Genomic DNA, 41,181 nt, shown 5'->3' with positions numbered 1-41,181 from the left:
TCGACACAATTAATGTAGTGGGACTTGGGGTGACTGGCAAGTCTTTTTTTATGCACTCATTAAATAAAGTGCAGGACTCTGCATTTTTTCGTTGCAAAGCTCTGCACTTTTATTTTGCAATAAACAGATAGTCCCACTTTCGTAGAACCTTCTTGATGTATAACCTCATTCGAGCTTGTGCGCTTTCCTTTTTATCCCAATCATGAGATCGATGTTCTTTAGCTGTTTTAGCTAAATCTTTTGCAATGTTTAGCAATATTTCATCTTCCAGTAATGTCTTAATATCAGGATCAGGCCCTAGAACATCAAAGAAGGCTCTTTCTTCATAGGATAAACCAAGTTGTGTTCCTTCGTTAATCGCTTCTTCAAGTTCTTCTTTAAACTTGAGAAGTTCCTCAAATACTTCATAAACGTCTAAATGATCGTTCCTATTGTGATACTTCTCTATTATTTTTTCAAATCTCTCAGAAAAGCTTTTACTTACAGTCATATTTTTCTTATTAACATCTTTGAGTTTTTCTTCCATAACACGCATTAAAAATAAAGACGGAATGTGTACGTTCATATAATTTTTCAGTTGCTTGTACGCATCATCAATATTTACTTCTTCACGAGATGCACTTTTTAATTCGATAATAATTAACGGCATCCCATTTACATAAACAACAACATCGGGTATTTTCTTGGCACCTTTTTCAATAACCTCTAGCTGATTAACAACAAGAAAATCATTATTTTTTGGGGTAATCCAATCTATAAGAGAAACACGGTGATAAATATAGCTAAATCTATCCGATAATCTGATTTACCTACATGAGTATGCACCTCATATCCTAATTTATATCACATGTACCCTCATGTGAATGTTAAAACTATCTTGCCCGTTAGCTTAACGTGAATATTGATAGGAATATCATAACATATTCAACAGTAACGTTTTTACCTATGTACAGGTTTGATACAATGGGGACGGCATCAATTTTAAAGCTCTAGCGGGTTTCAGCGTATCCATACGAAGCGGGAACGTATACATAAACGTCCCTATGTATCGCTTCGTGCCGTTGTCGTCAGCTATCGCTATCGTTCCCGCCGCTGTCTCTATAAAATCCTTTTAAATCGTTTAATAATTCACTCTAGTGAATAGGTAAAGAATAATCTTCCTACTAAAAGAAGCAGGACCTCGTATGGGTTCCTGCTTCTTTTAGAGAAAGTATGTATATCTTTTATTTAATCATGTGTAGATTCCTTAAAGTTGAACTAGTATATTTCTTAAATTATATTAGTATGAAAGAAAGATCATTTCCATATAATTATCAAGTTCTAAATAACTTAAAGTATTAATAAATCAAGAATTTTCTCAATTTCGTTTATCTTATATAATAACTTTTTGTTACCTTTATTTAAATGCTCCGGCAATACTCCAACACTATCAAATGGAAGTAATCCAAGTAAAAAGGAACGATACCCTGCTAAATAATTATGAAGCCAAAAAAGATCGATTTCTGTGCTATCAGTCAATTTAAAATGGTGCTTAATTTCTTTAATAAAATTATCAACGTTTTTTATATTAGTATGTTGATAACAATATATAATAGCTGAAATAAAAGCTGTCTTTTTTCTGGATAATCGTATTTCTTTTCCAATTACAAATCCATTTAACGATATTTCATTCTTAGTTTTAATGATCTTATTTGTATTTAGATAAAGATCATTAGATTTTAATATTTTTTTTATTCCATTTACAAAAATTTTTTTGTGTAAATAAAAACTGGTAGACGAAAAAAGTATATCATCAACATATCGAGTATAAGTAATTCCGAATTTTTCACAGTATCTTGAGATTCGAATGTCCAACTGTCTAAATAATATATTTGATAAAACCGGTGAAGTAACAGCACCTTGTGGAAGTTTACCATCTAAAGTAACAACTTTTACTATAAAATCAATTAATGTTAATTTATCACTAACATTAATATCATCCACATAGTATCCTAATACTTCTCTGAGTTTGTTTTCTTTAATACTGTCGAAGAAGTCCTTTATATCCAGTTTCAAGAATATATCACTATCAACATGCGGTTCTAAATAGTTATAATATGACTTACCTTTCACATAGCCATAAGCATGACTGGATAGTGGAATATAGTCGAAAAAGTTTCTTTTAAGGTTACCTTGTAATTTATATAGTATATGTTCATTGTTAATACAATGTAGAGTTCTTTCCATTCCGTTTTTCTTACTAATTGTTTTTGTATAATATGCTTTAGATATTTTATGTGATTTTAATAACTCTATACAAGTTTTGGTACTCTCTCTAAGGATTTTAGTCTCAAATTTATTCAAATCTTCTATATGCATCCTAATTCTCCCACAAAAAGTAAGGGGGTAAGTACATCCCAAAACCTCGAACTTAGATCGGCCAATTTGATAAAATGTGCGATAACATTTTAGTAGGCATATTACCATGGATTTTTCCCTATAACCGCAAATGAGACGTTACAAGAGATTTTTAGTTTCTTGATGGAAGGGAATAAATGTAACTTTCTTCATGGCATCCGTAGTCAAAAAACTAGACTATTTCAGATTTTACTACTTACCCAAACCTTTACAGATATATTAAACCATTTCTTCCATTTGCACAATTACCTTACCTAATTCCGGAAAATTAGATAGAAAAATACTCCTATTAAAATATAAGTCTTTATTCTCTAAATCTATCTCTTTTTCAAAGAACCAATTCAAAAATGCCGTAACCCATCCGCTTGTTTTCCCATCTAAATTAAGGTTAGATTTTTTTAATTCATTACGAATATTCTTTATATCCTCAAATAAAGATACAAATTGTCTAACTTTATTTGCATCCTTCTCACCATTCAGCCAATCTGCTTTGCCATAAAAAATTACCCTAAGGAAACTAGCTTTTTGATTTTCAGTTGCTAATCCTCCATAAATTCTTTTGAAGTTAGTATCATCCCAATCATGTTCTTGAAGCCAATCATAAAACAGTTTATGATTGTTTATGTTAATAATAGCTCCCTCAATAGTTGTTTCTAGTGGAAAAAAATTATACTCGGAGTAATATTGTTGCATTAATTCTATTAATTCTAACCTTGCACTAGTTTCCTTTATACATAGTCCACTAGAATCAACTTCAAATTTATCATTATTTGTGCGCCTTTGAATTTCGATTCTAGTTCTAAAAGTATTATTTAGCTTTTGTTTATAATGATAATGTTCCCGACTTATTATTTTTTTATCTTTTAGTACATTTAAATATGCATTGCCTGTAATACTATACTTTTTCTTTTTTGGTACGTAACTCAGCAATTTGTCCATATCAAGTAAAACTAAAAATTTTATTTTTGATTTTCTGTCGTTAGGGTTAACCAATTGCAGCTTATCGTTCTTTCCTTCAAACGAGTAAATATCGATTTTAAATAATGCAGGAAACAATATCCTTATATTCTCATTTCTAAATACTTCTAATTCAGTATCACCTTCGACAAATAAGCAAGCTTCGGAAAAGAATAAATTTGCTTCATTATCCGATAAAAACTTATATTTATGTTGTTTAAAGCCATTTATTTTGTTAACTGAAGTCCTGTTATAAAGTGAATTATTTGTAATGTGAAATATATCATAACTTTCATTTTCAAGTATTATGTTTTTTGTAAATGCAGGGGAATGGGTTGCAAAGACCCATTTTGTTGTAAAATAACTTTTGTTTTCCTTTATTTCTCTTACAAACTCTTCAATTTTTTTAACATGAAGATGCAATTCAGGTTCATCTACCATAATAAAAGGCGTTGCAAGATGTTTGTATTCATACAACCTTAATATTAATTGTATATATAATTTAATAAATGTGTAAGAATTTAAACCATAAGACCCAAGTTGAAGAGAATGGGAATCATAATTGAAACCTTTTCCTCCTAATTGAAGTTGAATAATTTGACTGATCTTCTCATAAACGTTTGTTTTCTTTATTTTTATTTCATTTCTTTCAAGGATATCAACAATAATATCAATTACCTCTTGATAGTTATCTTGTTCTTGATCGTTTGCCTCAAATATGCCACTTATATTTTCACTAATATTCAACTTTTGCCTAAAGGGTGCAATTGATCCTATAACTTCCCAGATTGAATCCCAATTATAAAGATTTATATTTCTTGATTCTAAAAAAAAGATTGGAAATCTAACAGCCATAAAGGCTCTAAAATCGTAGTCTTTAATATTCCAATTTATAGTTCTGTTTTTATTGTATTTTAAAGATAATATTACCCTATTATTCACTGAATATTTTTTTGTGTAATAATCAACTTTTTCAAAAATTTCATTTGTTGGATTTATCAAACCATTAAATGTGTGAACCTCCATTTTTTTTATTAATTCGAGGAAATCATATTCTATAGCAATTTCTACTTCATCATTATATGGATTACTTTTGCTAAACATTGACTCATCATATACTTCTTCTGTTAGATTTAAATAAAAGAAATTTAAAGCTTTCATTATATTTGACTTTCCAACATTATTTGTTCCAATAAAGCAATTTATATTTTCTTTTAAGTTTAGTTCTAGAAGTTCTATTGATTTACAATTTTTAATTGTTACTCCTACTATAGACAAATCAATCATCCTTAATTAAATTTCTCATATTTAAAAGGTTGTTCTCTTAATAATTTTTTTAGAAATTAATCTAAATGATAAATTCTGTATTTTATATTTATTATACTATTACATTCTGAACAAAAAAATTATATCTATAAAATAAAGTGTTAATTACTCGCTTATTTCCAAGAATGTTTCCAAAAAAGGAGGCCACCCACAAGTTTGCCTAACTTATGGTAGACCACGCAAAGGATATCTTAACACTAAATGATTTAACTCCACAGGTACTCCATTCATTAGTTGAAAGGGTTATTTGTACTTCTGCTGGGGATATTCACATTCAATATAAATTTGTTAATCCGTTACAAATTAAATAAGGAAAAGACAACGCCCATATAGGGTTAGTTGCCTTCTTTTAAAATGAGTTGCTTTACCGCCTCAACATGCTTGTTTGGTAATCGCAGATTATTTTAATACTAACTGCGCCACAGCTTCAACATGCGCCGTATGCGGAAACATATCCACCGGCTGCACATACTCAGCCTTGTATAGCTTCGACAACACTTGAATATCCTTCGCCAGTGTCGACGGATTACATGAGACATACACCATTTTCTTAGGCTTTACTTTTAAGACAGTTTGCAAGAATTGATCGTCGCATCCTGTTCTTGGTGGGTCAACGACGATGACGTCAGGACGCCAGCCTTCGTTTACCCATTTTGGTAGGAGCTTTTCGGCTTTTCCTACGGCGTAGGTTGCATTTTCAAAGCCATGTTTTTTGGCATTTTTTCTTGCGTCTTCGATGGCTTCTGGGATGATTTCAATTCCGCGGATTTCTGCTGCACCGTCTGCAAGCCACAATCCAATCGTTCCCACTCCACAGTACGCATCAACGATTTTTTCCTTACCTGTTAATTGAGCAGCCTTTTTTACTTCATCATATAATTTGATGGTTTGTTCTGGATTCAACTGGAAGAATGCTCGAGCTGATAGCTCGAATGAAAGGTCTCCAAGTGTCTCTTGGATAACCTCGCTTCCGTGTAGGTGAATCGATTCGTCACCAAAAATGAGTGATGTTTTTTGGCCATTGATGTTTTGGATGATCGATTTTACTTCAGGCAAACGCTTGGTGATTTCGTCGATTAATAAACTTTTTCGTGGGATTTCTTTTTCAGCTGTAATTAAGACAAGCTGTACTTCTCCCGATTGAACACCGACTCTTGTAACGATGGTGCGGACAAGCCCTTTTCGATTTCGTTCATTATAGATCGATATTTTTAAATCCTGAAGGATCATTTTTACGGTTTGCGTGACTTTGCTTGTTGCTGGGTGCTGGATAATGCAGTCCGCGATATCAATCAGTTTATGAGAGTTTAGGCCATATAGACCTGCTATCACCTTTGTCTTGTCCAATCCGACCTGGAACTGACTCTTGTTTCGGTAGTTCCACGGGTTTTCCATACCAATCGTTTCTTTAATTTTGAGCTTCTCAGTAGGTGTTTTACTATATCGTTCGAACGCCTGGACGACAATGTCCTGCTTCTCTTTTAATTGCTGACGATAGTCCAAATGCTGTAGCTGGCAGCCACCACATAAATCGTAAATTGGACATGGTGGCTTCACCCGGTGCTCTGATTTTTTGCGGATTTTTTTAATCCGACCTTCAGAGAATTTCGGATGAACCTTTGTTGCTTCGACGACTACTTCTTCACCAGGTAACGCACTCGGTACGAAGACAACCTGTCTTTTAAAATATCCAACACCTTCTCCGTTGATTCCGAGTCTTTTTATTGTAAGGGGAAAGGTTTGGCCCACCTGTAATTTTGGTTGGTTTTCTTTTTGTTGTTTCATCATTACACACAACTTTCTATTCGATGCTTCGCCATAAATACAAGGAGGCATAGCTTAAGTATGGCTCCCATGGCTTGCTGTATTCTTCCATCTGTTCATAGGTTGGCTTTTTCTCAAGATTGTATAATTTTTTGATGGCATTTTGAATTCCGATGTCTGCCATCGGGAAGAGATTTGGTCGTCCTAATGCAAATAATAGGAAGTTTTCTGCCGTCCATTTCCCAATTCCACGGATTTTTACAAGAGTCTCCATTACCCCTTCATCGGATTTTGATCGGAGATCCGAAAGAGTTAGCTCCCCAGAGGCAATCAATTTCGATGTATCGATGACATATTCCGCCTTCCGGCCACTAAATTGCAATTCTCTCAAGTCCGCAACAGACAGCTCAGCTATTTTTTCAGGGCGAGGATGAATCCATGTCCCTTCGATTTCTTGGCCAAATGTGGTCACAAATCTTGATGTCAGTGTGTGGGCAAACGTCATATTTAGCTGCTGATGGATGATACATTTCATCAAGGAAAAATACGGATCGAAATCTAAGACCAATGGCGTTCCACGATGCTCTATGAAAATATCTCGAAGGTCTGTTTGTAAAAAATGGTCTTGGATTTCCTGCAACGATACGTCCCATTGAAAAATGTGAGACACATGCTGCAATGCATATTCCATTGAATCCTTATAAGACCCTGTGACTACAAAGCTTGGCTCATCCGTTGTCCCTGTTGCTTTCACCGTGACAACTTCAGGTTCATTTTTAATATAAAAAGGCACCTTCACCGAGCGTTCATCTTTATTCAAATAGTTAGTCGGATTTATCGATAGCCGGTCTAGGACGCGGTCAAAATCATATGGCGGCTGTACATGCACTGTTTTCTCCCACATGGAACCTACCTCAATTCATAAGTGTTAGTACACATTATACCATTTGAGCGCAAAAAAAATCCCCCTGCAAGCAAGAGGATTATTACGTTTATTTGTTTAATAGATCATCACGAAGCGGTGTAAAGGTATCTAGTAAAATACCTTCTTCTAACGCAACAACACCATGTTTATGGTTTCCTGGAATAAAAATTGTTTCTCCTTGGGACACCGTCGTTTGCTCCCCTTCGATGGTAAACTGAAAGCTTCCCTTCATCACGTATGTAAGTTGCTCATGTGGGTGGCTGTGTTGATAGCCTTCTGCCCCTTTTTCAAAGTGAACTTCCATCATCATCACCGATTCACCCGGTGGGAATATTTTTCGTTTTACGCCTGGTTCGGCATTTTCCCATTCTCCAACCATGTTCTACTCCCCCTTATTATGTATTCCCTTACATTATAAAAGGAAATGCCCCTTTATTAAAGCGCATTGGCTTTCGGATTTTTTTCCACTGCTTCTTTTTTTGAAGTGTTTAATAAAATGACTCCGCCGATAATTAAGACAATGCCTGCTAGTTTAAGAGCGGTAAACACCTCATCCCACACAAGCGCTCCAATGATGGCCGTTAGTGCAGTTCCTACTCCAGACCAAATGGCATATGCCAAACTTAGTGGTAGCGTTTTAAGACATAAGGACAAGCAATAAAATGCGAGTCCATATCCCACAATGACACCGATTGACGGAAATAGAACGGTAAACCCATCGGACATTTTTAGCATGGCCGTTGCAAAGATCTCACATATAATCGAAATGGTTAATGCTAGATATCCCTTCATTTAATGACCCCCTCCAATATTGAGTAAAATGACGCCACCAATAATTAACAGGAATCCAAGGACTTTTTTCATATCAATCGTTTCTTTATAGATGATGATTCCGACTAATGCGGTTAGTGCTGTCCCTACTCCGGCCCAAATTGCATATGCCATCCCAAGTGGCAATGTCTTTAGTGATAGGGATAAAGTATAGAATGCTAAAGCATATCCGACCATGACTCCTATTGAAGGCAGGAATTTTTTGAAGCCATCTGTAGCTTTAAGCAACGAGCTGCCGAACACCTCGCTTATAATGGCTATGATTAAAAGAATGTATGCATTCATGGTGATTCCCCCTACAATCAAATGCGCCTTGGCGTATTTGCGCCCGATTTTTTTCGAGCCCGCTCGAAAAATTTCCTTTGAAAAATCGTGGCATCCGCCGGAGGCTTTAACTTTATTCAGCTGAATAAAGTTAAAAGTGCCTTTCTCCATTTTACCTTCTATTTTAATATTGGGGAATATAGGACCTCAGTTGTAGCGGAAATTACATCTGAAGCACATTTTTCAATGATCCTCCTCAGCGTAAAATAAATGTTGCTGGTCAAATGACATGAGGAGGTAATATAACATGAAAAAAATCGGACCTAAAGGGATGAAATGGCTAAAAATTATCCACGTTTTTCTAGTCGTATTATTTTTCGGAGGAATTTTAAGTTCTCTTTCATTAAATCTTTATCTTGATTTTACTGAATTTAATGAGTCCTATCTGGGGTATAAAACCATCGTAATTATCAGTGATCATATTGTTCGCTGGGGTGCGATTGGCACGTTAGTAGTGGGACTCATCTATGGATTTTTTACAAATTGGGGATTCTTCAAGCATCGATGGGTTGGCACGAAATTCGTACTCTATATCATTCAAACGATTGTCGGGATTTTTATTATAGACAAGCTTATGATAACAAATATGGAGTTGCTTGAAACACAACGAGAATTAGCCCTGACCAATCCTGAATTCATTCAAAACCACTTAATCAGACAATATGCAGTCTATTTTCAGATCGCTGTTACCATTTTTATTTTCATCATTTCATATGTAAAACCTTGGAGGAAGAAAAAGGTAATCCCGAAAAAGAGCTGAATCTACAGCTCTTTTATTGTTTTTAGGATATAATTTGAAGATAATGTTAAGTAGTTATACATAAGAACAAAATGACAAGGAGTTTTTGCAATGAAAAAGGTAGTACTGTTGACTATTTTGTTCGTGTTGTTGGCAGCCTGTGGGAAACCAGATGAGAAGACTAGTTCCCAGCCGGAAGAACCAGCTAAGAGTGCGGTATCTGAGGCGGACTCTGAAAAGGAAAATGACAAGATTGATGTTGTGGAAGAAAGTAAAGAGACAAGTGTTTCAGATGAAAGCGTGGATGCCGAGTCGCCGGATACTAGTGTCGAAGGCTCATCGGAAAATAGTGCTCTTAAGGAGCAATATTTAAATGAACTCGCTGCGATTGAAGAAGAAATTGAAAACAAGCCTGAGGGCGAAACACAAATCGAGATGGAAGATATCGCTTCAGGTGTCTATGAAATATGGGACAATGAACTTAATAAAATCTGGAAAGAACTAGAGAAACAACTTCCAACTAAAAAAATGGATAAACTGCGGGAAGAACAACGCCAATGGATTAAAGAGAAATATCGAATCGCAAGTGAAGAAGCTGCTCAATACGAAGGCGGTACGATGGAGCCTTTAGTAAAAGTAAACACACAAGCACGGGTGACCAAAGAAAGATGCTATGAATTAGTTGAAAAGTATATGTAATAGGAAAAGGACTTAGGGAACCCTAAGTCCTTTGTTTGTTAGTCTAGGTCAAATAACAGTTCTTCCCTAATCGTTTTTTCCGCCATTAATTGATCTAAGCTTCGGAAGTTATAACCTTCTTCACGTAGGTCATCGATTACCTTTCCAAGTGCTTCGGCATTGTCCCTCGATACAGTATGTAGCAAAAGAATCGCACCTGGATGAATTTGCCTCATAATGTTGTTGTACGCATACTCCCACCCTTTTTGGCTGTTGATGTGCCAATCAACGAAGGCGAGCGACCAAAACACATTTTGATAACCAAGATTGTTGGACAAAGCTAAGGTTCGTTCACTGAAAATGCCTCGTGGTGGACGAAGATAGGTCACATCCTGACCGGTAAGCTTTTTCGTTTCCTCCCGAACGGAATCTAATTCTTTTCGAAGTCGCTCGTCACTTACTCTTGTTAAATCCGGATGATACCACGAATGATTCCCAACGATATGCCCTTCCTTTGCCATTCGTTTAACGAGTTTAGCTTGATCCTTTAAATAATGCCCTGTGACGAAGAATGTCGCGGGAACCTTTTTCTTTTTTAGCACATCAAGAACTTGTTCGGTATAGCCATTTTCGTAGCCGTTATCAAACGTAAGATAGATGTCTTTTTTTGAAGTATCCCCAATATAAAAAGCGCCATATTTTGCGAGTAGTTTATCATACTCCTCACCTGCTGAGGCAGGTTCATGGTTTTTGCTCTTTTTGAAGCCCCAATGGATCGGTGCATTTGAATAAGCTGCTGCAGCCTGTGGAGCCACAGTCAATGAAAAGGTAACAGTCAAAAGAAGAAGTATGCCACAAAGCCTTTTCAAAAATAAAACCTCCTAAAACTCCGTTAGTAGTAGAGTTAGTTTTTACCACATTAAGGGAGTTCATGCAGGAATAGATTGGCAAAAAGGTTTTGTTGGAGACAGGAATACAATTTGTGCTAGAAATTGTGGGGTGCTTGGTTATATCATACACAAATAAAAAACCCGCTACGCAAAAACGTAACGGGCCATAATCATTTTTAAGCAAATACACGCTCTTTGAATTGTTCTAGTTTTTCTAAAGAAGATTTGTCAACATCCTCGTGTAGGCTGTTTCCGTGTGAATCCATTGTCACAACAGCTGTGAAGCCTTCAACAGATAAATGCCACATTGCTTCAGGAATACCGAACTGCATGAGGTCTACGCCATCAACAGACTTGATGCAGTCTGCATAATATTGGGCAGCACCACCGATTGCATTTAAGTAAACTCCGCCATGCTCTTTAAGTGCAGCAAGTGTCTTAGGTCCCATTCCACCTTTACCGATTACCGCACGGATTCCAAACTTTTTCATGATATCACCTTGGTAAGGTTCCTCACGAATACTCGTTGTTGGGCCAGCCGCTTTCACGTGCCAGTTGCCATCTTCATCCTTAAGCATAACTGGACCACAGTGATAGATGATTTGGCCATCTAAATCAACTGGTGCATCATTTTCTGAAAGATGCTTATGGATGGCGTCACGGCCTGTGTACATGCGACCATTGATTCGCACTACATCCCCAACTTTGAGTTCACGAATTTGTTCTTCAGTGATCGGTGCTTGAAGCACAACTTCACGCGTTTCTGATTTTACTTCTTGCACTTCTTCTTGTTCTTTAGAGAAATCAATTTCTTCTCCATCTTGGTATAACCACTCATTAATGTCACCTGTTTCAGCATCAAGAGTGACACCTAGACGGCGATATGCCCAACAGTTGTACGCAACAGATACGAAGAAGCTTGCTGGGATACGGTGCATAACACCCACTTTACAACCAAGTAGAGTTGTTTCACCGCCGAAGCCCATTGTTCCGATTCCAAGCTTATTCGCATTTTCCATTACATATTCTTCCAGCTTGCGAAGATCTTCGTTTGGATTTACATCTTCAACTGAGCGGAAAAGTTGTTCTTTCGCTAACTCGTAACCAGACGTACGGTCTCCACCGATTCCAACCCCGATGAACCCAGCACTACAGCCTTGTCCTTGGGCTTGATACACAGAGTGCATGATACACTTACGAATTCCATCTAAGTCACGACCGGCACGACCAAGTCCTTCTAATTCACATGGTAAGCTGTATTGAATGTTTTTATTTTCACATCCGCCACCTTTTAAAATAAGGCGAACATCGATGTAATCCTTTTCCCATTGTTCAAACTTAATTACTGGCACACCTTCGCCAAGGTTGTCCCCACTGTTTTTACCAGTTAATGAATCAACAGCGTTTGGACGTAGCTTTCCATCCTTTGTTGCTTCGACAATTGCTTCACGAATGGCTGCTTTGATTTTTAATTGGTTCACCCCAACTGGTGTTTTTACTTTAAAGGTTGGTAGACCTGTATCTTGACAGATTGGTGATACGTTTACGTCTGCCATTGAAATATTGTTGGTGATGGTTGAAAGAGACATAGCAGCACGAGTACCGGCACTTTCACTCGCCTTTGCACGAGCAACCGCTCTACGTACATCCTTTGGAAGTCTTGTTGATGTCTCTACAATTAACTTGTACATACTTTGTTGTAGCTTATCCATCTGTATTCCCCTTTCCCTTATATCCCCGATATTATCTATAATCACAATTTTCATTATACTCCTAGAAGTTTTTTTCGGAAAGGGATTTGCAAACGATTCCAGTTTTTATTCATGGCTCTCTTTTATTAAGTTCACCCCAATCAAACCAGCGATCGAAAAGATCAATGGAATAATGAAACCGAAATAGTATCCAGATGTAAAATGGTCTAACACAATTCCAAAGATCGCAGGTAGTAGGACCGCACTTAAAAATCCACCCGTGTTGGCAAATCCAGATACCATGCCTGATTCGCTTATCGGAAAGGTTTTGCGCACTGTTGCAAAGGTTAAGGAATTAGAGCCAAACGCAAATCCAATGATAATAAAAAGAGTAATGAGCAAGAATAATGGAGGTCCCTCACGAAATAAAAGGAAAGCGGACCAACACAAAACAGTAACCATATGAAAAAAGAAATAAGGTCTTTTAATCATGCCTAATCTGCTTGAAATCCAACCAATCAATGGAGCACCAATCAGTGCCCCAATTAAACTATACATAATGAGCTGGCTTGCTCCTAAACGCGTCAAGCCGTACACATCCATCCCATAAGGCACTGCCCACGAACAGATAAAGCCTAAGTATCCTCCAACAAGCCCAAAGTGACAAAGAAACAATGCCAATGCTTGCCGACTTGAAAAAATTCGACGCAGCAATACCGATGTTTTTTCACGGCTGACTTCTTTTTTCTCAATCATTGGTTGGTTTGGTTTTTTAACGAGGACTACATAAAGAAAAATCCCACACAAACACAACAGGATTCCCCCTGAAAGAAAGGCTCCGCGCCATCCAAGTAAGACAATCAATGCTGAAAAAGGAACAGTCGCCATCAGAAAACCGAGGCTCCCAGTCATTCCCGCAACACCGATAAGCCGGGTGAACTCTTTTTCGTTAAACCATTTGCTTAAGATGAGGACTAAATTTACCCAAATTGTCGCATCTCCTATTCCCGTTAGGATTCTTGCAAAAAAGAGGATAAATTCATGGGTTCCGAGGCTATAAATGATTGTTCCAACACCTGTTAGGATTGCACCGATAATAAGAAAAAAATTAGGCCCATAGCGATCTGCCAAGATTCCCATCGGCATTTGCAAACCTGTGTATACGAAAAATTGAATGCTGGTTAATAGCCCGATTGTTGTCGCGGTGACCTGAAAGTCAGACATCAACTGGTCTGTAATCAGTCCAGGTGCAGTGCGTTGACCTGACATCACTACATATGTAAACAATACAGAAGCAAAAATAACCCATCTAAATTTACTATTTTGTATATCCACTGATATCTACCCCTGTTTGTTTTTTTATGTTATGTATATGGGTTTGTGGCCCTGTCGTGCTCATACACCTGGTAAAAAATCAATCATTACAATTTTGAAGTCATACATGTATAATCAAAAAATGGGAGTTGAGATTAAATGAATAAAAAAGACATCGCAAACATCCGCAAGCAATTTAAGTTAAATAATCAATACTTACACATCAAAGAAATTTTCAATGTGTATGTTAAAAAAGAATCCAATGAGATTTACCACCATATTTGTCAGCCGTTCGAGCTATTAGAGCAGGAAGCTCAGGAACTATTTTTAGATAACTTTAAAAAGACATTGGCCGGGCAGCTCGATACGAAGTTGTTTGAGTTAAAGTTCCAGCATGATGTTGAGAATAGCACGCGAGACCTTCTATATGATGGGCTGCAAATGGAAGATACCGAAGATTGGATCGAGCAAATGCTGCAGATTGTGGAGAAAATGTATGCTACGAAGGTTTATGAGTTTGATACAGTGGTTACATTTATCCGTGCCGAATACCGTAAACCAACACGTAAACGCGACCCTGAATCAGAACAAGGCGGCTCTGATGAGGTCTATTTTAGCCCCCTTGTTCTTTGCACGTTAAATAAAATAGATCAACCGAAAAAGACGTTGGTTTTTGATTATATTGAAAGAACGTTCAAATCAAATACGGTGCTAGACCCGGTTATTAACTTGACCGCTCCGTTAACAGGTTTCCTTTTTCCAGCGTTTAACGATAATGCAGCAGACGTGAATCATATTCTTTATGCTGCCGGGAAAGCAAACGAGCCTAGTTATAGTTTCATTTCCGATGTATTGAATTGTGAAGATATCATGACAGCCGAAGATGATAAGATCGGCTTCGAGATGATCTTGAAAAATGTCATCGGTGAAACTGTAGAATCTGAGGTTATTTCGAACGTATACGAGGAAATCGACCGTTTTGTTCAAGAAAAAGAAGAAGAAGAACAGGAAGATAGCGAGCCGCCGATGATCAACTACCAGGACGTCGAGCGCATCCTGAAGGTGAGCGGCGTAGAAGATGTGGACACAGCAAAAGTGGAACATGCCTTTAAAACCGTAATTGATGATGAGCATCATGAATTCAAAGCAACGAACCTCGTTCCAAAATCAATCAAAATCAACACAAAGGTTGCCAAACTTACATTGAGTCCAAAAGAATTACGATACGTCAAATACATCATGTACCAAGGCAAACGCTGCTTATTGTTGGAAATCGATGAAGACGTCGTAGTCGAAGGCTTAACACTCGAAACAAAGAACCAAGGAGATTACGTGGACCGTGGGGACCATGGTGACCACGGGGACGGTTCTACTGGTTCCTTTTAAGGACCTTAGGGACCACAGGGACCATAGGGACGGTTCTTGTGGTTCCATACTAGAAAAAAAACAGTGGATTCCAAAAGGAAATCCACTGTTTTTGTTTAACATGACAACAAAAGCTCTCTCCACTTATTCCGTCATTTGCGGTTACCTTTGACTCTTCTCTTTTACCAATCGGGCACGATTCCGCCCTTAACCCCGAAAAAACAAAAAACGCCCAGCACAATCTGAGCGTCCGCCAAACCTAATTATTCCTTCCAATCCTTCTTAAACCGTTCGTATTTTCCTTCCAAGTCATCGATCATCTCAATGAGGCGGTCGATATCCTCTAAATCGGTGGATTCAGGATCCATCGAATCAATCACCTCTAAAAACATATTTAGGCGATTTTTTAAATAGGATATTTGTGAGTCTTTATCATGTATCGCATTTCCCAAGCTACAACGTTCCTTTCGTTTTTCAATCTTTTTTATCTTATAAAAATGTATCTACATTGACAACTATAAATCTTTTCAATAAAATGCCTAATGGCGATTTGTGGTTAAACAAATCCGTAAAAAGGAGTTACATAATGACAAATTTACAATCTTCTATTCGAATTTCTCCCGCATATGACCCGTGGGAGGCTTATTTAGATGTTGAGCAATATGGCTCAATGCAGCTAACCAATATTGAATTTACAACGACCTATCTCTGCAATATGAGATGTGAACATTGCGCCGTTGGCTACACATTACAGCCGAAAGATCCTAAGGGCTTACCGATTGAACTTTTGCTAAAACGCCTTGACGAAATTCCCAAGCTCCGTTCCTTAAGCATTACCGGCGGTGAACCAATGCTTTCAACAAAGTCTGTGGACCATTATGTCGTCCCTCTTCTAAAGTATGCCCATGAGAGAGGGGTTCGTACTCAAATCAACTCCAATCTCACACTTGACCTGGCACGATATGAAAAAATTGTCCCATACTTAGATGTGCTTCATATTTCACATAACTGGGGAACGATTGATGATTTTGTTGATGGCGGTTTTGCAATGATGGAGAAAAAGCCTTCATTCGAACAGCGCGAACGCTATTTTCAGCGAATGATTGAAAATAGCAAAGCTTTATCAAGGGCTGGTGTAATGGTTGCGGCAGAGACCATGCTGAACAAACGGACTCTTCCACATTTAGAAACGATTCATAAACAAATTGTGGAGGAAATGGAGTGTGGCAGGCACGAGGTGCACCCAATGTACCCAAGTGATTTCGCAAGTAATCTCGAAGTACTTACACTTAAGGAAATTCGGAGTGCGATTCATCATCTTCTTGATATCCGCAATGAGAATGTATGGATGTTGTTTGGCACATTGCCTTTTTATGCGTGTAGTGATAATGAGGAAGATCTCACATTACTTAAAAGACTCTATTCGAGTAAAAATGTAACCGTTCGGAATGACCCTGATGGTCGTTCGCGTCTCAATGTGAATATTTTCACTGGAGATATTATCGTGACTGATTTTGGCGATATTCCTCCACTCGGTAACATTCAAACAACTTCACTTCAAGATGCATATGACATCTGGTCAGAAACAAAGATAGTGAAGGAAATTAGCTGTCACTGCCCAGCGGTAAAATGCCTTGGTCCAAACATTCTCGTGAAAAATGCGTATTATAAGAAGGATGACTTTACAAAACGTCTTGCAAAAATGTAAAAAATTCGGGCGCCCACTTAAACGCCCGAATTTGTTTATTTCGGAGTTTCTGAAACGAGGAATGCATATGAAACGTGGTCTTGGACGGGTATCCAGGCGCCAATTCCTTGGTGGGTTACATTTTTCACAACAATGGACTTTTTGCTTCCTTTTAAAACAAGGTAGACTTCACCATATGTAACCTTCCCTTTTTCATTGACTGCCGGCGCATAGGCATATAAATATCCTAGCCTTTTCGGTGGTACATTATAAACTTGATCCTTTTTCGTTGCCCCACCAATGATCGTTGTAAAGGAAAGGGGAAGCTTGGTCTTCTTCGTCGCTTCGATTAACATCATTTTCTTTACTTCATCAGCATCCTGAATTTCTGCAGTTAATCCACCTCTGACAATCTTCTGCATTTCCTGTTTGTAGTGGATTTTAAATGGGGACTTTCCACCACGATTGTCATAGTAGTTTGTATTGATTTTTTCATACTCCCAATTCGTGCTTGTTTCAGACGATTCATAGTTAAGCGGCCACTGACCTAGGTAAATGGTGGCGCGGTATCCAAGCGCAAGTGGTGTCGTTTGGATGGCCGACTCATTTAATATACGAATAAGGTCTGGATTTTCTATTTCTACATCAGCACTATTAATAAGCTCTTTTGTGAGCTTACTCGGCTGGAGATATGGCAAATCCTGTGTCGGGTTCGGATAGGTATTATCCTGCGAAATGTCTAAAACAGAACTAGGAATTTTGAACTTATCTGCTTTTTCACCCTTTGTTTTACCGGTACCTTCCGCCATTACAGTTCCAGCAAGTAAACCAAATATCAACATGACGGCAACTATAAAAACTAATTTTCGTTTCATAGACGGTACTCCTTTCATTGGCTTTGTGCTTAGTGTTTTCGAAGATTTTGCAGATTATCCATCCTTTTATTAGTAAATTTTTGAGGGTTTCGGTTAAAAAAAGAAATGCCAGAGGGCTTCTGGCATTTCTTAAGGACAATTCATGTAGTTTTGGATGGTCTATCGGTTTTATTTCGGTTCTATCGATTTTAGCCCATTTCCCCTGCTACCACGAAGTCCCTTCTCCATCAACCTCTCGAAATATGGAAAAAAGAACTGAATAATGGGACCAATCCCGAATGTAACGACCAAAGTTCCAATTCCGATCGGACCTCCAACCAAAAGCGCCAAAATCAGCCCTGTTGCTTCTGCGATTGTCTTTGAAATCCCGAACTTTAGTTTAAATCGTGTACTGATCGCAAGCATCAAGTTATCGAGTGGCGAAAGTGGAAACTTTGCCTGCAGATAAATGGCGATCCCAAGTGAGGCAACCACTAATCCCCCTAATAAAGTAAGAACCTTGACCATTAAGCCTTCCAAATCCCATGTGGCCAACGCAATTAATAACCAAAAATCAATAAAAAAGCCAATTAAAATGATGGTGCCAATTGATAAAAAAACAGGTCGCGCACGAAGCAAAAGTGCATTAACAAACATGACTAAAATGCCGACAATAATAACCCAGTTACCGACAGTAAGTCCAAAAGTTTCTGATAACCCCACATTAAGCGCATCCCATGCACCAGCACCGATATCCGCCATTATCATTAAACTGATTCCCAGCGCCAAGATAAACAAACCAACACAAAAAAAAGCAATTCGTCTCGTCAACATAGAGGTGCTCCCTTGAATTCCATATTATTAAAACATTGTACTTAATTATAATTGACCCCAAAAAATTAATCGATATTTTTATTTTAACTGAATATTTTTAATCTTAGGTAAATATAATGAAGTATACCTTACTTGAAGGAGGGATAAAGAGACCATACCTTTAACGACAGGGGGTATGCTATCGATTTAACGGACGGAGACAACACCATTGAGAGTTATCCCTTAAAAAGTACTTAGAAGAAAGCCATAAAAGACAAACGACTCTGTGTAGATGATGTCTGCACAGAGTTGTTTTTTTGTACTTATAAAAGATAAAATCCAATCCCCATAATGGCGTATGCCGCTAACAATGTACCACCTTCAAACCAGTTTGTTTCTCCGTCATTTGTTAAAGAAATCGTTAAAAATACCGCGGTGATCATTGCAATTAATTCTGGCATTGAAAACACAAGCGCCATTTGAGTATCGAGGAACAATGATATCAAGACTAAGAGTGGTGCCACAAACATGGCGACCTGCAAGGTTGAGCCAATGGCGATTTCAATCGCAACATTCATTTTATTTTTATAAGCCATCATAACGGCAGAAGCATGTTCAGCTGCATTTCCAACAATCGCCACGATAATGATTCCTATAAAAATTTCACTCCAACCAAAGCTTTCAGCCACTACTTCAAAGGTATGTACGAGATTTTCAGATACATACCCGACAGCAACCGTCGCTAACGCTAGGATAATAAGTGCCTTCCACTTCCCCCATTCAGGCTCCTCATGCTCTTCATTTTCCTTTTCCACCTGTTCGGAGTCCTGTTGATAAATGCCGCGGTGGGAAACAAGCTTAAAGAACAGACCAGCTAAATATAACAGGATTAAAATAACCGAGATACCGATACTTAACGTAAATGTATCTTGTTCATTCATCTCCATTGAAAAAACCTCTGGAACAACAAACGCTAGGATGATCGAAAAAATCAGCAGTCCTGAGTTATGCCGAGCATCATGGACATTAAATTTCTGTCTTTTAAACTTAATACCCCCAACGAAAAAAGATAGTCCTGCAACGAGCAAAAGGTTGCCAAGTACTGAACCAGTTAGCGATGCAAGGACTACTGTAACAAGCCCAGCCTTTAATGCAAAAATAGAAATAATAAGTTCAACTGCATTCCCAAAGGTAGCGTTTAACAAACCACCAATCCTTGGTCCGGCAACTATCGCAAGACTTTCGGTCGCTCTACCCATAAATCCAGCTAAGGCAATAATGGTCAAACAGTAGACAACAAACATGATGACAGCTGGCCAATGCAGGAGGCTACCAATCACTGAAAGTGGAACACCAATCACAACCATAATCAAAAAAAGACGATTCATCATGCCACAACCTTCCTTTAACCTAAAAAACTACGCCCAGAATTTGCGTAGTTTTCATCTCTATAAAAATTATGTTCTTTTATGGTGTTTTTATGCATCAATGATTTCAAAAGTCTCAGTAATTTCAATGCTTCCCTTAACGGATTGTGCCATTGGACAATTGCGAGAAGCAATCTCGATGGAACGCTCAATTTTTTGTTCATTTAAATCTGCACCTTTTATGATGTAATGGAGATGAATTTTTTCAACTCGATTCGCTTGTGCCTCATTTCTTTCCACCTCTGTATGAATAGTGATATCCTCTACCTGCATTCTCTTTTTTTCAAGAATTTTACGAAGAGTGCCCCCACTACAAACTGCAATAGAAGAAACTAAAAGCTGATAAGGTCTAAACCCATACGCTTCATCCCCCGCAACATGTAACTCCCCGTATTCCACGTCTGTGTAGAAGCCAACTTCCTTCATTTTAAAAATCATGAAAAATTCCCCCATTCTCGTAAGTTATCATTAGTTTACTCTTGTTCGACCCCAAATGAAAAGAAAATCAAATGGTTTAAGGCATTTTGATGTATGAGGGACCCACAACATATGCAGATTGAGTGGTCTGCTAAGGAAGGTATATTGCCAAGAATTAATAAATAAGAGCAATGTCTGAACTGACATTGCTCCCGAAAAACATTAAACAGATTCACGTAGCGCTCTTTGAGCGTCCGACATTGCGCAACTGACGTTTAAGGATTTTACCACTGGCATTTCGCGGCAATTCATTCACGATTTCGACCTGTTTCGGGACTTTGAAGTTGGCTAAATTGTTCCTGACATGCTGGAGGATCTCCTCCTCAGACACTGGAGCTTTGATGACTACGAAAGCAGTGACTGCCTCGATCCACTTTTCGTCCGGTACACCGACAACTGCAACCTCTGCAACCTGAGGTAGCTCATAGATACAGTCCTCTATCTCACGGGAGGCCACAAGCACACCGCCAGTGTTGATGACATCCTTCACTCGGTCAATTACTTCGATATATCCATTCTCGTCCTGCTTCACGAGATCTCCGGAGTGGAACCAACCGCCAGCGAATGCCTTTTCCGTAGCTTCACTTTTGTTCCAATATCCAAGACAAAGCTGAGGTGAACGGTATACAATTTCTCCGAGTTCACCAGTGGGCACAGGATTACCCTCGACATCCACGACGCGCGCCTCAACGAAGAGCATTGGTCTTCCTGCGGAACCAGGGTGGTCCGCGTGTTCCTCAGGACGCAGGACCGTGCAGGCAGGACCCATCTCAGATTGGCCGAACACGTTGTAGAAACCGAGCTCTGGCAGACATTTCTGCAGCCGTTCGAGTATCGGCCCAGGCATGATTGAAGCTCCGTAATAAGCCTTCCTTAGATTCGCGAGATTTCGCGATGTTAGCTCAGGGTGATTCGCGATTGAAACCCAAACGGTTGGAGCAGCGAAGAACGACGTAATTCCGTCCTGTTCCATAGTTTCAAGCACAGCACCTGCCACGGGAGCAGGAAGCACCTTGTTCCAGCCACCCACCAACAGTGCCGGCAGCATGAACACATGCATTTGTGCCGAGTGGTAGAGCGGCAAGCAGTGGAGCGCACGGTCTGACTCCTTGATGTCCAGACCATGGATGCAGCTCATGTAGTGGTGCATCAGGGCACGATGGGTCATGATCGCTCCCTTTGGTTCCGAAGTGGTGCCCGAAGTGTAGAGTAGCTGAGCGACATCCGTGTCATCAACATCGAACTCATCATCTTTTAAGGGACGGTTATCGTTACTGGAAACCCACTCCATAAGTTCGTCCTCAAATTGCAGGACCTTGCGATGACTGTTTGACTTCGTCTGAGAGATAGCATCTGCCAGTTCTCGGTCAGCGATGATGAGAGTTGGGTCGGAATCACTTAGAATGTAATCGAGTTCTCCGGCTCGGAGCTGAAAATTCACCGGAACGTGGATGGCTCCCATACGTGAAGTAGCCAAAAACAGCAGCACATACATATCAGAGTTTTTACCGTAAGCGGCCACTCGGTCCCCCTTTGCCACCCCAAGTTCACGCAGTTGGCGCGCGATACGTGTGACCGCCATGTCGAGTTCACGGTAACTCCACTCCCGGTTATCAAATACAACGGCAGTATTACGTGGTACACGTGCGGCCGTACGACGGACCGCCTCGGCTATAGTGCTTGTTCGCATATTCATTTCAGTCCTCTCTCTTCAATTTAGGTTGGAGCACAACACTTGTAAAACCAGGAAGTCTGCATCGATTTCTTCGACAAATGAATTAGGATATTATGTAACTCAAAAGAAATTAATGTTCATAAAATTACGAATATTTACTTTAAATATAAAACTTCTCTTACTACGCTGTCAATGTAATTATGAAGTCTCTTTATCGGTAAACTTGCTTAGAATTTGCCCATCTGAATATTGTTAAATCTTTTCAATTCCCAACCCTAGATTATTTTTGTATGATTAGATTGGAAAATGAACTGGGGGAAAAACAACATGAAATTGCGATTTTGGATATTAGTGAGCATAGTAGCTGTCTCGGGGTTTAGCCAGGGCATGCTGTTGCCATTGATTGCTGTTATCTTTGAAAATAGTGGACTATCATCCACCTTAAATGGATTAAATGCAACCGCCCTTTATATCGGAATCTTATTTGTATCACCTTTTATGGAGTACCCGTTGCGAAAATATGGCTATAAACCTGTTATTATGTTTGGGGCATTGCTCGTAGTTATATCCCTTGCTCTATTCCCTTTATGGAAATCGTTTTGGTTTTGGTTTGTATTGCGACTCTTGATTGGAATTGGGGACCACTCCCTGCACTTTGGAACTCAAACATGGATTACTTCATTTTCGCCAGAGGCAAAGCGCGGAAGAAATATTTCCTTATACGGATTGTTCTTTGGAATAGGCTTTGCTACAGGTCCATTAATGACACCATTAATCTATATCAATGAAGCATTACCATTTATACTTTCTTCTATTCTATGTTTAATTGGCTGGTTCTTTTTATTCCTATTAAAAAATGAGTATCCTGATGCGGAATTGGGAGTGAACTCATTTAAAGAAACAATCAACCGGTTCTCTAAAGCATTGAAATATGCATGGGTTGCCTTTTTGCCACCAATGACCTTTGGATTTTTGGAATCATCCTTAAACGGAAGCTTCCCGGTATACGGATTACGAATTGATTTAGATGTTACTTTTGTATCAATATTACTAACTTCGTTTGCACTTGGAAGCATCATCACCCAGCTTCCTTTGGGAATTCTGAGCGACAAATATGGACGAAGAAATATTTTAACGATTGTCCTATTTTTAGGATTTTTAAGCTTTACCGCTGCAAGCTTTCTAGAACACTCTCATGTCGGGCTTTGGCTCTGCATTACGTTTGCAGGGATGGCGGTTGGATCAACATTTTCACTCGGTATCTCTTATATGACAGATTTAATGCCAAGAAATTTGCTTCCAACAGGTAACCTCCTTTGCGGCATCTTTTTTAGCATCGGTAGTTTGATAGGTCCGTTTTTCGGTGGTCTATTTATTCAATACTTTGAAAGCATTAGCTTTTTCAATGTCATTGGGACCATTCTGCTCGTCATCTTTATCGTGATCACTGTTTTCGGTTCGAAAACAGCTCCTAAAACGGTTGAAAGTTGAGACTTCCTTTTGTAAGGGAGTCTTTTTTGTTGACTAGCTAATCGCTATAGAAGGTAAAAAAGACCTGTCGATCCGTGAACACTTGAGCTTTTCTTCTTTCCCTATGATTTTTTGCCTATTTTTCAGAATTTTGTTGACGTTTTTCAGAAAACTGTTATATAATACAATAAATATTAATACACTGTATTAAAACAGATGTATAGGACGAAAATGAAAAAGGGAGAGGATTATAATGAGTAGGCAAGAACGCAAAAACATGATTGAGTTTATTGAGAAGGTTAAAGGTATCGATAAAATGGAGCTTATGTATATGACAGATGCAGATATCGAGCATATCTATGACACAACGTATTATCATTTTGAGGAAACTGCAGAATAATTGTATTGAAAAAACTCGCCGGTTGGCGAGTTTTTATTTTTGTTCATCTGGTCTGTATTCTAAAATGTCTCCAGGCTGGCAGTCCAGCGCTTTACAAATCCCTTCTAAAGTAGAAAATCGAACCGCCTTTGCCTTCCCATTTTTTAAAATGGACAGATTGGCCATCGTGATTCCGACTCTCTCAGATAGCTCCGTTACACTCATTTTTCGCTTTGCAAGCATAACATCTATGTTAATAATAATTGCCATTATATTCACCTCAAACCGTTAAGTCGTTTTCTTCTTGGATTTCAATGGCATTTTTCAATAGTTTTTGAAGTACAGCCGCAAAAACCGAAATAACAAAACATGCAAAAATAATAACCAATGCAATAAGCAGAACACCTGGATTACCTGCATTTTGTGAAATCACGAAAAAGAAGCCAATGACGTACCATGCACTAATAATCGCCGCACAATATTTTATGATCGTTAAAGATTGGATCGATTTATGAGTGAAGGCATTATTTTTATCAATATAGCTTAGTAGTTTAAAGCCCTGATAAAGTGCAAATAAATATGGGATCAAGGTCACTTCGATTCCAATTAACAGAGGATATTTTAAATACGCAAATTCTACATTTTTGACTGCTAAATCATTTGCAACCCATGGTAGCCAAAAAATACATAAAGCCAACACAACGATTCCCATAAAAAAGAGTGCTACTTTTAAAAAGAGTGTATTTCCTCGCTCTTTTAGCCTCATGATTCCCTCCATCAAAAACACCTCGCCTATTTTTTCTCTTTGATTAGTGTACCTGATTGTTTATTGTTTTTCAATAAATTATTATCTTTTCCCGCTATTTGTGAACTTATTTAAACTAATTATAAAAAAGACTTTTAAAATCCGAGTGGTGTGTTATAATTAATAATAATTATAAAGTAAAAATTACTAAAATGAAGTGCTGCTATCAAAATGATCGCAGTTTTCTTGTTTAAATGGCTTAATGAGTGTGATTACCTTTCTCAATTAGCAAAAAGAAGTTGATTTTGATTCTCAATTAGATATCGATAAATGATTATTTTTCTCAATTAGAAAACGGAGGCGAATGAAATGAGTACAGAAGTAAAAACGGCTTCAGGGCAACAACTATATAAAACAGAAAAAGAACCTTCTCCTTTCCTTGAAAAAGTAAAGCTTCACGGAGAATTGATTGCCGCATTAACGAGTGGTGTATTGATCGCAATTGCATGGACATTAGGTCATTTTGAACAAAATACAACTTCGATCGTTATGTACCTTCTTGCATTTATCATTGGTGGTTATGCAAAAGCAAAGGAAGGCATTACAGATACAATCGCTGAAAAAGAATTAAATGTGGAAATGCTGATGATTTTTGCTGCAATCGGCTCTGCCGTTATTGGCTATTGGAATGAAGGGGCCATTTTAATCTTCATCTTCGCTTTAAGTGGTGCCCTTGAAACCTATACGATGAACAAGAGCCATAAGGAAATCTCTTCTCTCATGGGAATGCAGCCTGATGAAGCAACCCTTATACAAAACGGTATCGAGCGCGTTGTACATGTTTCCTCCCTTCAGATTGGGGATACCATTTTGGTTAAACCAGGGGAGCGAATTCCAGCAGATGGCAAGCTTTTAAAAGGCGACACAAACGTGGATCAAGCAGCCATTACCGGTGAATCGATTCCGGTTCAAAAATCCCTTGGGGACGAGGTTTTTGCAGGTACGGTTAACCTACGGGGTTCTATTACCGTTGAAGTGACAAAGCCAAATGAAGATTCGTTGTTCCAAAAAATTATTAATCTTGTTCAATCCGCACAAAGTGAAAAATCACCTTCACAGCTTTTCATTGAAAAATTTGAAGGTAAATATGTAAAAATTGTTTTAATCGCGGTTGGTTTCATGATGTTCCTACCTCACTTTCTATTAGATTGGACATGGACAGAAACCTTTTACCGGGCAATGGTTTTACTAGTTGTTGCCTCCCCATGTGCACTTGTTGCCTCGATTATGCCGGCAACCCTATCGGCGATTTCAAATGGGGCAAGAAGAGGAATTCTTTTTAAAGGCGGCGTACACCTAGAGCAACTCGGTAACCTAAAAGCGATTGCGCTTGATAAAACCGGAACATTAACAAAAGGGAAACCGGTTGTAACAGATATCATTGTGGCAGATTCAATCGAACAAACTGAATTTTTACAGGTGGTTGCTTCAATTGAAAATCAATCGACACATCCATTGGCAGGAGCTATCGTGGCACATGCCAAATCGAATGGCCAGGAGTTGCTTTCAGTCGATGGAATCGAGGATATGCCTGGTTATGGAGTAAAAGCAACTGTTGGAAATGCCAATTGGTTTATTGGTAAAGCCGATCTTGTCGGGAAAGAAGCAGCCGCTGCTTTCAAAAATGGGGTTGCGAAACAATTGGCGTCTGAAGGGAAAACGATTGTTTATGTAAAATCAGGTGACGACATTGCAGGAATTCTTGCTCTTAAGGATGTTGTCCGTGATGATACAGTTTCAGCTATTTCCGCTTTACAAGATCTAGGAATCTACACCGTTATGCTGACCGGTGATGGTGAGAAAACAGCCGAAGCCATTTCCAAGGAAAGCCATGTTGACCAATACATTGCCGAATGTTTGCCAGAAACAAAGGTTGATCACATAAAAGATTTGATTTCGAAATACGATACCGTTGCGATGGTCGGAGATGGAATCAATGATGCACCTGCTTTAGCAACGGCTAACGTCGGGATTGCGATGGGGCAAGGAACAGACGTGGCCCTTGAAACAGCTGATGTCATTCTTATGAAAAACGACCTACCACGAATCGCGGAAGCCGTTAAGCTTTCAAAACGGATGAATCGGATTATTAAACAGAATGTTATTTTTTCAATCGCTGTGATTATGCTATTGATTGTGTCTAACTTCTTTCAAATCATTGACCTCCCATTTGGAGTCATCGGACACGAAGGAAGTACAATACTTGTTATTTTAAACGGGCTTCGATTGTTGAAGTCATAAATAGAAGGAAAGGACTTGACCCGAGCGGCCAAGTCCTTTTTTGTTAAGTATTGGGGACCAGTGGAACCGTCCCTCTGGTCCTAATGATAGCCGTTGCTGCCGTTAGCAGAACTGCTTGTTTTTTGTTTTGGGCTATTTTTCTTTCCTTTTTGTTTTGTACCGCCGTCTTTTTTAGACATAATAGAGGCCTCCTTGTATTGTACTTACAACCTCTATTATCTCTCGCTCCCCCATTTTCCATGAAGGTAACTTCCGGAAAAATTCAGCGACCGTCCCTGATGCGATGGCAATTTAGAATTGCGTTGATTTCACCACCAATGATGATGATCATCGCCGATAAATAAAACCAGATCATCAGCACAATAATGGCTCCTAAACTTCCATAGGTCGTGGAGTAATGCCCGAAGCTGTTCACATAATAGGAAAACGCAAGGGAAACAAACATCCACCCAAAGGTCGCAAAAAAGGCACCAGAAATGATCTCTTTTATCTTTAGCGGTCGGTTAGGCGCAACCCAGTACAAGAAGGTAAACACGATAAAGAGAATCGCTGCACTCACTATCCAACGAATTCCGTTCCAAATATCTAAAAATTCATCAGACAGACCAAACGATGAAAAGATAAAAACCCCAATCTGTTTTCCAAAGACCGGTAATAACAAAGCAACAATGATGACAAAAATCATCCCAAAAGTTAATAAGATCGAGATTCCTCTTGTAAAAAAGAAGTTCCGTGTTTCCTTTACATCATAGGCTTTGTTAAACGCACGAACGACCGCATTAATTCCATTGGAGGAGGACCATAATGTACCGATGATCCCAATAGATAACAGCCCGCCTTTTTGCGAACCCACAATGTAATTTAAGTTTTCTTCAATCAGAGCAACAGTACCCTCTGGCGCGTACTGCGCTACAAACTCCAACACATCGATCTGGGAAATGGGCAAATACCCAATAAGTGTCACTAGAAAGATTAAAAACGGGAATAGAGAAAGCAAGAAAAAATAGGCAAGCTCTGCTGAAAGACTACCTACTTCATCTTCCTTATATCGCAAGATTAATTCCTTAATAAACCGCAAATCTAACGTTCGAATTTGGGTCATCTTTTCACCTCTCTATATTATCGTCCCTCATACCTTCCGTTTTATTAGAAATTGCGTCTTTCGTTTCTTTCACAGCTTCAACGATTTCTGGTGTCGTTTCGACGATTTCATTTACCCTTGAGGTCACGATGCGAACGTCCTCCGCTACCTGTTCAATTGTTGTACGAACCGTGTTAAATCGGTCTTTAACAAGCTCTGTATACTCCTGCGGATTTTTCATCACATCTACTGCTTTTCGACTAACTCTTTTACTAGTATGTAAAAACTGCTCTCTTGTTTCCTTATCGAATAAAGAAATCGCTGCTCCAAGGACAGCCCCAACGACCATGCCTTCCACCATCTTATTGCGTTTTGCCATTTTGGATTACTCCTTCCCAACGAAATTTTCTTTTTTTATGACGTCTAAAAGACGCTTGCATCCATCGCTTACTAGCTCGTACGTTTCATCAAAATTCCCGGTATAATATGGGTCAGGTACATCGGTGACCTGGCTGTCTTCTACGAAATCGAGAAGCCTTTTAATCTGACCCGTTTTGGCTGTACCAGTCATTCTTTTTAGATTCTCTAAATTATCAGAGTCCATTGCAATAATATAATCAAAATGTTCAAGATCCTCACGGATTACCTGGCGCGCCTTAATCCCTTCAAAAGACACTTTATATTTAGTTAATATGGTTTGCGTGCCTTTATGTGGAGGATGTCCAATATGCCAGTCACCAGTACCCGCTGAATCTACTTGAATGTCATTGGTGAGCCCTTCCTTTTTAACCATATCTCGAAAAATGGCCTCCGCCATCGGTGATCTGCATATATTCCCTAAACACACAAATAATACTTTAATCATTATGTAAATTCTCCTTCATGTTCTTTTTTTCCGTATGCTACCATAATCAAATACGCCAAGGCGTATTTGCGCCCGATTTTTTTCGAGTTTACTCGAAAAATTTCCGCTGAAAAATCGTGGCATCCGCCGGAGGCTTTTAACTTTATTCAGTCACAGTTTACCACCCCCACAGATTCGTTACAATTATTCATTGTCCCCCACTTAAAAAGAAGAGGTTTTCTACTGAATAAAGTTAAATAATAGCAGAAACGTGTTACAATAAGAATACACTGAAAATTGAAAGGATGAAAACATGGATCTCTCACAAAAGTCGGTCGAAAATGTAGAGTTTATGATTGAAAAAATCAAAGAAAAGCTGAAAGTGCTTAACATCGGTGCCATTAAACCTTCTCATTTTGATGAAGAAATGTACGAGGAATTAAAGGACATCTACGACCTCACCATGAAAAAGAACTCATTTAGCCCGAACGAAATGCAAGCACTCGTCGAAGAACTCGGAAGCTTACGCAAAAATAAATAATACATAGAATGGCGGCCATGTCGGTCGCTTTTTTTGTTTAGGTTGGTTTTAGGGTGATGCAAATGTCTGTCGGTGCATACTTTGGCGGTGAAATGCATATAAACGCAAAAGGACGCATAAATTCACTCGTTGACGCAAATATTGGCAGGACGACGCATTTATCCCGCAAAAGGGCGCATATCCTAACGAACTGACGCATATCTCCACCAAAAGCACATTTGTCCACGAAGACACAATTATCTTATTTCTAATTTTCAGTCAATAACTCCTCCACCATGCATATACGTATACAAAGGGGCATATTTGTATCACGGGACGGGTGTCCCACTATTACTTCCTTGTTCTACCGCCTTATAGCCCCAATCTAAAGGGGGGAATACACATGTTAGGACTATGGCTAACGCTTATTGGAATAGCTGTATTGTATTTTATCTCCGCTGGATTCTGGTTTTACTTTGTTGCAACCTCGATGGACAACGATGATTCCACAAGAATTGACCCGCTGCCCAAAGATCAAGATTTATAAAAAAGCCACACCCAATCGCGGGCATGGCTCTCACAGTGTAGGCTAACGTCTACACTTTTTTATTTTGCGGTTAAATGAAACACCACGGATTCATAAGGGCGTAAGTTGATTCCGTTTGAAATATCAGTTTGGGAGTCTCCATAGTTGGAAATGAGAAGATCCGTTGTGTAATTTTCAATCTCAATGTTTTCAGGAATTTCGAATGTAGCTTCCTTCCCATAAAAATTATTGACAACTAGAAGCTTCTCCTTTTCTCCGTTTCTTACATATGCAAAGATTTGCGGGTCTTCATCGAGTAATAGTTCGTAATCCCCGTACGTGATAATATCGTATTCTTTGCGTAGCTTAATCAATTTTTGATAATGATAAAAGACGGAGTTTTTGTCCTCTAATGCGTTTTCCACGTTAATGGTTTTGTAGTTGTCAGCGACATTGATCCACGGTGTTCCACTTGTGAAGCCAGCATGCTCAGATGCATCCCATTGTACAGGTGTACGTGAATTATCACGTGATTTATGCTTTAAAATCTCAATGATTTCTTCGTTGCTCATGCCCTGTTCTTTTTTAATGTTATACATATTCAAGGACTCGACATCGCGATATTCTGAGATATCCTCGAATTTCGGATTGGTCATACCGATTTCTTCCCCCTGATAAATATAAGGAGTACCTTGCATCATATGAATCGTTGTCGCAAGCATTTTCGCTGATTCTGTTAAATACTTACCATCATCCCCATATCTCGATACAATACGAGGTTGGTCATGGTTGCACCAAAATAGCGCATTCCAGCCCCCACCATTATGCATTTCCACCTGCCAGGTCGAAAGGATTCTTTTTAACGCTTGGAAGTCAAAATCGGCAACGGTCCATTTATCCCCGTTTGGATAATCGACTTTTAAATGATGGAAATTAAAGGTCATACTTAGCTCTTCGCGTTCAGGATTCGAGTAATTAATACAATCGTCAATTGTTGTTGAAGACATTTCTCCAACCGTCATACTATCGTATTTCGAAAAAACCTTCTGATTCATTTCATGCATGAATTCATGGACACGCGGACCATCCGTATAAAACTTTCGTCCATCGCCAGGAGGCACTGAACCATCGTCATCAGGGAAGCTTGGGTCTTTTGAAATTAAGTTGATGACATCTAGACGGAAGCCATCTACCCCTTTTTCAAACCAGAATGTCATCATATCATAGACTTTTTGACGAACTTCTTCGTTTTCCCAATTCAGATCGGCCTGTGTCACATCAAAAAGATGGAGGTAGTATTGACCCGTTTTTTCATCATACTCCCAGGCATTTCCACCAAACTTAGACTCCCAATTATTTGGCGGTTGGCCGTCTTTAGGGTCCTTCCAAATATAAAAATCTCGATATGGATTATCCTTTGATTCACGAGATTTCTTAAACCATTCGTTTTCAGTTGACGTATGATTGACAACGATGTCCATAATCAGTTTAATGCCGCGAGAATGAGCTTCTTCAAGCAAGCGGTCAAAATCCTCCATCGTGCCATATTCTTCTTGAATTGCAAAATAATCACTTATATCGTACCCGTTATCTCGTTGCGGGGATTTGTAAATTGGCGTTAACCAAATAACATCAATACCTAATGCTTTCAAATAGTCGAGTTTTTCGATGATCCCTTGTAGGTCACCAAGACCGTCACCAGTTGTATCATTAAAACTCTTTGGATAAATTTGATAAACGACAGACTTCTTCCACCAAGGCTGTTTCAACTGCTACACCACCATAAATAATAATTTCTTGTAGTATTTCATAAATAAAAAACTTTATTTATAATAGTAGTGTAACTTGTATATACAAGTTGGTCAAATTTATTACTGGTGTGTAGAGCAGGTACTTTGTATAGTGAGAGGCTATGATTCCTCATTTACTGCCGCTAATGTAAAAATACTGCCATTATCTGAAATTTACTGCCACTATTCTAAAAATACTGCCGCTATTCTAGAAATACTGCCACTAACCCATTTTTACATTTATTGTTCCAATTCACGCTCCAGCACTTCCTTCAAGACAACCGCCTGGTTATGCATTTCATCCTTTGCACCAAATAGAAGAGTCACTTTTTCTTTCTCGATCATGCGTAGTAATTCCTCGATTGCCAATCTTTTCTCATCGTCTTCCTGTAATTCTTTTATGTACTGCTCTTTAAATTCTTCAAATCGTTCAGGTTTGTGGTTAAATTCCTTGCGAAGCTCCGTGCTTGGGGCAATTTCCTTCATCCACAGATCAAGTTGTGCTTTGTCCTTTGAAATACCTCGTGGCCAGATGCGGTCCACTAATATCCGTTTACCATCTTCCTCACTAGCAGGTTCATAAATCCGTTTTAACGCTAAATTTTCTATCATCACTGTCTTTCACTCCTAAAAGAAAAGGGCAAAACGCAATGTTTTGGCCCCCTCTACTTTATTTAAACTTGTTATGCAATTTCATTTGATAGTCTTTGAAAACCGCTGAATGCGAGGTCTTTCTATTTTTTAAGATTTGATTTAAGCGAAACTGTTTTTCGTTTAGCTTTTTCTGATAGATAACTCGTTGCTCCTCATCTTCACAATTATCAAGTAAGTTCTCAATGGTGAGTAGCTCTTTTTTAATCTCCGTTTCTTCATTAATGAAGCCAGAGTTTTTCATGACACGATAGGCCATGCGAAGATCCTCTGGAATCGCGGAATCATCATCAAGCTTAAGCGGCTTTCCGTATCCAGGAAGGTTGTCAAATTCCCCATCCATATACGCCTTGCGAATTTTATCCTCAGATATAATACTTGAAAAATCCATCGTCTTCACCCTCCTTTTTGGAGTGTTTCATCTATTACTATTTTACGTGTATTTTGAACAAATTGCCATTCTTCACTTATATTTCTCCTATGTTTCATTTTTTACAATATGACAACAACCCCCAAAAATCGACACATTTTCATGAATTCTTATAAGGTGAAGTAGGTTAATATGACTACTCATCAATTTTAAAAGGAATAGCTTAAATATTTCGGACGAATGTTTCATGGCTATTAGTATATAACACCAAACTCTTTGAAGGATGGAGATAATATGTTTTCAAATACGGAAATAGGAATTGATTTAGGAACTGCAAATATTTTGGTATACACTAAAAATAAAGGCATCATTATTAATGAGCCATCCGTTGTGGCTATTGACACGGAAACTAACAATGTCATTGCTGTTGGTACAGATGCAAAAAGAATGATTGGAAAAACACCTGAAAAAATCGTGACAATTCGCCCTTTACGAAAAGGTGTGATTGCAGACTTCAACGTGACAGCTGACATGCTTCGCCATATTATGAAGAAAGTTAGTCAAAAAATTGGGTACTCGATTCGCAAACCGAATGTGGTCGTTTGTACACCTTCTGGGTCAACCTCTGTTGAGCGACGTGCGATCCAGGATGCGATTAGACAATGTGGCGCTAAACAAGTTTACTTAATCGAAGAGCCAGTAGCTGCTGCAGTTGGTTCAGATTTACCTGTTGATGAGCCAGTAGCCAACGTAGTCGTTGATATCGGCGGGGGGAATACAGAAGTCGCGATTATTTCCTTTGGCGGCGTAGTAACGTGTAACTCCGTGCGAATTGGTGGTGACCAGTTTGATGAGGATATCATTCAATATGTACGAAAAAAATACAATGTCTTGATTGGGGAACATACCGCCGAACAGATTAAATTTGAAATCGGATATGCCCTTATTGATCATGAAGTAAAAACAATGGAAATCCGAGGTCGTGACCTTGTTACAGGTCTTCCTAAAACCATTACCTTACGTTCAACCGAAGTGCAAGAAACATTAAAAGAGTCATTACTTCATATTTTAGAAGCAATTCGTGCAACATTAGAGGATTGCCCACCAGAATTAAGTGGTGATATTGTGGACCGCGGGATCATTTTAACAGGCGGCAGTGCGTTATTAAATGGTCTGCAGGAGTGGCTTAGCCAGGAAATCTTTGTTCCTGTCCACCTTGCTCCAAACCCGCTTGAATCAGTTGCCGTCGGAACAGGCCGTTCCCTAAGCATCATCCACAAACTTCACAAAATTGCAAAATAAAGACCAAAGGGACGGTTCTACCGGTCCCCTTTCAAGCATCAATTAGGAGCCACAGGAACCGTCCCTGTGGCTACGTTTATGTAATAGAAAAAGGCCAAATCAGTAATGATTTGGCCTTACGTTTTATTATGCTGTATGTTGTAATGCTTCTCGTTTTGCTGCGATTTTTTTGTTTTTTGTATATCCAAGTCCTAGGACAAGGATGGTTAATACTGCAGCGATTAGGTATGTTACAGGTCCATGTTCAATGTGAAGGAAGTTTGTTAGCCCTTTATCCTTAAATACCATTTCTCCTGCAGTCCAGGCAAGAATACCCGCACCGATATAAGCAATCCAAGCAAATCTGTTCATGGCTTTTACAATGAATTTAGAACCAAAGATCATAATCGGAATACTGATAAGAACCCCAAGTGCAATCATTCCAATGTGTCCGTCTGCAGCACCTGCAACCGCAACAACATTATCAAGACTCATTACCGCATCGGCCATGATAATCGTACCAATTGCTGCCATAATACCATTTGAAGACTTCACATGTGCTTCTCCCTCATCTTCAACCAATACCTTATAGGCGATGAATAGAAGTAGTACTCCACCAATCACATTCACAAATGGAATTTTTAATAAGTACACAATGACAGCTGCAAATAAAATACGTAAAATAACAGCCCCTGCTGTTCCCCAAAAGATGGCCTTATTTTGCTGATCTTTCGGAAGGTTTCTAGTTGCCATTGCGATTACAACAGCATTGTCTCCAGATAAAATAATATCAATTGCTATGATTTTTAATAAAGCGATTGTCGCTCCAGAAGAGATAGCTAGTCCAAGAATTGATAGCATATCCATAGGGTAATTCCCCCTCAATTAATATAGTAAAATAGTTAAATTTTCATTACATAATCTAGCATACTCCTATTTTTTGTCACTTTCAATATTTGAACTGAGAATCTTGCTTACAAAACCGCCACAAATATCCAACGTTTGATTTTTATAAATTGCACATACTATTGTAATATAACCTTCTTGACATAACACCTTTTGGTTTCATATAATCTAAATACGAAACCAAATGGTTTTATTTTATTTTAAAAGGAGAATGATTTATGGCAACTGTACCTGATATAAAACAAACAGTATTAATCGAAGCACCAATTCAAAAAGTATGGGATCTTGTGTCGACTGGAGAGGCAATCGGAACTTGGTTTATGCCAAATGACTTGGTCGCTAAGGAAGGACATGAATTTCATATCCAATCTCCATTCGGACCTTCTCCTTGTAAGGTGTTGGAAGTCGACCCACCACATCACCTTACATTTTCTTGGGATACTGACGGCTGGTATGTGGAGTTCCTATTAAAAGAAATTGACGGTAAAACAGAATTCACCCTCATTCATGGTGGCTGGAAGGATTCTGAAGAGATCATCGGAAAAGCCAATCGAACAACTGCTGAAGTTCGTGAAACAATGAATGGCGGTTGGGCAGGTATCGTACAAAAACTGCGTCAGGTGGCGACAAATTAGTGTCAGAATCAGCTCAAAAATATGATGTATTCCAAGCGATTGCTGACCCAACACGCAGAGAGGTACTTCGTCTTCTTTCTAAAAAGGAACTGCCCATTTCGGAAATCACTAGTCATTTTTCAATGAGCCGAACGGCTGTAGCAAAGCACCTCCACATTCTTTCTGAAGCAAATTTAGTGAGTGGTCAGAAAGTCGGAAGAGAAAAACGCTATCGCCTTCAGCCTGAATCTTTTTCAGAGCTACACGAATGGCTTTCCTATTTCAACCAATTCTGGAACAACAAGTTATCAATGTTGAAGCATATTGCTGAGAATGGCACAGATGTTGGGTTAAAAGTAGTGAAGTCGTTAGAATCAGATGATAAGTGAGTTAGAAGATCCGATGAAGAACTTTCATATGGGATGCGGGTGCGTTTGAGTTAGGGTCTCATAGCCTTGATGAAGAGGATTTTGATGAAGGTTTTAGTTCGATTTCCTCTTCATAGCCTCGATGAAAAGGATTTTGATAAGGGGCTGAGTTCACTTTCCTCTTCATTGCCTTGATGAAGAGGATTTTGATGAAGGTCTTAGTTCGATTTCCTCTTCATTGCCTTGATGAAAAGGATTTTGGTATAGGTCTGAGTTCGATTTCCTCTTCATTACCTTGATGAAGAGGATTTTGTTGAAGGGCTGAGGTTGGTTTCCTCTTCATAAATGAGATGAAGGACTTTCCGCTCAAGCCCAGGCCGTGTTCGGTCCTTCATCCCACCAATGAAAAACTCTGGGCGCACAATTTCCACTTGCATTCACCCCTTTACACCCAAGCCTTTCCTCACCCAATATTCCCCAAAGCAACGCAAAAAGGTCTTCAGCTGATTTGAAGACCTTCTTCGATAATAGGCAATGATATTTCTACGGTTGTTCCTTCGTGTTCGACACTGTCGATCGTCATTTGGCCGCCGTGTTCTTGAATGATGTTTTGGCAAATCATGAGGCCAAGTCCGGTTCCTTTTTCCTTTGTGGTAAAGAAGGCCTTACCAATCTTCGAAAGCTTGTCTGCCGGTATTCCAGGACCATTGTCAGAAATTCGAATCATCGCATTTTCGCCTTTGGAATACAGTGAAATATCGATGTGCCCCCCGCTTTCAATCGCTTCAATGCTATTTTTCAAGATGTTAATAAAAACCTGTTTCAGCTTGTTCTCCTCACAATGAATGAACGCGCCTTTGAGATCATGATAGGCGGTCTTAATTTGGATATTGTGGAGAATCGCCTGGGTGTCTAATAAAAACACAACTTCATTGAGCACATTTGTGATTTTTTGCTTTCGCAATTGCAGCTTTTTCGGCTTTGCGAGCAACAGCATCTCATCGACAATCGTATTAATCCGATCAATTTCAGATACCATTATCTCAGAATAGGCGTTTGTTTTTTCAGCCTGTAAAAGCTGAGCAAACCCCTTTAAGCTTGTGAGTGGATTTCGAATTTCGTGGGCGATCCCAGCTGCCATCTCCCCCACCATTGAAAGCTTATCAGTCTGTTGAATGAGTTCCTCGCTCTTTTTTACCTCTGTTATATCCCGGATAACTATATATTCACAGCTTTCTCCTTGAAAAGTAATTGGCATCATTTTTATTTCCACAATTATTTCGCCCAGTGCAGGATGGTCAATTTTCCCCTCCGTGATCTTCTTAAATTTATGTCCTTTTTCAACTTTCCTCGTCGTTTTTTCAGGATTGTACTGAATAAAATCATAAAGTGAATGCCCGATGGCCGACTTCTCATCATCGGCGCCAATTAAAAATTTACCCGTATCATTGATATAAATGATTTTCCCATCGCGTTTTAGCAGAATCGCATAAGGTGCATTTTCTACCAAAAAGCGGAACTCTCGATTTTTTCGTGATTCATAAATCGATAAAAGTGAACCGATGAGTATAGTCAGTAACAGATAAGGTTCCAAACGATTCAACATTCCTACGTAAAAAACTTTACCCAAAATCAAAATTACACAACATAAAAAAACTGCAAAATTTAATGCTTTCCATCTTCTAATTCCCATTTATTTCCCAACCTTTTCTTTATTTTTCCTAAAAAATGAAAAAAACCTAACTCCAATAGAAGTTAGGTCATGACGAAGGCGTGTCTAAAAGACATCCTCACATTTACCATCTTTATTTTAAAACAAAGCAAATTAAGCTGTTATCATTTTTAAAATTCCAGTCAATAAATATGTCGGTAACTGGTCGATGAAATAGTTGATCAAATTTTCCGTAGCGGTGGAAATAGCTTTTTTCAAGTTCGTCCTTTGTAAAATGGAGTTCATTTTTAAAGCCTGCCTCGATTAACGCTTTTTCAATTGGAACCAAGATACCCTCACGCTTCACGATAAATATTTTCGGAGAAATTTGAAAACTAAAGATATAATCCGGTGTCTTTTCTACAAGTTGACTAATCCGAGCGACTTCCATTTCAAGAAGTGAATAATTGACTTCGCTGTTCTTCTCCATTGGCAGTAAAGAATCAACTAATTCTGCGATAATGACGCCCGTGTTATTCGGAAAATTCCAATCATGAGAAAAAGTTTTTACCTCTGTTTCAAGAGTTACCTGGAATACACCCTTTAGTTCGGCTAAAATGCTTTTAATTACAACATCCCTTGCATGATCGACCTGAATAACCTGATTTTCCTGTAAAAGGACCTCTTCCATCGGAGAGACAAAACCACGTATATGCAGGACTAAAAAGCGATCTGCAGTTACTGCAGAACACGATTCGGGTCCCCTCCCAAATTTATTTCGGAGGAGTTTGCTTGTGTAACTGCTTATGTATTTCAATTTTTCTTGTAAATTCAAGTGATTCCCACCTTTAGAGAATTCACCACAATAACCAATGACTTCATATTCATCAGCCTTAATTATTGTAGCATTGTTTCCCTTTCAATTCCATGTTTACCCTATAGTGTAGGCTAGTTTGGTGGGAATTATGAAAACAACCCTTACTTACAGTAAAAAATTTTATAGTTTTCATCTTTTTCGTAATCCCAAATCATAAAAATATCTTGAATTTCATTGTTGATGATCTTATTAAATCGATGTCTATTTGCATAGTATCTTTTCCGGATCGTAATTTCTCTTTCCTTCAGGATGTGCATACCTTTTTCGATAAGGATTCTTTCGATTGGGAGTATATAGCCAGCGGTCCTTATGATATAAATCTTTTCACCCATCTTTGTTAAACTCTGTTCGTTTGGTTGATATTGATAAAATTCACTTTGTTTACTGATTTCTTTTCGAAGCAACATAAATTCAAGTGAATTTCCTACATCAATCTTCTGTTCTGAGTTCATGACAGCAAGCAATACCCCAGAGTTTTTTTGGAAATTCCAGTCTTGGTATAGGTTCGTGATCGGTTTATCACATATTTCTCCCAACGTTTCCTGTATTGGATCCAAAAGTTCCTCCGTGATGTGTGTTCGAATCTTTCCGGCAGTCGCAAAATCTTCTTTCTTTACAAGTTCATGTTCAATCTTTGTCATAAACTTTTTAATATGAATGACAATATATTGATCTGAAATGGACGTAAAACAAGTTTCTGGTCCTTTTCCAAACTTTGATTTTATTAGTTTACTCACATAGCTGCTAATGTGCGTTAATTCTTCCTGTTTTGTAATGTTTCTCATTGACATGCGAACCCTAATCCTCCTAAAACACAATAAAAAATGGCCTAACTTCTACACAAATAGAAGTTAGGCCATGGTTAGACTTAATCGTATTCTACCATTTACCAATCTTTACGAAATGTATTATTAAATTTTACTAGTCAAATTTATCCATAAAAAACGTGATTAATGACTGCTAGACATTAATCTTGCTCATTATATCACGAAGTTAATTCAATAACAAACAAATTAAATCATGCCGGTGTCCCCAAAAATTTTGTTGAAATCACGGAGACGCCAATCTTTCTACAAATGGTGACGTAATGCATCAAGGCAAGTAACACGGCACCCATATTCATTCCGATAATGATCCCTTCCATTTGGAGTGTTTGGAGAGAACCTAGAGCGAACATGATACCAAAGGACACCACGGTTGACCAAACATTATGGATGAACGCATCCTTCACTAATCCAAGTCCAATCAAGTACGCCTGCATCGGAATTAAGAAGAAATGGAATAAGAAATAGGGCCATAGCATTTGCAGATAAACAGTCGCTGACGTTGATTCAAAGAAAATATGGGTAAGTGGCTCCGCGAAATAATAAAAAATGACACAAGCTGGAATGCCGTATAGAAAGGTTATTCTCATCACCTGCTGAAGCAAGGATTGTAGCATCGACATATCACGCTTTGCATATGCTTCAGACACCGTTGGGATTAACACAATAAGTAATGAATGTGCGATGAAAGCTGGGAAAAAGCCAATCGTTAAGGCGACTCCTGTCATTAATCCAAAATGCTCGGTAGCCACATCTATAGACATACCCGCTTTTAATAAGGCTGCTTTGATCAGAAATGGTTGAACTGCATGTGAAATGGCATGAAATATTCGCATCCCGGTAGTCGGCAAGGAAACAGCTAGTAGATTTCGCCGTACTATTTTTCCAGTTAAAGATGATGTTGGTCTATGACCCAATCTACGGTAGTGAACAATATACTCAAAGCCTAAATATCCAAACACGATTAAATCACTTGCGACAATGGTACATAGAGCGATTAAAATGGATGTTTGGATTTCAAATTCAAGCAATTGATAAATAAACACTAACAAGATTAATTGTACAGCCTTACGCAGGAAGTTTGCGAAGGCAATGTGTCCCATAGATTGAATTCCCATAAAATAACCCCGGGCAATCGATAAAAATGAAACAATCGGGATAAAGATAATGACTAACCATTTCACAAATGGATGGTAATCATCGAATAACGGTATGACCGGTAAAATGATAAATGCCAAGGACATAATAATGGCTGTAAATACTGTTGTTAAAACGGTCGCATGTTTTAACATGCTACGGTGGTACCTGTCCTCTTTCTCGGCAATAAATTTTGAAATCGAAACGGGCAACTCAAGACTTGCCAATATGACAACTAAAAAAATAGATGGCAGGATGGTCATATATAATCCCATTCCATGCCCACCAAGCTCCTTTGCCAGAACGAGATTGATTAAAAATTCCACACACTCTCCAATAAACGCTGCAATAACCAATAACAATGTCCCTTTAAAAAATGTCTTCATCCTGTAGCCCCTTATTTATTTTTTTCAGTACTATATAAATATGAGACAAGTCCGCAGATTATATGACGAAAAGAAAAATTTTACTTTACTTCTAATTAAAGTCCCTTTCCAACCCCTTCATTTCTCGTTTATAATCGGTATATGTGAACCACAGGGACGGTTCTACTGGTCCCTATTTATTTAAATTTTTTGAAAATGAGGGACCAGTGGAACCGTCCCCCTGGTCCCTAGAAAAAGGTGTTAAATAGATGAGTATATTGACAGTTTCTAATGTGAGCCATGGTTTTGGTGATCGTGCAATTTTTAATGATGTTTCGTTTCGTCTT

44 protein-coding genes (1 of these 44 running past the window's edge) are annotated in these 41,181 nt (G+C 38.6%); 13 read left to right on the top strand and 31 right to left on the bottom strand.

The window, feature by feature from the left end; translation table 11 throughout:
• Window positions 1–109: 109 nt before the first annotated feature.
• The 8 genes from DZB84_RS17765 to DZB84_RS17730 all read right to left on the bottom strand — a co-directional run bounded on the left by DZB84_RS17765 (window position 110) and on the right by DZB84_RS17730 (window position 8,485).
• Window positions 110–778, bottom strand: a complete 669-nt coding sequence (locus DZB84_RS17765) for a type I restriction enzyme endonuclease domain-containing protein (protein ID WP_262983980.1) — start codon at window positions 776–778, stop codon at window positions 110–112.
• Between the two features lie 551 nt (window positions 779–1,329).
• A complete protein-coding gene (locus DZB84_RS17760; protein ID WP_189655293.1) occupies window positions 1,330–2,358 on the bottom strand; it encodes a reverse transcriptase family protein in 1,029 nt (342 codons plus the stop codon).
• Between the two features lie 258 nt (window positions 2,359–2,616).
• Window positions 2,617–4,632 (bottom strand): retron Eco8 family effector endonuclease, encoded by a 2,016-nt coding sequence (locus tag DZB84_RS17755; protein ID WP_189655292.1) that lies wholly within the window; start codon window positions 4,630–4,632, stop codon window positions 2,617–2,619.
• Between the two features lie 447 nt (window positions 4,633–5,079).
• Window positions 5,080–6,468 (bottom strand): 23S rRNA (uracil(1939)-C(5))-methyltransferase RlmD, encoded by a 1,389-nt coding sequence (gene rlmD, locus DZB84_RS17750; RefSeq protein ID WP_116353663.1) that lies wholly within the window; start codon window positions 6,466–6,468, stop codon window positions 5,080–5,082.
• A gap of 13 nt (window positions 6,469–6,481) precedes the next feature.
• Complete coding sequence (locus DZB84_RS17745) at window positions 6,482–7,348, bottom strand: DNA-3-methyladenine glycosylase family protein (protein WP_116353662.1); 867 nt, start codon at window positions 7,346–7,348, stop codon at window positions 6,482–6,484.
• Between the two features lie 88 nt (window positions 7,349–7,436).
• A complete protein-coding gene (locus DZB84_RS17740) occupies window positions 7,437–7,748 on the bottom strand; it encodes a cupin domain-containing protein (protein ID WP_116353661.1) in 312 nt (103 codons plus the stop codon).
• A gap of 56 nt (window positions 7,749–7,804) precedes the next feature.
• Window positions 7,805–8,161: a DMT family transporter gene (locus DZB84_RS17735; protein ID WP_116353660.1), complete on the bottom strand. Its 357-nt coding sequence runs from the start codon at window positions 8,159–8,161 to the stop codon at window positions 7,805–7,807.
• On the bottom strand, window positions 8,162–8,485 hold the full coding sequence (locus tag DZB84_RS17730; protein WP_411266275.1) for a DMT family transporter: 324 nt from the start codon (window positions 8,483–8,485) through the stop codon (window positions 8,162–8,164).
• A gap of 286 nt (window positions 8,486–8,771) precedes the next feature.
• Here DZB84_RS17730 and DZB84_RS17725 point away from each other — a divergent pair, with 286 nt between their 5' ends.
• Together DZB84_RS17725 and DZB84_RS17720 are read left to right on the top strand one after the other, a co-directional pair.
• The gene (locus DZB84_RS17725) at window positions 8,772–9,284 is read left to right on the top strand and encodes a DUF2269 family protein (protein WP_116353658.1); all 513 of its coding nucleotides are present in this window, start codon (window positions 8,772–8,774) and stop codon (window positions 9,282–9,284) included.
• 90 nt (window positions 9,285–9,374) lie between these two features.
• Window positions 9,375–9,962 carry a lysozyme inhibitor LprI family protein gene (locus tag DZB84_RS17720; RefSeq protein WP_116353657.1) on the top strand — a complete coding sequence of 196 codons (588 nt, stop codon included), beginning with the start codon at window positions 9,375–9,377 and terminating at the stop codon, window positions 9,960–9,962.
• A 38-nt stretch (window positions 9,963–10,000) separates the two neighbouring features.
• On the opposite strand, the gene pdaA is transcribed toward DZB84_RS17720, so the two are convergent.
• From pdaA to DZB84_RS17705, 3 genes are all read right to left on the bottom strand, one after another.
• Entirely contained in the window at window positions 10,001–10,780 is a 780-nt protein-coding gene (gene pdaA, locus DZB84_RS17715; protein ID WP_411266277.1) for a delta-lactam-biosynthetic de-N-acetylase, read from the bottom strand.
• A 227-nt stretch (window positions 10,781–11,007) separates the two neighbouring features.
• Window positions 11,008–12,543 carry a fumarate hydratase gene (locus DZB84_RS17710; protein ID WP_142759849.1) on the bottom strand — a complete coding sequence of 512 codons (1,536 nt, stop codon included), beginning with the start codon at window positions 12,541–12,543 and terminating at the stop codon, window positions 11,008–11,010.
• A gap of 105 nt (window positions 12,544–12,648) precedes the next feature.
• Window positions 12,649–13,857 carry an MFS transporter gene (locus tag DZB84_RS17705; protein ID WP_116353656.1) on the bottom strand — a complete coding sequence of 403 codons (1,209 nt, stop codon included), beginning with the start codon at window positions 13,855–13,857 and terminating at the stop codon, window positions 12,649–12,651.
• Between the two features lie 138 nt (window positions 13,858–13,995).
• On the opposite strand from DZB84_RS17705, the gene DZB84_RS17700 reads away from it, so the two are divergent.
• On the top strand, window positions 13,996–15,222 hold the full coding sequence (locus DZB84_RS17700; RefSeq protein WP_116353655.1) for a DUF4317 domain-containing protein: 1,227 nt from the start codon (window positions 13,996–13,998) through the stop codon (window positions 15,220–15,222).
• Window positions 15,223–15,464: 242 nt separating this feature from the next.
• Here DZB84_RS17700 and DZB84_RS17695 read toward each other — a convergent pair whose 3' ends face one another.
• Window positions 15,465–15,653 carry an SE1561 family protein gene (locus tag DZB84_RS17695; RefSeq protein ID WP_116353654.1) on the bottom strand — a complete coding sequence of 63 codons (189 nt, stop codon included), beginning with the start codon at window positions 15,651–15,653 and terminating at the stop codon, window positions 15,465–15,467.
• A 134-nt stretch (window positions 15,654–15,787) separates the two neighbouring features.
• On the opposite strand from DZB84_RS17695, the gene yfkAB reads away from it, so the two are divergent.
• Window positions 15,788–16,909, top strand: coding sequence for a radical SAM/CxCxxxxC motif protein YfkAB (gene yfkAB, locus DZB84_RS17690; RefSeq protein ID WP_116353652.1), 1,122 nt, complete (start codon window positions 15,788–15,790; stop codon window positions 16,907–16,909).
• Between the two features lie 35 nt (window positions 16,910–16,944).
• On the opposite strand, the gene DZB84_RS17685 is transcribed toward yfkAB, so the two are convergent.
• The 5 genes from DZB84_RS17685 to DZB84_RS17665 form a co-directional block, all read right to left on the bottom strand.
• Window positions 16,945–17,697 carry a YfkD famly protein gene (locus tag DZB84_RS17685; RefSeq protein WP_223254493.1) on the bottom strand — a complete coding sequence of 251 codons (753 nt, stop codon included), beginning with the start codon at window positions 17,695–17,697 and terminating at the stop codon, window positions 16,945–16,947.
• 234 nt (window positions 17,698–17,931) lie between these two features.
• A complete protein-coding gene (locus tag DZB84_RS17680; RefSeq protein ID WP_116353647.1) occupies window positions 17,932–18,576 on the bottom strand; it encodes a YczE/YyaS/YitT family protein in 645 nt (214 codons plus the stop codon).
• Between the two features lie 302 nt (window positions 18,577–18,878).
• Window positions 18,879–19,946 carry a calcium/proton exchanger gene (gene cax, locus DZB84_RS17675; protein ID WP_116353645.1) on the bottom strand — a complete coding sequence of 356 codons (1,068 nt, stop codon included), beginning with the start codon at window positions 19,944–19,946 and terminating at the stop codon, window positions 18,879–18,881.
• Between the two features lie 87 nt (window positions 19,947–20,033).
• Entirely contained in the window at window positions 20,034–20,420 is a 387-nt protein-coding gene (locus DZB84_RS17670; RefSeq protein ID WP_116353643.1) for an OsmC family protein, read from the bottom strand.
• 211 nt (window positions 20,421–20,631) lie between these two features.
• Window positions 20,632–22,155 carry a fatty acyl-CoA synthetase gene (locus tag DZB84_RS17665; protein WP_116353642.1) on the bottom strand — a complete coding sequence of 508 codons (1,524 nt, stop codon included), beginning with the start codon at window positions 22,153–22,155 and terminating at the stop codon, window positions 20,632–20,634.
• A gap of 306 nt (window positions 22,156–22,461) precedes the next feature.
• On the opposite strand from DZB84_RS17665, the gene DZB84_RS17660 reads away from it, so the two are divergent.
• Together DZB84_RS17660 and DZB84_RS17655 are read left to right on the top strand one after the other, a co-directional pair.
• Complete coding sequence (locus DZB84_RS17660) at window positions 22,462–23,625, top strand: MFS transporter (RefSeq protein ID WP_116353640.1); 1,164 nt, start codon at window positions 22,462–22,464, stop codon at window positions 23,623–23,625.
• A gap of 232 nt (window positions 23,626–23,857) precedes the next feature.
• Window positions 23,858–24,004 (top strand): BH0509 family protein, encoded by a 147-nt coding sequence (locus DZB84_RS17655; protein WP_116353638.1) that lies wholly within the window; start codon window positions 23,858–23,860, stop codon window positions 24,002–24,004.
• A gap of 33 nt (window positions 24,005–24,037) precedes the next feature.
• Here DZB84_RS17655 and DZB84_RS17650 read toward each other — a convergent pair whose 3' ends face one another.
• Both DZB84_RS17650 and DZB84_RS17645 read right to left on the bottom strand, forming a co-directional pair.
• The gene (locus DZB84_RS17650) at window positions 24,038–24,253 is read right to left on the bottom strand and encodes a helix-turn-helix domain-containing protein (protein WP_116353636.1); all 216 of its coding nucleotides are present in this window, start codon (window positions 24,251–24,253) and stop codon (window positions 24,038–24,040) included.
• 10 nt (window positions 24,254–24,263) lie between these two features.
• Window positions 24,264–24,749 carry a DUF2975 domain-containing protein gene (locus DZB84_RS17645; protein WP_116353634.1) on the bottom strand — a complete coding sequence of 162 codons (486 nt, stop codon included), beginning with the start codon at window positions 24,747–24,749 and terminating at the stop codon, window positions 24,264–24,266.
• A 348-nt stretch (window positions 24,750–25,097) separates the two neighbouring features.
• Between DZB84_RS17645 and DZB84_RS17640 the strand changes: the two genes are divergently transcribed.
• A complete protein-coding gene (locus tag DZB84_RS17640; protein WP_116353632.1) occupies window positions 25,098–27,029 on the top strand; it encodes a heavy metal translocating P-type ATPase in 1,932 nt (643 codons plus the stop codon).
• Between the two features lie 262 nt (window positions 27,030–27,291).
• On the opposite strand, the gene DZB84_RS17635 is transcribed toward DZB84_RS17640, so the two are convergent.
• The 3 genes from DZB84_RS17635 to DZB84_RS17625 are packed head-to-tail and all read right to left on the bottom strand — an operon-like array spanning window position 27,292 to window position 28,975.
• Complete coding sequence (locus DZB84_RS17635) at window positions 27,292–28,131, bottom strand: YihY/virulence factor BrkB family protein (RefSeq protein WP_116353630.1); 840 nt, start codon at window positions 28,129–28,131, stop codon at window positions 27,292–27,294.
• A gap of 4 nt (window positions 28,132–28,135) precedes the next feature.
• The gene (locus DZB84_RS17630; protein ID WP_116353628.1) at window positions 28,136–28,489 is read right to left on the bottom strand and encodes a YtxH domain-containing protein; all 354 of its coding nucleotides are present in this window, start codon (window positions 28,487–28,489) and stop codon (window positions 28,136–28,138) included.
• Between the two features lie 6 nt (window positions 28,490–28,495).
• Window positions 28,496–28,975, bottom strand: a complete 480-nt coding sequence (locus DZB84_RS17625; protein ID WP_116353626.1) for a low molecular weight protein-tyrosine-phosphatase — start codon at window positions 28,973–28,975, stop codon at window positions 28,496–28,498.
• A 292-nt stretch (window positions 28,976–29,267) separates the two neighbouring features.
• Between DZB84_RS17625 and DZB84_RS17620 the strand changes: the two genes are divergently transcribed.
• Complete coding sequence (locus DZB84_RS17620; protein ID WP_099361144.1) at window positions 29,268–29,495, top strand: DUF1128 domain-containing protein; 228 nt, start codon at window positions 29,268–29,270, stop codon at window positions 29,493–29,495.
• Window positions 29,496–29,877: 382 nt separating this feature from the next.
• Window positions 29,878–30,021 (top strand): hypothetical protein, encoded by a 144-nt coding sequence (locus DZB84_RS25010; RefSeq protein ID WP_189655291.1) that lies wholly within the window; start codon window positions 29,878–29,880, stop codon window positions 30,019–30,021.
• A 59-nt stretch (window positions 30,022–30,080) separates the two neighbouring features.
• On the opposite strand, the gene treC is transcribed toward DZB84_RS25010, so the two are convergent.
• The 3 genes from treC to DZB84_RS17605 form a co-directional block, all read right to left on the bottom strand.
• Complete coding sequence (gene treC / locus DZB84_RS17615; protein WP_116353625.1) at window positions 30,081–31,769, bottom strand: alpha,alpha-phosphotrehalase; 1,689 nt, start codon at window positions 31,767–31,769, stop codon at window positions 30,081–30,083.
• A 261-nt stretch (window positions 31,770–32,030) separates the two neighbouring features.
• The gene (locus DZB84_RS17610; RefSeq protein ID WP_116353673.1) at window positions 32,031–32,402 is read right to left on the bottom strand and encodes a DUF488 domain-containing protein; all 372 of its coding nucleotides are present in this window, start codon (window positions 32,400–32,402) and stop codon (window positions 32,031–32,033) included.
• A gap of 58 nt (window positions 32,403–32,460) precedes the next feature.
• Window positions 32,461–32,832, bottom strand: coding sequence for a DnaJ family domain-containing protein (locus DZB84_RS17605; protein ID WP_116353623.1), 372 nt, complete (start codon window positions 32,830–32,832; stop codon window positions 32,461–32,463).
• Between the two features lie 273 nt (window positions 32,833–33,105).
• On the opposite strand from DZB84_RS17605, the gene mreBH reads away from it, so the two are divergent.
• Window positions 33,106–34,113, top strand: a complete 1,008-nt coding sequence (gene mreBH / locus DZB84_RS17600) for a rod-share determining protein MreBH (protein WP_116353622.1) — start codon at window positions 33,106–33,108, stop codon at window positions 34,111–34,113.
• A gap of 126 nt (window positions 34,114–34,239) precedes the next feature.
• Here mreBH and DZB84_RS17595 read toward each other — a convergent pair whose 3' ends face one another.
• Window positions 34,240–34,959, bottom strand: coding sequence for a TerC family protein (locus DZB84_RS17595; protein WP_116353620.1), 720 nt, complete (start codon window positions 34,957–34,959; stop codon window positions 34,240–34,242).
• Between the two features lie 257 nt (window positions 34,960–35,216).
• On the opposite strand from DZB84_RS17595, the gene DZB84_RS17590 reads away from it, so the two are divergent.
• The gene (locus DZB84_RS17590) at window positions 35,217–35,633 is read left to right on the top strand and encodes an SRPBCC family protein (RefSeq protein WP_116353618.1); all 417 of its coding nucleotides are present in this window, start codon (window positions 35,217–35,219) and stop codon (window positions 35,631–35,633) included.
• Window positions 35,633–36,001, top strand: a complete 369-nt coding sequence (locus DZB84_RS17585; RefSeq protein WP_116353616.1) for an ArsR/SmtB family transcription factor — start codon at window positions 35,633–35,635, stop codon at window positions 35,999–36,001. The genes DZB84_RS17590 and DZB84_RS17585 overlap by 1 nt, the downstream gene beginning before the upstream one ends.
• A 269-nt stretch (window positions 36,002–36,270) precedes the next feature.
• Here the strand turns inward: DZB84_RS17585 and DZB84_RS25005 are convergent, their stop codons facing one another.
• The 5 genes from DZB84_RS25005 to DZB84_RS17565 all read right to left on the bottom strand — a co-directional run bounded on the left by DZB84_RS25005 (window position 36,271) and on the right by DZB84_RS17565 (window position 40,855).
• Window positions 36,271–36,411, bottom strand: a complete 141-nt coding sequence (locus tag DZB84_RS25005) for a hypothetical protein (RefSeq protein ID WP_189655290.1) — start codon at window positions 36,409–36,411, stop codon at window positions 36,271–36,273.
• A gap of 68 nt (window positions 36,412–36,479) precedes the next feature.
• Window positions 36,480–37,574, bottom strand: coding sequence for an ATP-binding protein (locus DZB84_RS17580; protein ID WP_189655289.1), 1,095 nt, complete (start codon window positions 37,572–37,574; stop codon window positions 36,480–36,482).
• Between the two features lie 211 nt (window positions 37,575–37,785).
• The gene (locus tag DZB84_RS17575) at window positions 37,786–38,466 is read right to left on the bottom strand and encodes a Na-translocating system protein MpsC family protein (protein ID WP_116353612.1); all 681 of its coding nucleotides are present in this window, start codon (window positions 38,464–38,466) and stop codon (window positions 37,786–37,788) included.
• Window positions 38,467–38,609: 143 nt separating this feature from the next.
• Window positions 38,610–39,299, bottom strand: coding sequence for a Na-translocating system protein MpsC family protein (locus DZB84_RS17570; RefSeq protein WP_116353610.1), 690 nt, complete (start codon window positions 39,297–39,299; stop codon window positions 38,610–38,612).
• Window positions 39,300–39,526: 227 nt separating this feature from the next.
• Entirely contained in the window at window positions 39,527–40,855 is a 1,329-nt protein-coding gene (locus DZB84_RS17565; RefSeq protein WP_116353609.1) for a polysaccharide biosynthesis protein, read from the bottom strand.
• A 248-nt stretch (window positions 40,856–41,103) separates the two neighbouring features.
• On the opposite strand from DZB84_RS17565, the gene DZB84_RS17560 reads away from it, so the two are divergent.
• Window positions 41,104–41,181: the start of an ABC-F family ATP-binding cassette domain-containing protein gene (locus tag DZB84_RS17560; protein WP_116353607.1), read on the top strand. 1,479 nt of this gene lie beyond the right edge of the window; only the first 78 of its 1,557 coding nucleotides appear in the window; its start codon is at window positions 41,104–41,106; its stop codon lies beyond the right edge, outside the window.

Origin of the sequence: Bacillus sp. HNG, assembly GCF_003400205.1 — a bacterium.
Classification (GTDB): domain Bacteria; phylum Bacillota; class Bacilli; order Bacillales; family Bacillaceae_L; genus Ferdinandcohnia.
This window is presented reverse-complemented; position numbering and strand designations above follow the sequence as displayed.

What these genes read in the sequence shown, in the direction of transcription:
- yfkAB (WP_116353652.1), top strand. Translation starts at nt 15,788, where the DNA reads ATGACAAATTTACAATCTTCTATTCGAATTTCTCCCGCATATGACCCG.
- DZB84_RS17625 (WP_116353626.1), bottom strand. Translation starts at nt 28,975, where the DNA reads ATGATTAAAGTATTATTTGTGTGTTTAGGGAATATATGCAGATCACCG.
- DZB84_RS17635 (WP_116353630.1), bottom strand. Translation starts at nt 28,131, where the DNA reads ATGACCCAAATTCGAACGTTAGATTTGCGGTTTATTAAGGAATTAATC.
- DZB84_RS17680 (WP_116353647.1), bottom strand. Translation starts at nt 18,576, where the DNA reads ATGTTGACGAGACGAATTGCTTTTTTTTGTGTTGGTTTGTTTATCTTG.
- DZB84_RS17605 (WP_116353623.1), bottom strand. Translation starts at nt 32,832, where the DNA reads ATGGATTTTTCAAGTATTATATCTGAGGATAAAATTCGCAAGGCGTAT.
- DZB84_RS17760 (WP_189655293.1), bottom strand. Translation starts at nt 2,358, where the DNA reads ATGCATATAGAAGATTTGAATAAATTTGAGACTAAAATCCTTAGAGAG.
- DZB84_RS17650 (WP_116353636.1), bottom strand. Translation starts at nt 24,253, where the DNA reads ATGGCAATTATTATTAACATAGATGTTATGCTTGCAAAGCGAAAAATG.
- mreBH (WP_116353622.1), top strand. Translation starts at nt 33,106, where the DNA reads ATGTTTTCAAATACGGAAATAGGAATTGATTTAGGAACTGCAAATATT.
- DZB84_RS17660 (WP_116353640.1), top strand. Translation starts at nt 22,462, where the DNA reads ATGAAATTGCGATTTTGGATATTAGTGAGCATAGTAGCTGTCTCGGGG.
- DZB84_RS17725 (WP_116353658.1), top strand. Translation starts at nt 8,772, where the DNA reads ATGAAAAAAATCGGACCTAAAGGGATGAAATGGCTAAAAATTATCCAC.
- DZB84_RS17610 (WP_116353673.1), bottom strand. Translation starts at nt 32,402, where the DNA reads ATGATAGAAAATTTAGCGTTAAAACGGATTTATGAACCTGCTAGTGAG.
- rlmD (WP_116353663.1), bottom strand. Translation starts at nt 6,468, where the DNA reads ATGATGAAACAACAAAAAGAAAACCAACCAAAATTACAGGTGGGCCAA.
- DZB84_RS17620 (WP_099361144.1), top strand. Translation starts at nt 29,268, where the DNA reads ATGGATCTCTCACAAAAGTCGGTCGAAAATGTAGAGTTTATGATTGAA.
- DZB84_RS17670 (WP_116353643.1), bottom strand. Translation starts at nt 20,420, where the DNA reads ATGATTTTTAAAATGAAGGAAGTTGGCTTCTACACAGACGTGGAATAC.
- DZB84_RS17710 (WP_142759849.1), bottom strand. Translation starts at nt 12,543, where the DNA reads ATGGATAAGCTACAACAAAGTATGTACAAGTTAATTGTAGAGACATCA.
- DZB84_RS17685 (WP_223254493.1), bottom strand. Translation starts at nt 17,697, where the DNA reads ATGGCGGAAGGTACCGGTAAAACAAAGGGTGAAAAAGCAGATAAGTTC.
- DZB84_RS17740 (WP_116353661.1), bottom strand. Translation starts at nt 7,748, where the DNA reads ATGGTTGGAGAATGGGAAAATGCCGAACCAGGCGTAAAACGAAAAATA.
- DZB84_RS17570 (WP_116353610.1), bottom strand. Translation starts at nt 39,299, where the DNA reads ATGTCAATGAGAAACATTACAAAACAGGAAGAATTAACGCACATTAGC.
- DZB84_RS17730 (WP_411266275.1), bottom strand. Translation starts at nt 8,485, where the DNA reads ATGAATGCATACATTCTTTTAATCATAGCCATTATAAGCGAGGTGTTC.
- DZB84_RS25010 (WP_189655291.1), top strand. Translation starts at nt 29,878, where the DNA reads ATGTTAGGACTATGGCTAACGCTTATTGGAATAGCTGTATTGTATTTT.
- DZB84_RS17735 (WP_116353660.1), bottom strand. Translation starts at nt 8,161, where the DNA reads ATGAAGGGATATCTAGCATTAACCATTTCGATTATATGTGAGATCTTT.
- DZB84_RS17595 (WP_116353620.1), bottom strand. Translation starts at nt 34,959, where the DNA reads ATGGATATGCTATCAATTCTTGGACTAGCTATCTCTTCTGGAGCGACA.
- DZB84_RS17655 (WP_116353638.1), top strand. Translation starts at nt 23,858, where the DNA reads ATGAGTAGGCAAGAACGCAAAAACATGATTGAGTTTATTGAGAAGGTT.
- cax (WP_116353645.1), bottom strand. Translation starts at nt 19,946, where the DNA reads ATGATGAATCGTCTTTTTTTGATTATGGTTGTGATTGGTGTTCCACTT.
- DZB84_RS17640 (WP_116353632.1), top strand. Translation starts at nt 25,098, where the DNA reads ATGAGTACAGAAGTAAAAACGGCTTCAGGGCAACAACTATATAAAACA.
- DZB84_RS17630 (WP_116353628.1), bottom strand. Translation starts at nt 28,489, where the DNA reads ATGGCAAAACGCAATAAGATGGTGGAAGGCATGGTCGTTGGGGCTGTC.
- DZB84_RS17720 (WP_116353657.1), top strand. Translation starts at nt 9,375, where the DNA reads ATGAAAAAGGTAGTACTGTTGACTATTTTGTTCGTGTTGTTGGCAGCC.
- DZB84_RS17745 (WP_116353662.1), bottom strand. Translation starts at nt 7,348, where the DNA reads ATGTGGGAGAAAACAGTGCATGTACAGCCGCCATATGATTTTGACCGC.
- DZB84_RS17700 (WP_116353655.1), top strand. Translation starts at nt 13,996, where the DNA reads ATGAATAAAAAAGACATCGCAAACATCCGCAAGCAATTTAAGTTAAAT.
- DZB84_RS17590 (WP_116353618.1), top strand. Translation starts at nt 35,217, where the DNA reads ATGGCAACTGTACCTGATATAAAACAAACAGTATTAATCGAAGCACCA.
- DZB84_RS17665 (WP_116353642.1), bottom strand. Translation starts at nt 22,155, where the DNA reads ATGAATATGCGAACAAGCACTATAGCCGAGGCGGTCCGTCGTACGGCC.
- DZB84_RS17645 (WP_116353634.1), bottom strand. Translation starts at nt 24,749, where the DNA reads ATGAGGCTAAAAGAGCGAGGAAATACACTCTTTTTAAAAGTAGCACTC.
- DZB84_RS17565 (WP_116353609.1), bottom strand. Translation starts at nt 40,855, where the DNA reads ATGAAGACATTTTTTAAAGGGACATTGTTATTGGTTATTGCAGCGTTT.